The organism is Pseudomonas sp. MDT1-16 (assembly GCF_054898115.1).
In genome coordinates, this window is record NZ_CM142717.1 from 4,087,563 (window position 1) to 4,143,258 (window position 55,696).

General features: G+C 60.4%; 54 protein-coding genes and 1 pseudogene (2 of these 55 only partly in view). 34 read left to right on the plus strand and 21 right to left on the minus strand.

Features of this window, described 5'->3' with window-relative positions; all coding sequences use genetic code 11:
- Both ACYZT3_RS18710 and ACYZT3_RS18715 read right to left on the minus strand, forming a co-directional pair.
- Positions 1-496, minus strand: partial view of a putative 2-dehydropantoate 2-reductase gene (locus tag ACYZT3_RS18710; RefSeq protein ID WP_282376529.1) — the 5' portion only. 461 nt of this gene lie to the left of the window's left edge; the window shows 496 of its 957 coding nt (coding positions 1-496); it begins with the start codon at positions 494-496; its stop codon lies off the left edge, out of view.
- The gene (locus ACYZT3_RS18715) at positions 493-879 is read right to left on the minus strand and encodes a YbbN family protein (protein WP_462030447.1); all 387 of its coding nucleotides are present in this window, start codon (positions 877-879) and stop codon (positions 493-495) included. Before ACYZT3_RS18715 ends, ACYZT3_RS18710 begins: the two co-directional genes overlap by 4 nt.
- Here ACYZT3_RS18715 and ACYZT3_RS18720 point away from each other — a divergent pair.
- Positions 878-1,321 carry a PilZ domain-containing protein gene (locus tag ACYZT3_RS18720; RefSeq protein ID WP_282376527.1) on the plus strand — a complete coding sequence of 148 codons (444 nt, stop codon included), beginning with the start codon at positions 878-880 and terminating at the stop codon, positions 1,319-1,321. The two genes, ACYZT3_RS18715 and ACYZT3_RS18720, sit on opposite strands and share 2 nt — an antisense overlap.
- A 128-nt stretch (positions 1,322-1,449) precedes the next feature.
- Positions 1,450-2,526: a 3-deoxy-7-phosphoheptulonate synthase gene (locus tag ACYZT3_RS18725; RefSeq protein ID WP_462030448.1), complete on the plus strand. Its 1,077-nt coding sequence runs from the start codon at positions 1,450-1,452 to the stop codon at positions 2,524-2,526.
- A 63-nt stretch (positions 2,527-2,589) separates the two neighbouring features.
- Here the strand turns inward: ACYZT3_RS18725 and ACYZT3_RS18730 are convergent, their stop codons facing one another.
- Positions 2,590-2,877 (minus strand): GNAT family N-acetyltransferase, encoded by a 288-nt coding sequence (locus ACYZT3_RS18730; protein ID WP_008057026.1) that lies wholly within the window; start codon positions 2,875-2,877, stop codon positions 2,590-2,592.
- 637 nt (positions 2,878-3,514) lie between these two features.
- Between ACYZT3_RS18730 and oprI the strand changes: the two genes are divergently transcribed.
- The gene (gene oprI, locus ACYZT3_RS18735) at positions 3,515-3,766 is read left to right on the plus strand and encodes an outer membrane lipoprotei OprI (RefSeq protein WP_002553018.1); all 252 of its coding nucleotides are present in this window, start codon (positions 3,515-3,517) and stop codon (positions 3,764-3,766) included.
- A gap of 124 nt (positions 3,767-3,890) precedes the next feature.
- Here the strand turns inward: oprI and ACYZT3_RS18740 are convergent, their stop codons facing one another.
- The 3 genes from ACYZT3_RS18740 to ACYZT3_RS18750 form a co-directional block, all read right to left on the minus strand.
- The gene (locus ACYZT3_RS18740; RefSeq protein WP_282376525.1) at positions 3,891-4,862 is read right to left on the minus strand and encodes a L,D-transpeptidase family protein; all 972 of its coding nucleotides are present in this window, start codon (positions 4,860-4,862) and stop codon (positions 3,891-3,893) included.
- Positions 4,863-4,964: 102 nt separating this feature from the next.
- Positions 4,965-5,258 carry a hypothetical protein gene (locus tag ACYZT3_RS18745; RefSeq protein ID WP_123432651.1) on the minus strand — a complete coding sequence of 98 codons (294 nt, stop codon included), beginning with the start codon at positions 5,256-5,258 and terminating at the stop codon, positions 4,965-4,967.
- 55 nt (positions 5,259-5,313) lie between these two features.
- Entirely contained in the window at positions 5,314-5,919 is a 606-nt protein-coding gene (locus ACYZT3_RS18750) for an arylesterase (protein WP_282376523.1), read from the minus strand.
- A 10-nt stretch (positions 5,920-5,929) separates the two neighbouring features.
- Here ACYZT3_RS18750 and ACYZT3_RS18755 point away from each other — a divergent pair, with 10 nt between their 5' ends.
- Genes ACYZT3_RS18755 through greB form a run of 3 tightly spaced genes read left to right on the plus strand, consistent with a single transcriptional unit; the run spans position 5,930 to position 9,663 of the window.
- Complete coding sequence (locus ACYZT3_RS18755) at positions 5,930-6,613, plus strand: ABC transporter ATP-binding protein (protein ID WP_282376522.1); 684 nt, start codon at positions 5,930-5,932, stop codon at positions 6,611-6,613.
- On the plus strand, positions 6,613-9,117 hold the full coding sequence (locus ACYZT3_RS18760) for an ABC transporter permease (protein ID WP_282376520.1): 2,505 nt from the start codon (positions 6,613-6,615) through the stop codon (positions 9,115-9,117). Before ACYZT3_RS18755 ends, ACYZT3_RS18760 begins: the two co-directional genes overlap by 1 nt.
- Positions 9,118-9,165: 48 nt before the next feature.
- Positions 9,166-9,663: a transcription elongation factor GreB gene (gene greB / locus ACYZT3_RS18765; RefSeq protein WP_008148506.1), complete on the plus strand. Its 498-nt coding sequence runs from the start codon at positions 9,166-9,168 to the stop codon at positions 9,661-9,663.
- A gap of 18 nt (positions 9,664-9,681) precedes the next feature.
- Here the strand turns inward: greB and ACYZT3_RS18770 are convergent, their stop codons facing one another.
- The 3 genes from ACYZT3_RS18770 to ACYZT3_RS18780 all read right to left on the minus strand — a co-directional run bounded on the left by ACYZT3_RS18770 (position 9,682) and on the right by ACYZT3_RS18780 (position 12,199).
- Positions 9,682-9,990 (minus strand): class I SAM-dependent methyltransferase, encoded by a 309-nt coding sequence (locus ACYZT3_RS18770; protein ID WP_282376519.1) that lies wholly within the window; start codon positions 9,988-9,990, stop codon positions 9,682-9,684.
- 249 nt (positions 9,991-10,239) lie between these two features.
- Positions 10,240-10,674: a DoxX family protein gene (locus tag ACYZT3_RS18775; protein WP_282376518.1), complete on the minus strand. Its 435-nt coding sequence runs from the start codon at positions 10,672-10,674 to the stop codon at positions 10,240-10,242.
- Positions 10,675-10,777: 103 nt separating this feature from the next.
- The gene (locus tag ACYZT3_RS18780) at positions 10,778-12,199 is read right to left on the minus strand and encodes an MltF family protein (protein ID WP_462030449.1); all 1,422 of its coding nucleotides are present in this window, start codon (positions 12,197-12,199) and stop codon (positions 10,778-10,780) included.
- Positions 12,200-12,434: 235 nt separating this feature from the next.
- On the opposite strand from ACYZT3_RS18780, the gene ACYZT3_RS18785 reads away from it, so the two are divergent.
- Positions 12,435-13,241, plus strand: coding sequence for a TatD family hydrolase (locus tag ACYZT3_RS18785; RefSeq protein WP_282376516.1), 807 nt, complete (start codon positions 12,435-12,437; stop codon positions 13,239-13,241).
- A 54-nt stretch (positions 13,242-13,295) separates the two neighbouring features.
- On the opposite strand, the gene ACYZT3_RS18790 is transcribed toward ACYZT3_RS18785, so the two are convergent.
- Complete coding sequence (locus ACYZT3_RS18790; RefSeq protein ID WP_462030450.1) at positions 13,296-14,525, minus strand: acyl-CoA dehydrogenase; 1,230 nt, start codon at positions 14,523-14,525, stop codon at positions 13,296-13,298.
- 164 nt (positions 14,526-14,689) lie between these two features.
- On the opposite strand from ACYZT3_RS18790, the gene ACYZT3_RS18795 reads away from it, so the two are divergent.
- From ACYZT3_RS18795 to ACYZT3_RS18805, 3 genes are all read left to right on the plus strand, one after another.
- Entirely contained in the window at positions 14,690-15,619 is a 930-nt protein-coding gene (locus ACYZT3_RS18795; RefSeq protein WP_008148497.1) for a LysR family transcriptional regulator, read from the plus strand.
- A 94-nt stretch (positions 15,620-15,713) separates the two neighbouring features.
- Positions 15,714-16,115, plus strand: coding sequence for a MerR family transcriptional regulator (locus ACYZT3_RS18800; protein WP_282376513.1), 402 nt, complete (start codon positions 15,714-15,716; stop codon positions 16,113-16,115).
- Between the two features lie 145 nt (positions 16,116-16,260).
- A complete protein-coding gene (locus ACYZT3_RS18805) occupies positions 16,261-17,160 on the plus strand; it encodes a hydroxymethylglutaryl-CoA lyase (protein ID WP_282376512.1) in 900 nt (299 codons plus the stop codon).
- A gap of 609 nt (positions 17,161-17,769) precedes the next feature.
- On the opposite strand, the gene ACYZT3_RS18810 is transcribed toward ACYZT3_RS18805, so the two are convergent.
- A complete protein-coding gene (locus ACYZT3_RS18810; protein WP_462030451.1) occupies positions 17,770-19,467 on the minus strand; it encodes an AMP-binding protein in 1,698 nt (565 codons plus the stop codon).
- Positions 19,468-19,717: 250 nt separating this feature from the next.
- Between ACYZT3_RS18810 and ACYZT3_RS18815 the strand changes: the two genes are divergently transcribed.
- The 4 genes from ACYZT3_RS18815 to ACYZT3_RS18830 are packed head-to-tail and all read left to right on the plus strand — an operon-like array spanning position 19,718 to position 25,279.
- Positions 19,718-20,881 (plus strand): isovaleryl-CoA dehydrogenase, encoded by a 1,164-nt coding sequence (locus ACYZT3_RS18815; RefSeq protein ID WP_282376510.1) that lies wholly within the window; start codon positions 19,718-19,720, stop codon positions 20,879-20,881.
- Between the two features lie 12 nt (positions 20,882-20,893).
- Entirely contained in the window at positions 20,894-22,501 is a 1,608-nt protein-coding gene (locus tag ACYZT3_RS18820; RefSeq protein ID WP_282376509.1) for a carboxyl transferase domain-containing protein, read from the plus strand.
- A 13-nt stretch (positions 22,502-22,514) separates the two neighbouring features.
- Positions 22,515-23,330 carry a gamma-carboxygeranoyl-CoA hydratase gene (locus ACYZT3_RS18825; protein ID WP_282376507.1) on the plus strand — a complete coding sequence of 272 codons (816 nt, stop codon included), beginning with the start codon at positions 22,515-22,517 and terminating at the stop codon, positions 23,328-23,330.
- Complete coding sequence (locus tag ACYZT3_RS18830) at positions 23,330-25,279, plus strand: acetyl/propionyl/methylcrotonyl-CoA carboxylase subunit alpha (RefSeq protein WP_462030452.1); 1,950 nt, start codon at positions 23,330-23,332, stop codon at positions 25,277-25,279. The genes ACYZT3_RS18825 and ACYZT3_RS18830 overlap by 1 nt, the downstream gene beginning before the upstream one ends.
- A gap of 39 nt (positions 25,280-25,318) precedes the next feature.
- On the opposite strand, the gene ACYZT3_RS18835 is transcribed toward ACYZT3_RS18830, so the two are convergent.
- Complete coding sequence (locus tag ACYZT3_RS18835) at positions 25,319-25,969, minus strand: LexA family protein (protein ID WP_282376505.1); 651 nt, start codon at positions 25,967-25,969, stop codon at positions 25,319-25,321.
- A gap of 129 nt (positions 25,970-26,098) precedes the next feature.
- On the opposite strand from ACYZT3_RS18835, the gene ACYZT3_RS18840 reads away from it, so the two are divergent.
- The gene (locus ACYZT3_RS18840) at positions 26,099-26,440 is read left to right on the plus strand and encodes a DUF6124 family protein (RefSeq protein ID WP_282376504.1); all 342 of its coding nucleotides are present in this window, start codon (positions 26,099-26,101) and stop codon (positions 26,438-26,440) included.
- 481 nt (positions 26,441-26,921) lie between these two features.
- Entirely contained in the window at positions 26,922-28,073 is a 1,152-nt protein-coding gene (locus ACYZT3_RS18845; protein WP_462030453.1) for a M14 family metallopeptidase, read from the plus strand.
- Positions 28,074-28,116: 43 nt separating this feature from the next.
- On the opposite strand, the gene ACYZT3_RS18850 is transcribed toward ACYZT3_RS18845, so the two are convergent.
- Together ACYZT3_RS18850 and ACYZT3_RS18855 are read right to left on the minus strand one after the other, a co-directional pair.
- Positions 28,117-28,662: a cytochrome b gene (locus ACYZT3_RS18850; protein WP_282376502.1), complete on the minus strand. Its 546-nt coding sequence runs from the start codon at positions 28,660-28,662 to the stop codon at positions 28,117-28,119.
- Positions 28,659-29,747: a catalase family peroxidase gene (locus ACYZT3_RS18855; protein WP_282376501.1), complete on the minus strand. Its 1,089-nt coding sequence runs from the start codon at positions 29,745-29,747 to the stop codon at positions 28,659-28,661. The genes ACYZT3_RS18850 and ACYZT3_RS18855 overlap by 4 nt, the downstream gene beginning before the upstream one ends.
- A 158-nt stretch (positions 29,748-29,905) precedes the next feature.
- Between ACYZT3_RS18855 and ACYZT3_RS18860 the strand changes: the two genes are divergently transcribed.
- Together ACYZT3_RS18860 and ACYZT3_RS18865 are read left to right on the plus strand one after the other, a co-directional pair.
- Positions 29,906-30,412 carry an RNA polymerase sigma factor gene (locus ACYZT3_RS18860; RefSeq protein ID WP_462030454.1) on the plus strand — a complete coding sequence of 169 codons (507 nt, stop codon included), beginning with the start codon at positions 29,906-29,908 and terminating at the stop codon, positions 30,410-30,412.
- Entirely contained in the window at positions 30,409-31,161 is a 753-nt protein-coding gene (locus tag ACYZT3_RS18865; protein ID WP_282376499.1) for an anti-sigma factor family protein, read from the plus strand. The genes ACYZT3_RS18860 and ACYZT3_RS18865 overlap by 4 nt, the downstream gene beginning before the upstream one ends.
- Before the next feature lie 51 nt (positions 31,162-31,212).
- Here ACYZT3_RS18865 and ACYZT3_RS18870 read toward each other — a convergent pair whose 3' ends face one another.
- Complete coding sequence (locus ACYZT3_RS18870; RefSeq protein ID WP_462030455.1) at positions 31,213-32,049, minus strand: IclR family transcriptional regulator; 837 nt, start codon at positions 32,047-32,049, stop codon at positions 31,213-31,215.
- 243 nt (positions 32,050-32,292) lie between these two features.
- Here ACYZT3_RS18870 and ACYZT3_RS18875 point away from each other — a divergent pair, with 243 nt between their 5' ends.
- From ACYZT3_RS18875 to ACYZT3_RS18915, 9 genes and pseudogenes are all read left to right on the plus strand, one after another.
- Complete coding sequence (locus ACYZT3_RS18875) at positions 32,293-33,318, plus strand: ABC transporter ATP-binding protein (protein ID WP_462030456.1); 1,026 nt, start codon at positions 32,293-32,295, stop codon at positions 33,316-33,318.
- Entirely contained in the window at positions 33,315-34,184 is an 870-nt protein-coding gene (locus ACYZT3_RS18880) for an ABC transporter permease (RefSeq protein WP_282376495.1), read from the plus strand. The genes ACYZT3_RS18875 and ACYZT3_RS18880 overlap by 4 nt, the downstream gene beginning before the upstream one ends.
- A gap of 6 nt (positions 34,185-34,190) precedes the next feature.
- Positions 34,191-34,985 carry an ABC transporter permease gene (locus ACYZT3_RS18885; RefSeq protein WP_056740278.1) on the plus strand — a complete coding sequence of 265 codons (795 nt, stop codon included), beginning with the start codon at positions 34,191-34,193 and terminating at the stop codon, positions 34,983-34,985.
- Between the two features lie 7 nt (positions 34,986-34,992).
- The gene (locus ACYZT3_RS18890) at positions 34,993-35,283 is read left to right on the plus strand and encodes a (2Fe-2S)-binding protein (protein ID WP_282376494.1); all 291 of its coding nucleotides are present in this window, start codon (positions 34,993-34,995) and stop codon (positions 35,281-35,283) included.
- Positions 35,280-36,641, plus strand: coding sequence for an FAD/NAD(P)-dependent oxidoreductase (locus ACYZT3_RS18895; protein WP_462030457.1), 1,362 nt, complete (start codon positions 35,280-35,282; stop codon positions 36,639-36,641). The genes ACYZT3_RS18890 and ACYZT3_RS18895 overlap by 4 nt, the downstream gene beginning before the upstream one ends.
- On the plus strand, positions 36,638-37,753 hold the full coding sequence (locus tag ACYZT3_RS18900; RefSeq protein ID WP_462030458.1) for an NAD(P)/FAD-dependent oxidoreductase: 1,116 nt from the start codon (positions 36,638-36,640) through the stop codon (positions 37,751-37,753). Before ACYZT3_RS18895 ends, ACYZT3_RS18900 begins: the two co-directional genes overlap by 4 nt.
- An 18-nt stretch (positions 37,754-37,771) precedes the next feature.
- Positions 37,772-38,833, plus strand: coding sequence for an ABC transporter substrate-binding protein (locus ACYZT3_RS18905; RefSeq protein WP_462030459.1), 1,062 nt, complete (start codon positions 37,772-37,774; stop codon positions 38,831-38,833).
- Between the two features lie 213 nt (positions 38,834-39,046).
- A pseudogene (gene zapE, locus ACYZT3_RS18910) lies at positions 39,047-39,223 on the plus strand (AFG1/ZapE family ATPase); the annotation flags it as partial.
- Between the two features lie 79 nt (positions 39,224-39,302).
- Positions 39,303-40,691, plus strand: a complete 1,389-nt coding sequence (locus ACYZT3_RS18915; protein ID WP_462030460.1) for a leucine-rich repeat-containing protein kinase family protein — start codon at positions 39,303-39,305, stop codon at positions 40,689-40,691.
- On the opposite strand, the gene ACYZT3_RS18920 is transcribed toward ACYZT3_RS18915, so the two are convergent.
- The gene (locus tag ACYZT3_RS18920) at positions 40,688-41,395 is read right to left on the minus strand and encodes a YebC/PmpR family DNA-binding transcriptional regulator (protein WP_462030461.1); all 708 of its coding nucleotides are present in this window, start codon (positions 41,393-41,395) and stop codon (positions 40,688-40,690) included. The genes ACYZT3_RS18915 and ACYZT3_RS18920 overlap by 4 nt on opposite strands.
- A gap of 231 nt (positions 41,396-41,626) precedes the next feature.
- On the opposite strand from ACYZT3_RS18920, the gene ACYZT3_RS18925 reads away from it, so the two are divergent.
- Positions 41,627-43,045: a type VI secretion system Vgr family protein gene (locus ACYZT3_RS18925; protein WP_462030462.1), complete on the plus strand. Its 1,419-nt coding sequence runs from the start codon at positions 41,627-41,629 to the stop codon at positions 43,043-43,045.
- A 3-nt stretch (positions 43,046-43,048) separates the two neighbouring features.
- Here ACYZT3_RS18925 and ACYZT3_RS18930 read toward each other — a convergent pair whose 3' ends face one another.
- Positions 43,049-44,446 carry an FAD-dependent oxidoreductase gene (locus tag ACYZT3_RS18930; RefSeq protein ID WP_462032397.1) on the minus strand — a complete coding sequence of 466 codons (1,398 nt, stop codon included), beginning with the start codon at positions 44,444-44,446 and terminating at the stop codon, positions 43,049-43,051.
- A gap of 4 nt (positions 44,447-44,450) precedes the next feature.
- On the minus strand, positions 44,451-45,776 hold the full coding sequence (locus ACYZT3_RS18935) for an MFS transporter (protein ID WP_282376487.1): 1,326 nt from the start codon (positions 45,774-45,776) through the stop codon (positions 44,451-44,453).
- Between the two features lie 268 nt (positions 45,777-46,044).
- Here ACYZT3_RS18935 and ACYZT3_RS18940 point away from each other — a divergent pair, with 268 nt between their 5' ends.
- Positions 46,045-46,917, plus strand: a complete 873-nt coding sequence (locus tag ACYZT3_RS18940; protein WP_282376486.1) for a LysR family transcriptional regulator — start codon at positions 46,045-46,047, stop codon at positions 46,915-46,917.
- Between the two features lie 94 nt (positions 46,918-47,011).
- Here the strand turns inward: ACYZT3_RS18940 and ACYZT3_RS18945 are convergent, their stop codons facing one another.
- Positions 47,012-47,875 carry a LysR substrate-binding domain-containing protein gene (locus ACYZT3_RS18945; RefSeq protein WP_282376485.1) on the minus strand — a complete coding sequence of 288 codons (864 nt, stop codon included), beginning with the start codon at positions 47,873-47,875 and terminating at the stop codon, positions 47,012-47,014.
- Positions 47,876-47,984: 109 nt separating this feature from the next.
- On the opposite strand from ACYZT3_RS18945, the gene ACYZT3_RS18950 reads away from it, so the two are divergent.
- From ACYZT3_RS18950 to ACYZT3_RS18960, 3 genes are all read left to right on the plus strand, one after another.
- Complete coding sequence (locus tag ACYZT3_RS18950) at positions 47,985-49,094, plus strand: 2-aminoethylphosphonate--pyruvate transaminase (RefSeq protein ID WP_282376484.1); 1,110 nt, start codon at positions 47,985-47,987, stop codon at positions 49,092-49,094.
- 195 nt (positions 49,095-49,289) lie between these two features.
- Entirely contained in the window at positions 49,290-50,117 is an 828-nt protein-coding gene (gene phnX, locus ACYZT3_RS18955) for a phosphonoacetaldehyde hydrolase (protein WP_462030463.1), read from the plus strand.
- 186 nt (positions 50,118-50,303) lie between these two features.
- On the plus strand, positions 50,304-50,852 hold the full coding sequence (locus tag ACYZT3_RS18960) for a cytochrome b (protein ID WP_462030464.1): 549 nt from the start codon (positions 50,304-50,306) through the stop codon (positions 50,850-50,852).
- A gap of 10 nt (positions 50,853-50,862) precedes the next feature.
- Here ACYZT3_RS18960 and ACYZT3_RS18965 read toward each other — a convergent pair whose 3' ends face one another.
- Together ACYZT3_RS18965 and ACYZT3_RS18970 are read right to left on the minus strand one after the other, a co-directional pair.
- Positions 50,863-51,780 (minus strand): 1-aminocyclopropane-1-carboxylate deaminase/D-cysteine desulfhydrase, encoded by a 918-nt coding sequence (locus tag ACYZT3_RS18965; RefSeq protein ID WP_462030465.1) that lies wholly within the window; start codon positions 51,778-51,780, stop codon positions 50,863-50,865.
- Between the two features lie 196 nt (positions 51,781-51,976).
- Positions 51,977-54,016, minus strand: coding sequence for an oxidoreductase (locus tag ACYZT3_RS18970; protein ID WP_462030466.1), 2,040 nt, complete (start codon positions 54,014-54,016; stop codon positions 51,977-51,979).
- Between the two features lie 207 nt (positions 54,017-54,223).
- On the opposite strand from ACYZT3_RS18970, the gene ACYZT3_RS18975 reads away from it, so the two are divergent.
- Together ACYZT3_RS18975 and ACYZT3_RS18980 are read left to right on the plus strand one after the other, a co-directional pair.
- Positions 54,224-55,354, plus strand: a complete 1,131-nt coding sequence (locus ACYZT3_RS18975; RefSeq protein WP_462030467.1) for a nitrilase-related carbon-nitrogen hydrolase — start codon at positions 54,224-54,226, stop codon at positions 55,352-55,354.
- A 3-nt stretch (positions 55,355-55,357) separates the two neighbouring features.
- Positions 55,358-55,696, plus strand: the beginning of a protein-coding gene (locus tag ACYZT3_RS18980) for an AraC family transcriptional regulator (protein WP_282376474.1). It continues 702 nt past the right edge of the window; the window shows 339 of its 1,041 coding nt (coding positions 1-339); its start codon is at positions 55,358-55,360; its stop codon lies off the right edge, out of view.

Consider the following 55,696-nt stretch of genomic DNA (forward strand, 5'->3'; position numbering starts at 1 on the left):
GCTCATCGGCTGCTGGGCCACTGTGATAGCCAACATTCACTGCGCCGAGCGCCTGATGGGTGATGACACCTGGTCCGTCGCGATGGACGCAGATATAGCAGAGCCCACCGAGCACGTGCAGCGAATCGGGAAGCAACGCCCGCAAGCTGTCTTCGACTTCCAGACCGTTTTGCAACAGCAGCACCTTGGCATTCGGTGCCGCCGCTTGAACGATGGCCGGCGCCAGATCCGCATTGCTGGTGGTTTTTGCGCTGACCAGCAACCAGTCGCAGGGCGGCATGTCTTCGGCCGTCGAATAGGCCTGAACCGGATTCAACGTCAGCGCGCCGTGCACCGCACTGTCGAGTTGCAGTCCGTGCTCGGCAACGGCCGAAAACTCACTGCGCAATAGAAAATGCACATCGAAACCAGCACGCGCCAGCATCAACCCGTAGAACCCGCCGATCGCGCCGGTGCCGATAATACCGATTGTCGGTTTGGTCACTGCCCCCATCATGGCAACTCCTCTGCAATTCGACTCAACGCCTGACCCACGGCTTCATTGAGCTCGGTGCCGGTCAGGCGCGATTTTAGCGCCCCGAAGAATTCACCGTCGCGCACCACAAACAGCGCCGGCAAGTAAAAGACCTGATAACGCTCGACCACGCCGCCATTGTTCCCCGCGTCAATCCAGCACAGTCGATCAACGTTCAGATCGAGTCGTGGCAACTGCTCACGGGCAAAACGGCAACTGGCGCAGCCGACACTGGTGAAAATAACCAGCGACACACCGCTCATCGCCAGCAGCCGTTGGTCGGCGTCGAAATCATCCAGCTCCGATTCGACCACTATACTGGGGGAAACAATGTCAGATGGCCGACACATGGAGTCCGTGTTCATGGGACGTTTTATTCCTCACCCTGACGATGTGCCCGTCGAATTAACATTGCTCAAACCTGAGTGTATTTCGCGGCAACAGCTGCACACTATCAGCCTCGGGGGCATGGCTTGCAATTATCACCGGGCGTGGCGCCACGGTACGGCGCTGGAAGTGCGCATGCCCACCTTAAACCCCGACATACGTTTTCTGGGCTATGTGGCCTGGTGCCTGCGGCGCAAGCGCGGCTATCTGGTAGGCATCGCTTTTGTTGACGAGCAGATGATGTTCAGTGCCCGAATGGGCGAGCAAGTGTGCCAGATCGAGCGTTACTGCCGCCTGCATGACGCGCACGACGACCTGCAGGAAACTCAAGCCCTGGCCCTCGAATGGGTCCAGGAGCACGCCGATGAGTTCTCTCACGACACGGTTCGCAGGGTATTTGCACAGGCTGTGCTGGATTAAACCGGCGTCTGCCCATTGTCGAGCCACGGTGTAACGCGCTAAGGTTCTGCTCCCCGACGCGATTAATTTGCTGTGCTCCGCCGCGCGGGTTCGCTGGCGGCCGGCACCCGTGACCTGACGAGTAAACGATGGCTGATTTACCGATCAACGACCTAAACGTCGCCTCCAACGAGACCCTGATCACTCCCGATCAGCTCAAGCGTGATATCCCACTGAGCGACGCTGCCCTGCGCACCGTCACCAAGGGCCGCGAAGTCATTCGCAACATTCTTGATGGCACCGACCACCGCCTCTTTGTTGTCATCGGGCCTTGCTCGATCCACGACATCAAGGCTGCCCACGAATACGCCGAGCGCCTGAAGGCGCTTGCGGCCGAAGTGTCCGATACCCTGTATCTGGTCATGCGCGTGTATTTCGAGAAGCCACGCACCACCGTCGGCTGGAAAGGTTTGATCAACGATCCGTACCTGGACGACTCCTTCAAGATTCAGGACGGTTTGCACATCGGCCGAAAGTTGTTGCTGGACCTGGCCGAGATGGGCCTGCCGACCGCGACCGAAGCCCTCGACCCGATCTCCCCGCAGTACTTGCAGGACCTGATCAGCTGGTCGGCCATCGGTGCGCGCACCACAGAATCCCAGACTCACCGTGAAATGGCTTCCGGCCTGTCCTCGGCAGTCGGCTTCAAGAACGGCACCGACGGCGGCCTGACCGTAGCGATCAACGCACTGCAATCGGTTTCCAGCCCGCACCGTTTCCTCGGTATCAACCAGGAAGGTGGCGTGTCGATCGTCACCACCAAAGGCAACGCCTACGGTCACGTGGTATTGCGCGGTGGCAACGGCAAACCGAACTACGATTCGGTCAGCGTCGCGCTTTGCGAGCAAGCGTTGAACAAGGCGAAGATCAAGCCGAACATCATGGTCGATTGCAGTCACGCCAACTCCAACAAGGACCCGGCCCTGCAACCGCTGGTGATGGAGAATGTCGCCAACCAGATCCTCGAAGGCAACCAGTCGATCATCGGCCTGATGGTCGAAAGTCATCTGAGCTGGGGCTGCCAGGCGATTCCAAAAGACCTCGCCGACCTGCAATACGGCGTATCGATCACCGATGCCTGCATCGACTGGTCTGCTACCGAAAATACCTTGCGCAGCATGCACGCCAAGCTCAAGGATGTGCTGCCAAAACGTGATCGCACCTGATCACCGTTTTTCGCGCACAAAAAAAACGCCGGGCTTAACCCGGCGTTTTTTTATGTGTACGGTTTACTGGCTCAGTTTGGCCGCATGCCGCTGGTGACGCTCCATGTAACGCTCCACGTAGGAACACGATGGAATGACGGTGTAGCCCATTTCCTCAGCGTACTCCAGCGCCTTCTCGGTCAAGGCTGCCGCAATGCCACGACCACGCAGTGCGTTGGGCACGAAGGTGCGATAGATATCCAGGGTCTGTTTCCCCAGATCCATATAGGTCAGGTAGGCACGATGACCGTCCACATTGGTCTCGAACTGATGACCAGCCTGGTCATGGTGGATGGACAACGCCTCGCTCATCACTACTCCTCGCGGGTCTGGAATTCTGACCCCTACCTTACCGATGTTTTTCCGGCGAAGAAACATCTACGCCACCCCGTGCCTGAGTGGACACCGAGAAGAGCCGCACCCATCTCGCGCAACCGAGCACGTATCAAATAGTAGGCACCATTGGCAGAAATGCTCAAGGTACGCTCGTCATCACACGGGTTGGCGGGTGCTGCTCCGGGTTACGCAGAGACGGCTCGACCAAGATCTCTGAAGGTCGATAGCCTGAACATTGCCGGATGTTGAGACTTAAGACGAGCGCCCTTTGTTAAAGTCACCTGAACATGGAGAAAGATATGAGAGGCGCCACGCAAAATCCGAACAAAAGTGTAGACGAATCCATCTAGACAGACTTTAGCCGAGACTCGGAAAAGAGCTGTGAGCGCGCGGAACCTTTCTTCGGCGGCTCGCTCAGTTCGGGCCTCCCAGCTGGATATTTTTTAAACAATGCAGTTAAAAGTTGCTCGAAAAAGAATCAACGCCTACAATTTTTTTTGCTTCTTGCTATACGTCAGTTTACTTACGACAAGTAATGGGTAGTATGTACGCCGGCTATTTCCTCACTCTGAGGAGACAGCTACTTAATAGAAAGTCCTTGAAGGGGAACACGATGAACAACGTTCTGAAATTCTCTGCTCTGGCTCTGGCCGCAGTTCTGGCTACCGGTTGCAGCAGCGTATCGAAAGAAACAGAAGCACGTCTGACAGCTACTGAAGACGCAGCTGCTCGCTCCCAGGCTCGTGCAGACGAAGCTTACCGTAAAGCTGATGAAGCTCTGGCTGCTGCTCAAAAAGCACAACAGACTGCTGACGAAGCTAACGAGCGTGCTCTGCGCATGCTGGACAAAGCTAGCCGCAAGTAATAATCCTTAGGGATTGTTATCAAGCCGACCCATTTTTTGGGTCGGCTTTTTTATTGCCCGGGGTTTTGTCCAGGCCATAAAAAACCCGCCGGCGCAGTCAGCGTCGGCGGGTTCTGTTCAAGCATTACTGCAGCGGGTCGATCGGTGCACTCGTCACCATCGGCGCCGAGGAATTCGGCACTCCGATTTCCACCGGCAGGCCATCTTCGGCGGCAACCACGTCGCGGACCACATCCCAGTTCATACGCAGGTTGTTGGTGATGTCCTCACGCTTGAGCATCGCGTTGATCACCGCGGTGTGCTTGTCGACCACAGAGGGGTTGCCCTTGTCGTCCAGCGGCGTGTGCGCTTCCAGATACACCTTGCCGCCACTGACACCGAACTTGTACGGGTCGCTGATAATACGCACCGACGTCCCAACCGGAACCATGCCGGCCATCTCCAGCACGTTGTTGTTGAACATGCGGAAGCAACCATGACTGGTGCGCATGCCAATGCCGAACTTCTTGTTCGAACCGTGGATCAAGTAGCCCGGAGTGCCCAGCGTGAACTTGAACGGCCCCAACGGGTTGTCCGGACCGGCCGGCACCACGTTCGGCAGCGGATCGCCGTCAGCGGCGTGCTCGGCCTTGATCGACGCTGGTGGGGTCCAGGTCGGGTTCGGCGTCTTGGCGATGATGCTGGTATGGGCAATCGGCGAGCCCCAGCCTTCACGGCCGATACCCAGCGGGAAGGTGTACACCACGTTCCGGCCTTTCGGGAAGTAATAGAGGCGGTACTCGGCCAGGTTGATGACGATGCCTTCACGCGGGCCCGGTGGCAGGATGAAGCGCGTCGGCAGCACCACTTCGGTGCCAGCGCCCGGCAACCATGGATCGACGCCAGGGTTGGCCGCGACCATTTCCGAATAGCCCAGATCGTAGGTGGTGCCAAGGTCGGCGAAGGTGTCTTCGTACTTGGCCTTGATCACCTGGACCTGACCGATGATGTCTTCACCGGGCGGTGGCAGGGGCAGCTCCAATGCTGCTACGGGACCCGCCACACAGAGGGCGGCGAGAGACAGGTAGCGGGTGACGGCAGGAAAGCGCGGCAACATCCGGAAAATCCTTCGCATGATCGACAAGGGTATTAAAACGGGATTGTACACCGGCGCCTGGAAAATCGGGGAGTTGACCGATAGCAAGCAATGTATCGGGTACTAAAGCTCGAAACGCAGCTCAGGCCAGATCGGCGATGTACCGCGTTTTTGCGATTCCAGAATGGCCCGGCACAGCGAGCACAGGCGCTGGTCCTGGAACACTCGGCGTTCGACGCTCGACCAGCGCGGTTGTGCTGGCAGCAGGCTGCCGCATAAGGTCCGGTCCGCCGAGCCGCCCAGCTCCAGCTGACGGGTCACCAGATGTACCCGCACTTCCTGGCAGGCGAACAGATCCAGCTGTTCGTCAGGCTCGATCAGTTGATAAGCAAAAAGGGACCAGGCAGGACGTGGCATCGGGGGCTCCAAATCGGGGCGCCACCTTAGCCGAAACACCGCCGCTAGAAAAGCGTCAAAGCAACGGTTTCAGTGTCGGCCAGACATTTTCCAGCAACTTGTCCTGAGCCCCGGCAGCCGGGTGCAAGCCGTCGGCTTGCATCAAGTCCGGGTGACCGCCCACGCCGTCGAGAAAAAACGGCACCAACGGGATCTTTTTCTCGTTGGCCAGCGTGCTGTAGACCTTCGCGAAGGCCTCGGTATAACGAACGCCGTAGTTGGGTGGCAATTGCATGCCGAGCAGCAGCACCTTGGCGCCACTGGCGCGGGAGCTGTCGATCATCGCCGCAAGGTTTTGTTGCAATTGCGTTGGCAGCAATCCGCGCAGGCCATCGTTGCCGCCCAACTCGAGGATTACCAACTCAGGCTTATGCTCTGCAAGCAGCGCGGGCAGGCGCGCCTGGCCTCCGGCACTGGTGTCGCCGCTGATGGACGCGTTGACCACTTTATCGTCGAAACCTTCGCGCTTGAGCCGTTGCTCGAGCAGGGAGACCCATCCCAACCGGGTATCCAGCCCGAAACCCGCGCTGATACTATCGCCAACGATCAGGACTGTACCCGCCGCTGCGTTCTGGGCCATGCACATCAAGGCCAGGCCAGCACTCAAAAACCACACACGCATCGGATTCTCCATGGGCGCAAGTATTCTCACCGCGAAGAACCTCAGCAAAGTGGTTCCCAGCGCGGAAGGTGAACTGACTATCCTGCACGAACTCAGCCTGGAACTGAACAAGGGCGACAGCCTGGCCATTGTCGGCGCCTCCGGTTCCGGCAAATCCACCCTCCTCGGCCTGCTCGCCGGCCTCGACCTGCCGAGCAGCGGCGACGTCACCCTCGCAGGGCAAACCCTGAGCGATCTCGACGAAGACCAGCGCGCGCGCATCCGGGCCGAGCATGTCGGTTTTGTGTTCCAGTCCTTTCAGCTGCTCGACAGTCTCAACGCCCTGGAAAACGTCATGCTGCCGCTGGAACTCGACGGCCGCAAAGACGCCCGTGAACGCGCCACCGAGCTGCTGCAACGGGTCGGCCTGGGCCAGCGGCTGACCCATTCGCCACGCCAACTTTCGGGTGGCGAACAGCAGCGCGTGGCGATCGCCCGTGCGTTTGCCGCCGAACCCGATGTGCTGTTTGCCGACGAACCCACCGGTAACCTCGACAGCCACACCGGCGAGCGCATCAGCGATCTGCTGTTCGAACTCAACCAGGAACGCGGCACCACCCTGGTGCTGGTGACCCACGACGAACGCCTGGCACATCGCTGCCGGCGCCTGATCCGCCTTGAAGCCGGCCTGCTGGTCGCCCCTCTGGAGCCTTGATGGCACGCCTGCCACTGCTGCGCCTGTTCAGTCTTGCCATCCGCCAACTGCTGCGCGACGCCCGCGCCGGCGAGTTGCGGGTTTTATTCTTTGCCTTGCTGGTGGCTGTCGCGGCGAGCACCGCCATCGGTTACTTCGGTGCCCGCCTGAACGGCGCCATGATGCTGCGCGCCACCGAGTTTCTCGGCGCTGACCTGTTGCTGGAAGGCAGTTCGCCGGCACGGCCCGAACAGATCAAAAGCGGCACGGAGCTGGGTCTCGAACACGCTCAAGTGGTGGAGTTCTCCAGCGTCATCGCCACTGACAACGGCATTCAGCTGTCCAGTATCAAAGCCGCCGATGAGGTTTACCCACTGCGCGGTGAACTGAAAAGTGCCCCGGCGCCCTTTGCCCCGGAAGAACCCGGCGGCGGACCGAAACCCGGTGAAGCCTGGGTCGAAGCGCGACTGCTGACCGCGCTGAATTTGAAGATTGGCGACAGCATCGATGTTGGCATACGAACCCTGAAGCTGGCGCGAGTGCTGACCTACGAACCGGACCGCGCCGGCAACTTCTACAGCCTCACGCCGCGAGTGCTGATCAACCTCAGCGACCTCGCGGCGACGGGTGTGGTGCAACCCGGCAGCCGCGTCAGTTACCGCGAACTCTGGCGCGGTAAAGCCGAGGCGCTGGAAACCTATCGTCAATTGATCAAACCCGGCCTGGCCCCCAACCAGCGTTTGCAGGATGCCCGGGATGGCAACCGACAGATTGGCGGCGCATTGGGCAAGGCCGAGCGTTACTTGAACATGGCCAGTCTGGTCGCGGTTCTGCTGTCCGGTGTAGCAGTGGCGCTGTCGGCGACGCGCTTCGCCACCCGCCGATTCGATGCCAGTGCATTGCTGCGTTGTCTGGGGCTGTCCCGGCGGGAAACCATGGTGCTGTTCAGTTTGCAACTGACAGTGCTCGGACTGCTCGCCAGTATCAGCGGCGCCCTCATCGGCTGGTTCGCGCAGCTGGGTTTGTTCGCGCTGCTGCATGATTTATTGCCGACCGACGTTCCGCCGGGCGGTCTGTTTCCAGCCATCGCCGGGATCGGCACCGGGCTGGTGGCGCTGGCCGGTTTTGCCTTGCCACCACTGGCTGCACTGGGTCGCGTTCCGCCATTGCGGGTATTACGTCGGGACATGTTGCCGATTCCTTCCAGCACCTGGATGGTTTACGGCGCGGCATTGGGCGCCCTTGGGTTGATCATGTGGCGTCTGAGCCTGGACCTGGTGTTGACCTTCGCCCTGCTCGGTGGCGGTGTGATCGCGGCGTTGGTGCTTGGCGGTTTGCTGTTGCTGCTTCTGAAGAGTCTGCGCCGAATGCTGGCGCGCGCCTCTTTACCATGGCGCCTCGGACTGGGCCAATTGCTGCGTCATCCGCTGGCGGCAGCGGGACAATCCCTGGCGTTCGGTTTGATTCTGCTGTCCATGGCGCTGATCGCATTGCTGCGGGGCGAGTTGCTGGACACCTGGCAGAACCAGCTACCGAAAAACGCGCCTAACTATTTCGCGCTTAACATTCTGCCGGCGGACAAACAGGCGTTCATCGATCGCCTGATCAAACTGTCGGCGCAATCGGCGCCGCTATACCCGGTGGTACCTGGACGGCTGATCAGCGTCAACGGCGAGCCGGTACAGGAAATCGTCAGCAAGGATTCGGCCGGTGATCGAGCGATCCAGCGCGACCTGAGCCTGACCTGGGCGGCGGATTTGCCGGCGGGCAACAAACTCACGGCGGGCAACTGGTGGGCCGAACAGACGCCGGACGAGATTCCCGGCGTATCGGTGGAAGGCAAAGTCGCCGAAAGCCTGAAACTCAAGCTGGGCGATCACCTGGTGTTCACCGTCGGCGGGGCCAATCGGGAAGCGAAAGTCACCAGCCTGCGAGACATCAACTGGGACAACTTCCAGCCTAACTTCTTCATGATCTTCCAGCCCGGCACGCTGAAGGATCTGCCGGCGACCTACCTGACCAGTTTTTATCTGGCGGCGGGTCATGATCAGCAGATCGTGGATCTGTCGCGGGCCTTCCCGGCGGTGACCATTCTGCAAGTCGAAGCCTTGCTCGCACAGCTGCGCAGTATCCTCGGTCAAGTCACCCTGGCGGTGGAATACGTGCTGTTGTTCGTGTTGGCGGCGGGGATGGCGGTGTTGTTTTCAGGCTTGCAGGCGACGCTCGATGAACGTATTCGCCAAGGCGCATTGTTGCGAGCGCTGGGGGCTGAGCGCCAATTGTTGGTCAAGGCCCGGCGGATCGAGTTTGGTTTGCTTGGGGCGGTCAGTGGATTGTTGGCCGCGCTGGGCTCGGAACTGGTGAGTTTGGTGCTCTACCGCTACGCCTTCGACCTGCCCTGGCATCCGCATCCGTGGTTGTTGATACTGCCGTTGATCGGCGCCGTGCTGATCGGTGGTGCCGGTGTATTCGGCACTCGTCGGGCCTTGAACGCCAGCCCACTGACAGTCCTGCGCGAGGGTTGATAGACTCAAACACTCTCGTTCACAAGAACCCAACCACAAGAAGTTGCCATGAGCCGTTATCGCCCTCCCCGCACCGCTGGCACCGCGCTGATCACCCCCGAAGGTGAAGCGCGGATGCGGGCCGAGTTTCATGAGCTCTGGCATGTTCGGCGGCCGCAGGTCACACAGTCGGTCAGCGAGGCTGCGGCACAGGGCGATCGCTCGGAAAACGCCGAATACACCTACGGCAAAAAGATGCTGCGCGAGATCGACAGCCGCGTGCGCTTTCTCACTAAACGGCTGGAAGCGCTCAAGGTCGTCAGTGAGAAGCCCAGCGATCCGAACAAGGTCTATTTCGGCGCCTGGGTGACGATCGAAGACGAGGACGGCAAAGAGTCGCGCTATCGCATCGTCGGGCCGGACGAACTGGACCTGAAGCAGGGCCTGATCAGTATCGACTCACCGCTGGCTCGCGCCCTGATCGGCAAGGCGCTGGACGCGGAAGTTAGGGTCCAGACACCGACCGGCGAGCAATGCGTATATATCGTGGCGATCGACTATCTTTGAGCCGCAGCGTTCTAAGCTTCAGCGGCGTGTAATCAGCCCCTGCCGGGCCACGCGAGTCAGTTGTTTGATCACTTCGGGGGCATCCTCGAGACGGGGCGATTGAATCACCGCCAGATCGAAACTGTCGCTGGCAAATCGAGCCAGCGATTCACCGTCTTCGACAAATTGGATCAGGAAGGCGGCAGGCCCACCGGTGCGACGTGGCCAGCCATCGAGATAACGCAAGAGTGTCGGCTGATGTTTGCCGCCAAGCAGGATTTTGGGATTGCGCTGGGTGAGATGTGCCGTGATCGGCGCGGGGCGTACAACAGGGCTTAATGCATTCATCGTGTCGTGTCTCTGCCTCAAAAGTCTGCATGGCAGGTGAGAGGCAACACCGAACCAGCGCTTTAGCGGTATTTCGAAGCCTGAATCAAGCTTCTATCGGCAACTGAATGAGTCACCTGGCGCCCCGCAAGTAGCTGTTTAAATCGGCGCATGGGCAGCATCCTAGAGAAGCTGACCGGACAGTGTCAAGAATGACGCACAACAAAAAAGGTTCGCGCAATGCGAGCCTTTTTTGTTGAGACAGAACGGTTAGCCGGCGATGGCGCGGTCAGCCGAGAGCTTGCCGGCGCCTTCAATCAGCACCGCAATGCTGCCGCCGAGCAGGGCCAGGGCGAATTCATAACCGTTGTTGGCCATGAACAGACCGTTATGGATGTGCACCGAGAAGATTGCCACCAGCGAAAGAAAGGTCAGACCGAGCGCTGCCGGGCGAACCAACAAGCCGATGATCAAGGCCAGACCGGCGAAAAACTCGGTACCACCCGCCAGCGTCGCCATCAGGTAGCCCGGTGCCAGACCGATGCTCTCCATGTACTGCGCGGTGCCGGCCAGACCGTAACCACCAAACGCCCCGAAGAGTTTCTGCGAGCCGTGGGCAGCGAAGACGATGCCGACGAAGATCCGCAGAACGGTCAGGCCGTAGCCAGCGCGGGTAAACAGTACCTTGTTGATCAGTGAGCTCATGCTGTGTCATCCATTGTCAGTGTGTGTTGGTTGGCCGCTATATTAATCAGTAAATCATATGATAAAAGCGCAATAAATTCGCCATAAGAATCAATTTATTCGATCATTTACGTGAGACAACTTTCTGCCCCTCGGGCTCCAACGACTCCCGCTCCCGATCGAACGCCAAGTAATACTTGTTCACGCTATTAACATAGCTGACAGGCGCCATCCCCACCTGCTCCATGGCAATGCGTTCGACCTGGAAGAACCACTGATTGGGATTCAAACCGCGCCGACGAGCCTCGGCACGCATGCCCTGAACCCGCTCCGGCCCCATGTTGTAGGCCGCCAGCACGAACGCCATGCGCTCTCGCTCGTTGAGTTTGGGACTGGCAAAGAACTTGCGCCGGATCATCGCCAGGTACTTGGCCCCGGCCTGCACATTAGCGTCGAGATTCTGAATGTTGTTGACTCCCACCCGCTGAGCTGCGGACGGGGTGATCTGCATCAGGCCGGTGGGGCCGCTGCCACTGCGGGCATTGGGTTGCAGGGACGATTCCTTGAACGCCAGTGCCGCCAGGTTCAGCCAGTCCATGCCTTGGGCTTCAGCGTGCTTCTGCAGCACCGGTCGAAGTTTTTCGAGGCGCTGCCGATCAGCCTTGGCCAATGGGTAGTGCACTTGATACAGGCGTCGATAGATCCGCAGGAACGCCACGTCTTGATCCGATGGTTTTTTGTAACCGGTCAGGAAGCGATTAATGCTCGCCCGCAACATTGAGGCGTCGCGGCGCACGAACCAGAATTCTTCGCCCGGTTCACTGATGAGCACCTGCCGATCGAGACGCAATTTGGGCAGGATCTTGCCCCAGCGTTCGGCAATGGGTTGTTCGACGATCGTCAGGTGAAAGATTCCGCCCTGGACCATCTCCAGCACGTCCTCGACTGCCAGACTGGGATCGACCCACTCGATTTTCACCGGTGGCAGCTTGTGCAGCGCGAGCTTTTGATTGATCTGACTGACCGCGTCCACGGCGGCACTGCCGGTCGGCAACGCCAGGGTTTTGCCAGAGAGTTGTTCGAGACGGGTGTAACGTCGCTCGCCTTTGATCCCCACCAGGACCAACGGGATGTTGCTGGCAATCGGCTCACTGGTGCTGACCGCGTGGCCCGGTTGCAGGTCGAGCAGTTCTCCCGGTGCGACAAGATCACCCTCGCCGCGCTGCAAAGCGCCGATCAGTTGATCCTTGGCTTTAGGAATGATCTTGAGGGTAATTTCCTGACCGTCACGGGCGTGACCGTTGAGGTATTGTTCGAAGGCGCGCAAACGGTGGTATTCAACACCGATGGCCTGGCCCTGAACTTCGCCGGAGCTGTTACGACTCTGGTTGACCAACACCCGCAGCACGCGACTGCTGCGGATTTCCGCCAAGTCGCGCACTTTGCTCGAAGGCACGGCTTGCAGCGGCCCGGCCAGACGCGCGACCGCCGGCATCGGCAGCAGCAACGAACAACACAGCAGTAGCAAAATCGAGGGACGTGTCATCCACTCTCCAGAAAGAATACTGGGCCGATCTCAAGAATTTTCATGAAATCGAACGACAGAAACAGAGCGCCTTGAGCGCTGGCAACGTGCGAAAGACTGGCACAGTGATGGCACTCTGGCCATCCCGACCTGTCTCGCGGCATCAAGAGACAGCTACAACTCATTGTAGTTCTTGGCTTTTCTTATAAATCTACAGCTCTGATATGCTTTCCGGCCTTTGGTCCGAGGTAGCACCATGCAACTCATCGATATCGGCGTCAACCTGACCAACCCCAGTTTTGCCGACAAACACCAGGCTGTACTCGACCGCGCCTACGCTGCCGGGATCTGCCAATTGGTGCTCACCGGCACCAGTGTCGAGGGCAGCGAGCAGGCTCTGGAGCTGTGCCAGCAACTGGACGAAACGGCTCAACGGCTGTTCGCCACCGCCGGCATTCACCCTCACTGCGCCAGCGACTGGAACGCCGACAGCGCCCAGCGTCTGCGCAGTTTGCTCAAGGAGCCGAACGTCGTGGCGGTGGGTGAATGCGGACTGGATTTCAATCGTGATTTCTCGCCGCGCCCCCAGCAGGAAAAAGTCCTCGAAGAGCATCTGGCGATGGCGGTCGAGCTGCAATTGCCGGTGTTCCTCCACGAGCGCGACGCCAGTCAGCGCTTGCTGGAAATCCTGCGTGATTACCGTGATCAATTGCCGGCCGCCGTGGTGCATTGTTTCACCGGCGAAAAGAAGGCGCTGTTCAGCTACCTTGATCTGGATTTACACATCGGCATCACCGGCTGGATCTGCGACGAGCGCCGAGGCACGCATCTGCATCCGCTGGTGAAAGAGATCAAGCGGGGGCGGCTAATGCTGGAGAGCGATGCGCCGTATCTGTTGCCGCGCAGCTTGCGCCCCAAGCCGAAGAATGGTCGCAACGAACCGGCGTATCTGACCGAAGTGTTGCGTGAAGTGGCGTTGCATCGTGGGGAGAGCGAGGAAGATCTGGCCGCTCACAGCACGGCGTGTGCGCGAGCATTCTATGGGTTACCTTCGGTTGATTGATGCAGCCTCGACGTTATCGCGAGCCTGATCCAGGCCCGCGATACAAGCCGGGGTTTAGTGACTGCCGCGCATCATCTCTTTAGGCACGTATTTGCCGATCTCGAACTTGCCGATCGCCGCGCGGTGCACTTCGTCCGGGCCGTCGGCCAGGCGCAGGGTGCGTTGCATCGCATACATGTAGGCCAGCGGGAAATCGTTGGAAACCCCTGCCCCGCCATGGATCTGGATCGCCCGGTCGATAACCCGCAAGGCCACGTTCGGTGCGACAACCTTGATCTGAGCGATTTCGCTCTTCGCCACCTTGTTGCCCACGGTGTCCATCATGTACGCCGCTTTCAAGGTCAGGAGCCGCGCCATGTCGATCTCCATCCGCGAGTCGGCGATCTTGTCGATGTTGCCGCCCAGACGGGCCAAGGGTTTACCGAACGCGGTACGGCTCACCGAACGTTTGCACATCAGTTCCAGTGCACGCTCGGCCATGCCGATCGAACGCATGCAGTGGTGAATCCGTCCCGGGCCAAGGCGACCCTGAGCGATTTCAAAACCGCGTCCTTCGCCCAACAAGACGTTTTCGTACGGCACCCGGACGTTTTCGAACAGCACTTCAGCGTGGCCGTGAGGTGCGTCGTCATAACCGAACACCGGTAGCGGACGAACGATCTTCACGCCTGGGGCATCCACCGGTACCAGAATCATCGAGTGCTGCGCATGACGCGGCGCGTCAGGATCGCTCAGGCCCATGAAGATCAGAATCTTGCAGCGTGGATCGCAGGCGCCTGAGGTCCACCATTTTTTGCCGTTGATCACCCATTCGTCGCCATCACGCATGGCGCGGGCGGCCATGTTGGTGGCGTCGGACGAGGCCACGTCCGGTTCAGTCATGGCGAACGCCGAGCGGATCTCGCCGCGCAGCAGCGGTTCGAGCCAGCGTTGCTTCTGTTCTTCGTTGGCGTAGCGCACCAGCACTTCCATGTTGCCCGTGTCTGGCGCGGAGCAGTTGAACGGCTCGGGGCCCAGCAGCGAGCGGCCCATGATTTCCGCCAACGGCGCGTATTCGAGGTTGGTCAAACCCGCACCGAGTTCGGACTCAGGGAGAAACAAATTCCACAGGCCTTCAGCCTTGGCCTTGAGTTTGAGCTCCTCCATGATTGCGGTCGGCTGCCAGCGATCGCCCTCGGCGACCTGGCGCTCGAATACCGCTTCGGCGGGATAAACGTAGGTGTCCATGAACGCGGTCACGCGCTCACGCAGTTCTTGCACCTTGGGCGAATAAGCGAAATCCATGGGCAGCTCTACCTTTTAACTGGGGTTTTGATGAGTTGTTCAGGTCATGCAATCGATGCTAGAACAGCTACGAAAATTTACCTAGCCTATTCTCGGCGTGTATTAACATTCATCACCGATATATGATCGGCTGATCGAGAGCCCCACAATAAGAGTGCAGCGCAATGAATCTGAGCAAGGTCGACCTCAACCTTTTCATCGTCTTCGACGCGATCTACACCGAAGCCAACCTGACTCGCGCCGGGCAGATTGTCGGCATTACTCAGCCGGCGGTCTCGAACGCTCTGGCCCGTCTGCGCGAGACCTTCAATGACCCGTTGTTCGTGCGCACCGCTCAGGGCATGGTCCCGACGCCGATGGCGCAGAACATTATCGGGCCGGTGCGCAACGCCCTCTCCTTGCTGCGGGTGTCGGTGCAGGAAAGCCGCATTTTCAACCCGTTGCAGGCGGTCAAGACCTATCGCATCAGCATGACCGACCTCACCGAAGCGGTGATCCTGCCGCCACTGTTCCAGCGTCTGCGGCGCCTGGCGCCGACGGTGATCATTGAAAGCTTTCTGTCCAAGCGCCGCGAAACCACCAAGGAACTGGCGGCCGGGCGTCTCGATTTCGCGGTGGATGCGCCGCTGAACACTGACCCGCAAGTGCGCCACGTCAAATTGATGGAAGACCGTTACGTCTGCGCCATGCGCAAAGGCCATCCGCTGGCGGGCAAAGAGAAGTTCACCCTCGATGATTATCTGTCGCTGACTCACATTCACATTTCCAGCCGCCGTAGTGGTCTGGGCCATGTCGACCTGGCCTTGGGCAAAATGGGCATTCAGCGCAAAATCGCCCTGCGTTCCCAGCACTACTTGATGGCGTCCCAAGTGCTGCAGCAGACCGACATGGTCATGACCGTGCCGGAACGCTTCGCCCGTCGCCATGACCTGTACTCGGTGAACCTGCCGGTCAACGATGTGCCGCCGGTGGAAACCCACCTCTATTGGCACGAAAGCACTGATCAGGACCCGGCCAACCGCTGGATGCGCGAGCAGATGATCGAGTTGTGCCAGCAGGTGACGGCACATGAGAAGAAGCTCGACAAAGTGTAGGAATCATCTGATAGACGGAGGATCAGGGCGCGATGCTTGACGTAAACGTCAACCTGCCTTTAGCTTAGCGCCATGACCTTTTTCGAGCGCGCCCATGAGCAGCCAGACCTATAGCATTTCCGACCTCGCCCGCGAGCTCGACATCACCACCCGGGCCATCCGCTTTTATGAAGAGCAAGGCCTGCTCAGCCCCGAGCGACGCGGTCAGGAGCGCATCTACTCGCCCCGCGACAAGGTCAGCCTGAAGCTGATCCTGCGGGGCAAGCGCATTGGTTTCTCCCTGGCCGAATGCCGCGAGCTGATCGAACTCTACGACCCCACCGGTGGCAATCAGAAACAGCTGCAAACCATGCTGACCAAAATCGCCGAACGTCGTGAACAGCTGGAGCAGCAGATGCTCGACATCGAACAGATGAAGCTGGAACTGGACACCGCTCAGGAGCGTTGCACCCAGGCGCTGGAACAGACCATCAAGAGCCAGGAAGTGGTTCAGTAATCGTACGAAATGATCGTTCCCACGCTCTGCGTGGGAATGCAGCCCGTGACGCTCCGCGTCACATCCAGAAGCGGACGCAGAGCGTCCATTGAGGCATTCCCACGCAGAGCGTGGGAACGATCCCTAACTGACAGGTGAATTGCTTATGTCCCTTCCCGCCCACGTACGCCTGGTCGAAGTCGGCCCACGCGACGGTCTGCAAAACGAAGCTCAACCCATCAGTGTTGCGGACAAGGTGCAACTGGTCGACGCGCTGACCGCCGCCGGTCTCGGCTATATAGAAGTCGGAAGTTTCGTCTCGCCCAAATGGGTGCCGCAGATGGCCGGCTCTGCTGAGGTCTTCGCGCAAATCCAGCGCAAGCCTGGCGTGACCTATGGTGCACTTGCCCCCAACCTGCGCGGGTTTGAAGACGCCATTGCGGCCGGGGTCAAGGAAGTCGCGGTGTTCGCTGCGGCGTCGGAAGCGTTTTCCCAGCGCAACATCAATTGCTCGATCAGCGAAAGTCTGGAGCGCTTCGTGCCGATCATGGACGCCGCCAGGCAACAGGGTGTCAGCGTGCGCGGTTACGTGTCCTGTGTGCTGGGCTGCCCCTACGAAGGTAACGTCGCGCCTGCGCAAGTCGCGTGGGTCGCCCGCGAGCTCTACGCGATGGGCTGCTATGAAGTTTCCCTGGGCGACACCATCGGCATCGGCACCGCTGGCGCAACCCGCAAGATGTTCGAGGTGGTGTCGGCCGACGTACCCCGTGAAAAACTGGCCGGGCACTTCCACGACACTTATGGTCAGGCCATGGCCAACATCTACGCCAGTCTGCTGGACGGCATCTCGGTGTTCGACAGTTCCATCGCCGGCCTCGGCGGCTGCCCGTACGCCAAGGGCGCCAGCGGTAACGTCGCTACCGAAGACGTGGTTTACCTGCTCAATGGCCTGGGTATCGAGACCGGTATCGACCTGGACGCCTTGATTTTGGCAGGTCAGCAAATTTGCACGGTGCTGGGACGTCCGACCGGTTCGCGCGTGGCCAAGGCTCGCAGCGCACAGTGAGGCCTCGGGGTGTTACCGCTGCCTCTGGAACGTGGGCAAAAGCGAGTAACACGGAAACAAATTGTCGCGCCTTGATTGAACGTAAAATCCTACAAAATTTCAAGTCGTTGATTTTTAAGACTTTTATAAAGTTGGCACGGCTTCTGCTATCTCTATTGCATAACAAGAACAAAAAAAGCGGCAAACCTAATAAAAATAAGACGTAACGACTCTGACATAACAAAAACAACACGGCAGAGACGCAGCTAACAGATTTTTTTGGAGAGGATGTGCTTTTCAGGGTGCTTTTCGGAGTAACCCGCAACCGGGCAGAGAACAATAAAACTACCTTCAGGTAGCTCCCGAACTGGTTGGATCGCTTAGCGAAAAAGTAGATCAGCGCTCAAAAAAATACGTTTGCTCTTGATCCCGGATGGGGATCGACAAAAACAGCGGTAAAGGGTCACGGTTTCTAAAAACAAAAACAGACCGCCCCTCAATAATAAAAAAAGAGCACGCGCAACGACAAAATTAAAGGGGAGCTTCGGCTCCCCTTTGTGCTTTCTGGCGTTTGTAATTTCCAGCGCCGTCCTCTGTGGGAGCGAGCTCGCTTCTCACAGGGGATTATCGTCAGATGGTATTGGTTTGCAGCTCCTCGATACTGATCTCGCGCATTCGAAACTTCTGAACTTTCCCCGTCACCGTCATCGGAAATTCCTCGACGAACTTAAAGTAACGCGGTGTCTTGAAGTGCGCGATGCGTTCCTTGCACCAGGCTTGCAGCTCCTGCTCGGTGGCGCTGTGGCCCGGATGGAATTTGATCCAGGCGACAATCTCTTCGCCATAACGCGAACACGGAATCCCGATCACCTGCACATCGGCTACCGCCGGGTGGGTAAAGAAAAACTCTTCCAATTCCCGTGGGTAAATGTTCTCACCGCCGCGGATGATCATGTCCTTGTTACGCCCGGCAATGCACACGTAGCCTTCGTCGTTCATGCTCGCCAGATCACCGGTGTGCATCCAGCCGGCCTGGTCGATCGCTTCCGCGGTGCCTTGCGGGTTGTTCCAGTAACCGAGCATCACGCTGTAACCGCGCGTGCACAGTTCACCGACAGTGCCCCGCAACACCAGGTTGCCCGCCTCGTCGATGATCTTGCTTTCCAGTTGCGGCTGGGTGCGGCCGACGGTGGTGACGCGCAATTCCAGTTCGTCTGACGGACCGGTCTGCAACGACACCGGACTTGTTTCCGTCATGCCGTAGGCAATCTGCACTTCGCTCATGTGCATGTCACTGATGACCCGGCGCATCACCTCGATCGGACACGTCGCCCCGGCCATGATCCCGGTACGCAGGCTCGACAGATCGAAATCGGCGCGTTTGGGTTGATCGAGCATGGCGATAAACATCGTCGGCACACCGTAGAGTGCAGTGGCCTTTTCTTCGGCGACAGTGGTCAGGGTCAGCAGCGGATCGAAGGCATCGTTGGGGTAAATCATGGTGCTGCCGTGGGTCATGCAACCGAGGTTGCCCATGACCATGCCGAAGCAGTGATACAGCGGCACCGGGATGACCAGACGATCACTCGAGGTCAACCCGAGGCTTTCGCCGACCATGTAACCGTTGTTGAGAATGTTGTAGTGACTGAGGGTCGCGCCCTTCGGAAAACCGGTGGTACCGGAGGTGTACTGGATGTTTACCGCCTGGTCGAAATGCAGACTGTCCTGACGTTCGCTCAACTGCTCTGTCGACACGCTCCTCGCGAGATCAGCTAATTGCGACCATGGCAGGAAACCCGATGGCGGCTGTGCATCTAGACTGATGACACCACGCAGCTCTGGCAGTCGTTCGCTTTGCAACTTTCCGATGGATTGCTCAGCCAGCTCGGGAATGAGGCCTTGCAGCATCCCGTGATAGTTGGAGGTCTTGAAAGCGCCTGCGCAAACCAGCCATTGGCAACCGGATTGCTTCAACACGTATTCAAGTTCGGAACTGCGATAGGCCGGGTTGATGTTGACCAGAATCACGCCGATTTTCGCGCTGGCGAACTGGCTGATACACCACTGGGCGCAGTTCGGTGCCCAGATACCCAGACGATCACCGGTCTGCAAACCCAGCGCCAACAGCGCTTTGGCATGCAGGTCCACGGCTTGGGCCAGTTGCTTCCAGGTGTACCGCAACTGTTGATGGCGCACGACCAGCGCCTCCCCGGTCGGATACTGCGCGACGGTATTATCGAATGCCTGGCCGATGGTCATCGCCAGCAAGGCTTTGTCCTGGGCACCACGGGTATAGCTGCGCGGCGGGCTTGCACTGGGTTGATCCATGACGACCCCTATTGTCTTTATTGTAGGAGCGAGCGGTGCGGCGATCCGACTTGCCCGCGATGGGAGCACTGCGGTGTAACTATACGACCGCGTTATCGTTCTTCGCGAGCAAGCTTTGCTCCTACAGTCGCTCAAGTTGACGTTAACGTAAAGGGTGATTGACAGCCATCCGTCACAGGCTTACGTTAACGTAAAGGTGAGAGCCAAATCACTGCCCTCCCTACCCTACAAAAAAGCCAAAAGGTGACCCATGAGCTACCCATCCCTGAACTTTGCCCTCGGTGAAACCATCGACATGCTGCGTGATCAGGTTCAGTCCTTCGTCGCCAAAGAGATCGCACCACGCGCCGCTCAGATCGACATCGACAACCTCTTCCCCGCCGACCTGTGGCGTAAATTCGGTGACATGGGCCTGCTGGGCGTCACCGTGCCGGAAGAGTATGGCGGCGCTGGCCTGGGTTACCTGGCCCACGTGGTGATCATGGAAGAAATCAGCCGTGGTTCGGCCTCGGTCGCCCTGTCCTACGGCGCGCATTCCAACCTCTGCGTCAACCAGATCAACCGCAACGGCAATCACGAGCAGAAAACCAAATACCTGCCGAAGCTGATCAGCGGCGAGCACATTGGCGCCCTGGCCATGAGCGAACCGAATGCCGGCTCCGACGTGGTGTCGATGAAACTGCGCGCCGACAAATGCGGCGATCACTACGTCCTCAACGGCAGCAAAACCTGGATCACCAACGGCCCTGACGCCAACACCTACGTGATCTACGCCAAGACTGACCTGGAAAAAGGGCCTCACGGCATCACCGCGTTCATCGTTGAACGTGATTCCAAAGGCTTTAGCCGCAGCAACAAATTCGACAAGCTCGGCATGCGCGGTTCAAACACCTGCGAGCTGTTCTTCGATGACGTCGAAGTGCCGGAAGAAAACATCCTCGGCGTGCTCAATGGCGGCGTGAAGGTGCTGATGAGCGGCCTCGATTACGAACGCGTTGTTCTGTCCGGCGGCCCGACCGGGATTATGCAGGCCTGCATGGACCTCATCGTTCCGTACATCCACGACCGCAAGCAGTTCGGCCAAAGCATCGGTGAATTCCAGCTGATCCAGGGCAAGGTCGCCGACATGTACACCCAACTCAATGCCAGCCGTGCCTACCTTTATGCGGTAGCGCAAGCGTGCGAACGCGGCGAAACCACCCGCAAGGATGCCGCCGGTGTGATCCTTTATAGCGCCGAACGCGCCACACAAATGGCCCTCGACGCGATTCAGATTCTCGGTGGCAACGGCTACATCAACGAATTCCCGGCCGGGCGTCTGCTGCGTGACGCCAAGCTGTACGAAATCGGCGCCGGCACCAGTGAGATCCGTCGCATGCTGATCGGTCGCGAACTGTTCAACGAAACCCGCTAAACGGAGCTGTCCATGGCTATTCTGCATACCCAGCTCAACCCCCGTTCGGCGGAGTTCGCGGCCAACAGCGCGGCAATGCTCAAACAGGTCGACGCCCTGCACACCCTGCTCGCGCAAGTGCAGCAAGGTGGCGGCCCGAAAGCTCAAGAGCGCCACACCTCGCGGGGCAAACTGCTGCCCCGTGAGCGGATCAATCGCTTGCTCGATCCGGGTTCGCCGTTTCTCGAGATCAGCCAATTGGCGGCCTACAAGGTGTATGGCGAAGACGTGCCGGCCGCTGGCGTGATTGCCGGGATCGGCCGTGTGGAAGGCGTCGAATGCATGATCGTCGCCAACGATGCCACCGTGAAAGGCGGCTCGTACTACCCGCTGACCGTGAAAAAACACCTGCGCGCGCAAACCATCGCCCAGCAGAACCGCTTGCCGTGCATCTACCTGGTGGACTCCGGCGGCGCCAACCTGCCGCGTCAGGATGAAGTGTTCCCGGACCGTGAGCACTTCGGAAGAATCTTCTTCAACCAGGCCAACATGAGCGCCATGGGCATTCCGCAAATCGCGGTGGTCATGGGTTCCTGCACCGCTGGTGGCGCGTACGTGCCGGCCATGGCGGACGAAGCGATCATGGTCCGCGAACAGGCAACCATTTTCCTCGCCGGCCCACCGCTGGTGAAAGCCGCGACCGGTGAAGTGGTCAGCGCCGAAGACCTCGGCGGGGCCGATGTGCACTGCAAGATTTCCGGGGTGGCCGACCATTACGCCGAGAGTGATGAACACGCCTTGGCCATTGCGCGGCGCAGCATCGCCAACCTCAACTGGCGCAAACTCGGCGAAGTGCAACAGCGCACGCCCATCGCCCCGCTCTACAACAGCGACGAGTTGTACGGCGTGGTGTCGGCGGACGCCAAGCAGCCGTTCGACGTGCGCGAAGTGATCGCGCGGTTGGTGGACGGTTCGGTGTTCGACGAGTTCAAGGCGCTGTTCGGGACGACATTGGTTTGCGGTTTTGCCTACTTGCACGGTTACCCGATCGCGATCCTCGCCAACAACGGCATCCTCTTCGCCGAAGCCGCGCAGAAAGGCGCGCACTTCATCGAGCTGGCCTGTCAGCGCGGCATTCCGCTGCTGTTCCTGCAAAACATCACCGGTTTCATGGTCGGCCAGAAATACGAGGCCGGCGGCATCGCCAAGCACGGCGCCAAACTGGTGACCGCCGTGGCGTGCGCCAAGGTGCCGAAATTCACGGTGATCATCGGCGGTAGCTTCGGCGCCGGTAACTACGGTATGTGCGGCCGGGCTTACGATCCGCGTTTCCTGTGGATGTGGCCGAATGCGCGGATCGGTGTGATGGGCGCCGAGCAAGCCGCGGGTGTTTTGGTGCAGGTTAAACGCGAGCAGGCCGAGCGCAGTGGCCACAGTTTCAGTGCCGAGCAGGAAGCCGAGATCAAGCAACCGATCCTCGACCAGTATGAAGAACAGGGTCATCCCTACTACTCCAGCGCCCGGTTGTGGGACGACGGCGTCATCGACCCGGCGCAAACCCGCGATGTATTGGCCCTGGCCTTGTCGGCGTCGCTGAATGCGCCTGTCGAACAGAGCCGCTTCGGCGTGTTTCGGATGTGATCGGGAGAAAATCATGAGCGACTTCAACACCCTCGAACTGCTGAGCGATCCAAGGGGTTTTGCGACTCTGTGGCTCAGCCGTGAAGAAAAGAACAACGCCTTCAACGCCGAAATGATCCGCGAACTGATCCTCGCGCTGGACAAAGTGTCGAGCGATGCCAGTCTGCGGTTTCTGCTGGTGCGTGGGCGCGGCAAGCATTTCAGCGCCGGCGCAGACCTTGCCTGGATGCAGCAGTCGGCCGAACTCGATTACCACACCAATCTCGACGACGCCCGGGAACTGGCGGAGTTGATGTACAACCTCGCCAAGCTCAAAGTCCCGACGCTGGCGGTGGTGCAAGGCGCTGCATTCGGTGGCGCGTTGGGCCTGATCAGTTGCTGCGACATGGCCATCGGCGCCGACGACGCGCAGTTCTGCCTGTCGGAAGTGCGCATCGGCCTGGCGCCGGCGGTGATCAGCCCGTTCGTGGTGCAAGCCATCGGCGAACGCGCGGCACGGCGCTACGCGCTGACCGCCGAGCGTTTCGGCGGACAACGAGCACGGGAAATCGGCTTGTTGTCGGAGAGTTATCCGATCGCTGAGCTGGAACTGAACGTCGAGCAATGGATCGACAACTTGCTGCTCAACAGCCCGGCCGCCATGCGTGCCAGCAAGGACTTGCTGCGTGAAGTCGGCCACGGCGCGCTGACCCCGGCGCTGCGGCGCTACACCGAAAACGCCATCGCCCGCATCCGCGTCAGCCCTGAAGGCCAGGAAGGCCTGCGGGCCTTTCTGCAAAAACGTCCGCCGAGCTGGCAAGCCGCAACCACCACCAAGGAGTCGCGTTGATGAGCGCACCTGTTCTCACCACCCTGCTGGTGGCCAACCGCGGCGAAATCGCTTGCCGGGTGATGCGTACCGCGAAGGCCTTGGGCCTGACCACCGTGGCCGTGCACAGCGCCACTGACCGTGAAGCCCGGCACAGCCGCGAAGCGGATATCCGCGTCGACCTCGGTGGCAGCAAAGCTGCTGACAGTTACCTGCAAATCGACAAACTGATCGCCGCCGCCAAGGCCAGCGGCGCTCAGGCGATTCATCCGGGTTATGGCTTTCTGTCCGAGAACGCCGGGTTCGCCCGCGCCATCGAAGAAGCGGGCCTGATCTTCCTCGGCCCGCCCGCCTCGGCCATTGACGCGATGGGCAGCAAATCCGCCGCCAAAGCCTTGATGGAAACCGCCGGCGTGCCATTGGTGCCTGGTTACCACGGCGAGGCGCAGGACCTCGACACCTTCCGCGACGCTTGCGAACACATCGGTTATCCGGTGTTGCTCAAGGCGACTGCCGGTGGCGGCGGCAAAGGCATGAAAGTGGTCGAGGACGTCAGTCAATTGGCCGAAGCCCTGGCCTCGGCTCAGCGTGAAGCGCAATCGTCGTTCGGCGATTCGCGGATGCTGGTGGAGAAGTACCTGCTCAAACCGCGTCACGTGGAAATCCAGGTCTTCGCCGACCAGCATGGCAACTGCCTGTACCTCAACGAACGGGACTGCTCGATTCAGCGTCGGCACCAGAAAGTCGTTGAAGAAGCACCCGCTCCTGGCTTGAGCCCGGAACTGCGTCGCGCCATGGGCGAAGCGGCCGTGCGTTCGGCGCAAGCCATCGGCTATGTCGGCGCTGGCACCGTGGAGTTTTTGCTGGATGCACGGGGCGAATTCTTCTTTATGGAGATGAACACGCGCCTGCAGGTCGAACACCCGGTCACCGAAGCCATCACCGGCCTCGATCTGGTGGCCTGGCAGATTCGTGTGGCCCGCGGCGAAGCGCTGCCGATGACTCAAGCCGAGGTTCCGCTGATCGGCCATGCCATCGAAGTGCGCTTGTATGCCGAAGACCCGGGCAATGATTTCCTGCCGGCTACCGGCCGACTGGAGCTCTATCGCGAATCCGCGGAGGGTCCGGGACGGCGGGTGGACAGCGGTGTCGAAGAAGGCGACGAGATCTCGCCGTTCTACGACCCGATGCTCGGCAAACTGATTGCCTGGGGCGAGGATCGTGAACAGGCGCGACTGCGGCTGCTGAGCATGCTCGATGAGTTTGCCATTGGCGGGCTCAAGACCAACATCAACTTCCTGCGCCGGATAGTCGGCCATCCGGCGTTCGCTGCGGCCGAACTGGATACCGGGTTCATTCCGCGTTATCAGGAAGAACTGCTGCCCGCTGCCGCGGACCTCAGTGACGAGTTCTGGCAAGCCGCCGCCCAGGCGTTTGCCCAGAGCCAGCCGAACGCGACCCGTGCCGATGACCTGAGTTCGCCTTGGGGTATCAGTAACGGTTTCCGAGCCGGACTGCCGCGCGAAATCACGTTGCATTTGAGCAGCGAAGGACAAGACCGGGCGCTGACTTTTGGCGACACCTGCTTGGCACATTTCAAGGGCGAGCAACTGTTGACCGAGCACAACGGCCTGCGCCGCCAGCATCGGGCAATCCGCCGTGGCGACGTTCTGTATCTGCAGTGGGAAGGTGAATTGCGCCGCATCGAGTCCTACGACCCGATCAGTGCCGTCGAGGCCAGTCACAGCCATCAGGGCGGGCTGACCGCGCCCATGAATGGCAGCATCGTGCGGGTACTGGTGGAAGCCGGACAAACGGTCGAAGCCGGGGCGCAACTGGTGGTGCTGGAAGCGATGAAGATGGAGCACAGCATTCGTGCGCCACACGCCGGGGTGATCAAGGCGCTGTATTGCCAGGAAGGCGAGATGGTCAGTGAAGGCAGTGCGTTGATTGAGTTGGAAGAAGCGTGAAATGAAGATCGGTCCTACGTCTTGCGAGGACCGATCTGATTAGAATTTGGCGGTTGCCTGAACCACTACGCCGATAATTCGGCACTCTTCGGTGTAAAGGGCTTTCGGATAGGTCGGATTGAGCGGGACCAGGTAACGCTGCCCGCCCTCTTCGATCAGCTTGCGAAAGGTCGCCTCGGCGCTGTCCGGCCACTGGGCGATCACCAGTTTTCCGGGTTCCGGCACGATGGCCGGGTCCACCAGGATCATCATGCCCTCGGCAATGCTGATACCCGTGGGCGCGGTCATCGCATCGCCCACCACATTCAGCCAGAAGGCCGGGCCCTGGGCGTGGTAGTCGGTCAGCTCGAAGCGTTCCTCCTTGCGATACACCGTCAGCTCACCATCGCGCAGCTGCGCCGGCTCCTTCCAGTCACTGACCGGGTAGCGGAAGTACGGGTTGTACTTCAGCGCCAGAGGTATCTCCTCCTCTTCCAAGATGAGTGGTTCGCGGATCACCAGCGCCACTTCGAGAAAGTCCATGCCCAGCGCCTTCAACACACGGTTCATGTTGACGACGCCGGGATCGCGGCGTTTGTTCAGCCAGTGGCCGACGCCGCCCTGGGACATCCCGAGGCGATCTGCGAGTTCATCTTGAGTGACTTTGAGTTCACTCATCTTGGCCTTGACCAATTCAATCCATTTATCCATGTGCGGCACGATACGTGGGGGACTCCGACCATCAAAACACAAATTGTAGTATTTAAACTCTCGTCATAAATACAGTACGTACTAGGATGGGTTCACGGATCTGAATCTATCACGGAGCTCGCCATCGCCATGTCCATCCCCTGCAACGACCTGCCAGACATGCAAATCGATACCAGCCTCACCTCGCCCAAAGGCTCTGCCGCCGCGCAACGCGCGTTGGACTATTACTTGAAACCAACTGTTTCAGAGGAAGTGGTCGAAGAACGTTTCTTTGACGTGAACCGCAACATCAGCTGCGAAGAGGCGCTGGTCCATGCTTCGGATCTGTTGCGTTGTGCCGCCGCCACCGCGTACGAATCAGCCAGCAATTTGCACGGCGCAAACCGCGACCTGGCGTTTTCGACGGTACACATGATCGACATGGCCAAGGCAATGGTGGATCGATCCCTGGAGGGCGATCAGAACGAGTGAGACGAGGGTGCTTACGAGGAGGACGGGAAAGAATTTCCCAATCGTGCAGACAAAAAAATTTGACTTGCAAACGAGAATGATTATTATTGCATGCAGCTGGTCGCGAGATCAGTCGATTGTCCAAGTGACCTTAGGTCGGTCTCCTGGACTCTCTCCTCATCAGGCTAATCACGGTTTTTGACCCGGCTTTTTGCCGGGTCTTTTTTTTGCCAGTTATTCTGGCTTTGCCTTCAGGCTAATGAAGTCTTTAGGTGCTGCAAATTCGATGGCGCGGATGATATCAAAAGAATATCCGTTGGCAAGAGAAGCCCGGCATCATTGGCCCAAACCAATCAAAAGTAGCACTTGAGAATCAATCGCACAGTCTCTAAGCTGCGTCGGCGTCAAGGAGGACACCCCCGCGTCACCTCAGAATTCCCCCCGGTTTTTCCCTTCCCAGCGTGTAAAGTAGCAGCCAGAAAATCATATTCAGGAATCGACTATGGCCGTGGCTAAATCCTCTTTCGACATCAGTGCCAACTTCGACAGTGGCAACATTGAAGTGCTGGACATCAGCAATCCGTTGCAAGCTCTGCTGGCCATCCAGCCGGACACCCGCAGCCAGCACTTTCAGTGGTTCCACTTCAAGGCCAGCGGCCTGCACGTCGGTCAGGAACACTGGTTTCGTCTGAACAATGCCAGCAAGTCTTCGTACAACAAAGCCTGGGATGGTTATCAGGCGGTCGCGTCCTACGACCACGTCAACTGGTTCCGGGTGCCGACCATATTCGAAGGTGACTGCCTGCGCTTCAGCCTTGAAGCCACCGCCACCCACGCCTGGTTTGCTTACTTCGAACCCTACAGCCGCGGTCGCCATGACTGGTTGATCGAGCAGGCGCTGGCCAAGGCCGGCACCGAACTGCTGGCCACCGGCAAGAGCGTCGAAGGCCGGGACATCCAGCTGCTGCGTAAAGGCACGGGTGCCGAAGGTCAACGCAAGGTCTGGATCATCGCCCAGCAACACCCCGGCGAACACATGGCCGAGTGGTTCATGGAAGGCGTGATTGAACGTCTGGAAAAGCACGACGATCCTGTACTGAGCAAATTGCTGGCCAGCGCCGACCTGTACCTGGTGCCTAACATGAACCCGGACGGCGCTTTCCACGGTCACCTGCGCACCAACGTCATGGGCCAGGACCTGAACCGCGCCTGGCAGAGTGCCAGCCAGGAAGTCAGCCCGGAAGTGCTGTTCGTTCAGCAGCAAATGGAACAGTACGGCGTGGACCTGTTCCTCGACATCCACGGCGATGAAGAGATCCCCTATGTGTTCACCGCCGGTTGCGAAGGCAACCCAGGCTACACGCCGCGGATCGAAAAACTCGAAGAGCATTTCCGCAGCCATCTCAAGCACCTGACCAAGGACTTCCAGACCAAGCACGGCTACACCCGCGACGAGCCGGGCAAAGCCAACATGACCCTGGCGTGCAACAGCGTCGGCGAGAAATTCGACTGCCTGTCGCTGACCCTGGAAATGCCGTTCAAGGACAACAACGATGCACCTAATGTGCTGACCGGCTGGTCCGGCAAGCGCTCGAAGCAGTTGGGCAAGGATGTGCTGACCACCGTCGCGGACATGGTCAACACTCTGCGCTGATTGCCAGATCCATGTAGCAGCTGCCGAAGGCTGCTACAGAGGGTCATCCGCGATCCTTCCCCCGCAACATGCTGTCCAGCACCTCATCGCGGCGCACCCAACCGTGAAACAACGCCGCCGCCAAATGCAGCAGCACCGTCAAGAACAGCAAATACGCCAGATACCCGTGAGCCTTGCGCAGGAACGCAAACACCTGCGCATTCGCGGGCAGGATCGATGGCAACTGCAACGAGCTGCTGAGCATGACCGGATCCCCCGCCGCCGAAATCATCGCCCAGCCCAGCAGCGGCAGGACCAGCATCAAGGCGTACAACAAAACATGTGAAGCCTTGGCCGCCAGCACTTGCCAACCTGGCAGATCCTCCGGCAGCGGTGGCTGTCGAGTGGAAAAACGCACGCCCAGACGCACGATCACCAGCAGCAGAATCGCAACGCCCAAGGGTTTGTGCAGATGGATCAGCCACTCACGGCGCTCGGATACCGAGGCGACCATGCCCGCGCCGATAAACAGCATCGCAATGATCATCAGCGCCATCAGCCAATGCAGGAGTCGCGCTAAAGGCGCGAAGTGGTTCGGTTGAGCGCTCATTGACGAGTCTCCTGTTTATTAGCAGAGGGCAACTGGCTGACTTCGCTGGTGCGGCGCAAGTAGGAAGTGGCGTAACCCGCTGAACGAGCGGCGAGCAACGGGTCGTCGGAACCTTCTATGCCGGCAGGCAGTACCAGCGGGTCGTAGTTGATGTCACGGCATTCGCCATTGAGTTGCGGCTGAGTGCTTTCGAGGACCAGGGTGCCGGCGTTCAACACTTTGCGACCGTCGGGCCAGGCTTTACTGGCGTCGTTGACCGGATCACCAGGGTTGGCCAGCGTGATGTTCAGCTGCCAACGCAGCGGCCCTGCGGAAATACGCTGAATCAAGTCTTTCTCGAGGAAATCACCCCCTTCAGGCGCCGAAGCACCCGCTGCATCCTGAGCCACTGGCACCATGCTCCAGCGCACCGCCTGTCGTTGTCCCGCAGCGTTTACCAGGTAAAACGCATTGACGCTGTTGTAGGTTTCCGTCACGTAACTGGCCGACGGCTTGGCGGTTTTGATCCAGGCCAGGAACGGTCCAGCTTCCGGATGCGAACCGAAGAACGCTGGCACGGCAGCCGGGTTCGGTTTGCCGGTGGCCGGGTCCGGCGACTGGGCTTGTTGCAATTGGTAGAACGCCTCGGGCGTGCCCACCGGGAACACCGGCATGCTGTTCATCCCGGTGCGCCACTGCTGGCCGTTGGCCTGGGTGAAACGCAGCGCCAGACTACGGATCGGCACGCTGTTGTCCGGCGCATAAGGATTGCCGGCCGGTAATGCGAAACGCCCGACCACCGGGGTCCGCGCTTCGTTGAACACCTGAGCACTGGAAAAACTGCGCGCCTCACTGCTGCTCTCGAAATGCCCGATGACGCACACGCCTTTGGAATGATTACGCCGGAAGCCGGGGTGCACCCCGTTGTTGGTCTCCAGCACATTGATCAGCTTTTTCGGCGTCAGACGCTGTGGGTCAAAGGTGCCGTTGACGTAGGCAAAAGCCCCGGCCAGGGCGGCGACGACCACGGCAATGCCAGCCAGACGGAATATCAGGCTCGCGGCACTCAAGGGTGGCCGGGTTGGCGGTGATGAGCGATCTACCATGAAAGACTCCAGGGCCATCGGCCACAAGTGAGAAGGATCAAGCAGACGAACCCCACGGCGGTTTATTCCATCGCGCGGTATTTATTTTTTCAGGCGTGGAATAACCTCGACTGCCGGGCGTCTTCCTAGTCCACAGCGTAGTGACTAGTCAGAGCTTCATGAACGATATCGACGAACAACTGAGAGAAATCATTCCCAGATTGCGCCGGTTTGCCGTGTCGTTGACGCGCAACCCCAGCAGCGCCGACGATCTGGTGCAGTCTTGCCTTGAACGCGCGCTGTCGAGTTGGGGCGACAAACGCCCCGAGGGCGACTTGCGCGCCTGGCTGTTTTCGATTCTTTATCGCCAGTTTCTCGATGCCCACCGACGCTCCCGGCGTTATGCGCGGATGCTCGAATTCATTACCGGGCGCGACGATACACAGCCATCGGTGGAGCGCACCGTAATCGCCCAATCGACGCTGCAAGCGTTCGACCAGCTCACCACCGAACAACGCGCGTTACTCCTTTGGGTGTCGGTGGAAGGCTTGAGTTATAAAGAGGTCGCCGAGATTCTCGACGTCCCCACGGGCACCGTGATGTCCCGCCTGTCCCGTGCCCGCCAGGCCTTGCGCCAACTCAGCGACGGCGAAATCACTCGCCCTTCTCTGCGGAGACTCAAATGATCAGCATGCCCCCAAGCGAGCGTGACCTGCACGCCTACGTCGACCATCAACTCAGCGATGCCGACCGACGTCTGGTGGAGACTTTCCTGGCCAGCAACGCTGAAGTGGCTGCACACGTGCGTGCCTGGCAGCAGGACGCCCAGCAATTGCGCGCGGCATTGAGCGGCGCCCTGCAGCAACCGGCCAACCTGAACCTCGACCCGGCGCTGATTCGCCAACGCCTCAAACGACAATCTCGCCGCCACCTGGCCAGCGCCGCCGTGTTGCTGATCGCGGTCAGCGTCGGCGCGCTCAGCGGTTGGCAAGCCCGGGAGATGATGCTCATCAGTGCCACGCCGCCGATGACCGATGCCCTGCAGGCCTATCGTCTGATTGCCCAGCAAGGCATCTTGCCGGCCGATTACACAATCAGCGATGACGGTGACATGCAGGGTTGGCTCGACCGCTATTTCACTCAAGCCAATCGCTTGCCTGACCTCTCGGGCGCCGGTTTCAAACCGGTCAGCGGACGCTTGCTCAGCACCGAGCAAGGGCCGGCGGCGATGGTGGTCTATGAAGATCAAAGCGGCCATAAAGTCAGCTTCTACGTCCGCCCACCGGGACCGAAAAACTACCTGTTGCCGAGGGGTAGTCGCAGCGATGGCGAGTTGCAGGCCGAGTACTGGTCGGGGGGCGGGTATAACTACGCGATGGTCAGCCCGACCGATACGCCGGCGGCGCAGTTGCTCAAACAAACCGTCCAGTTCTGACCTTGCTACCGATCGGTCCCACGCTCTGCGTGGGAACGATCGACGTAGGGGTCAGCCCTGCCCAAATACTTGGGACGGCCGGCGCAGCAACGGATCGAACGGATTGATCCGCGGCCCGATCAGCGCCGCTTCGCGCTTGAGCATTTCGACCACCGTCGGCAAGCGATCCGGCCCCAGCCGATCACTCACGGTCGCCACACTCAACGCCGCCACTGCCCGCCCTTCACGATCCAGAATCGGCACGGCCACCCCGGCCATGCCCTGCAACACGCCCGTGTTGCGCCCGGCGTAACCCAGTTTGCGCACATTCTCGACTTCCGAACGCAGGAACACCTCGTCGTACAGGTGAAAATCCTTGAGCCTCGGCAAGTTGTAGTGAATCACCGTATCCCGTTCTTCCTCCGGCAAAAACGCCAGAATCGCCAGGCTGCCCTGCCCCACACCCAGTGCTACGCGCCCGCCGATGTCTCCGGTAAACGTGCGGATCGGAAACGGCCCTTCGCTGCGGTCCAGGCAGATCGCATCAAAACCACTGCGCGCCAGCAAAAACAACGAATCCCCCAACGACGCCGACAGCCGCAGCAGCGCCGGACGCACCAGTTCGCGCAGGTTTCCGGTATTCCCGGCACGAGCCGCCAGGGCGAAAAACTCCAGACTCAAGCGATAGCGTTTGCTGCGCGCATCCTGCTCGACCATGCCTTCATCCATCAGGCTGCGCAGCAATCGGTGCGTGGTCGGTTGCGACAGGCCAATGCGCTGGGCCAGTTGCGTTACCCGCTCCCCGCCCTCGACGCTGTCACCCAGGCTGCGCAGCACGGCAAACAGTCTGGAGACCGCGCCAACACCGACATCACTTTTGCTTTCATTCCGCTCAATGGAATCTGTCATGGGTATTCTCGATTATTAATTTACTCACCGAATGAAACTGAAAATAGCCATCGCTTCAGTGAAATAGACCATTGAGCCCATCCTATTCTTCGTCCTACTCTGCGTCCATACAGGGGCGATTCGAACAACAGCGGCAGCCGACCCAAGTCGAGCGTCAACGCCCCCGCAACATCTTTTCGTATCTGCCCATACAAAAAAGCGCGACCTCAGGCCGCGCATAACAATCCCAGGTGGAGCGCAGTTATGGCTTTTGTGCAACTTGAAGGACTCGGCAAACGTTACGGCGAGATCGACGCCGTCGTTGCCACCAACCTCTCGGTCGAGAAAGGCGAGTTCGTATCCTTGCTCGGCCCCTCTGGATGCGGCAAAACCACCACTCTGCAAATGATTGCCGGCTTCGTCGAAGTCAGCAGCGGACGCATTCTGCTGGACGGTCGTGACATCACCCACGCCAAACCCGCCAGCCGCGGCTTGGGCGTGGTGTTCCAGAGTTACGCGCTGTTCCCGCACATGACCGTGAAAGACAACGTCGCCTTCGGCCTGCGCATGCGCAAAGTGCCCGGTGCCGAGTTGCAGCAGCGGGTGGACCGGGTGCTGAAACTGGTGCGTCTGAACCCGCATGCCGAGCGCTACCCGCGAGAACTCTCCGGCGGCCAGCGTCAACGTGTTGCGTTGGCTCGAGCCCTGGTGATCGAGCCCCCGGTGCTGCTGCTTGATGAGCCGCTGTCCAACCTCGACGCCAACCTGCGCGAAGAGATGCAGTTCGAAATCCGCCGCATCCAGCGCGAAGTCGGGATCACCACGCTGATGGTCACCCATGACCAGTCCGAAGCGCTGTCTATCAGCGACCGGGTGGTGGTGATGCAGGCTGGGCGTATCACCCAGATCGACGCGCCCTACACCCTCTACGAACACCCGCGCACCGAATTTATTTCCGGTTTCGTCGGCAAGGCCAATCTGCTGCCCGGCGAGCGGGACAGCGCCGGTGGCGTTCAGGTGTGCAGTCGCGGTGACGGCGAACTGACCCTGAGTCTGCGCCCGGAAAAAATCGATTTGCGCGACGCAGGCCATGGCCGGCTGCAAGGCAATATCGTCAGTCGCTTCTTTCTCGGCAGCCAATGGCTGTACGGCGTATCGACGACCCTGGGCGAACTCAGCGTGGTGCGCCGCAACGACGGTTCGGCACCGCTGACCGAAGGCACGGCGGTCGGGCTCGATTGGGACGCGACGTTGTTGCGGGTGCTGAGTGTCGACGAGGTGCCGGCATGAGTACGCTTGCCGCCATTCGCCAAGGACGCCAGGGCTATTGGCTGTCGACTCCGGCCCTGACCTTGTACCTTGGGTTGCTGGTTATCCCGCTGCTGCTGACTTTGGTGTTGTCATTCAACGTTTTCGACTACAGCTCTGGGATCAACGGCGACGCCTACACCCTCGACCACTACAGCAGCCTGCTGGGCGACCCGTACTTCTACGAAATCTTTCTGCGCACGATGTGGATCAGCGCCCTGACCACCCTGCTCTGCGTGGTGATCGGCGTGCCCGAGGCCTACATCCTCAGCCGCATGGGCGCACCGTGGCGCTCGATTTTCCTGATTCTGATCCTAACCCCGTTGCTGATTTCAGTGGTGGTGCGTGCCTTCGGCTGGAGCCTGTTGCTGGGTGCCGACGGCCTGGTCAACCAGACCCTGCAAGCCTTCGGCGGCTCGCCGATGAAATTGCTTTACACACCGTTTGCGGTGGTGATCGCGCTGGTCCACGTGATGCTGCCGTTCATGATTATTCCGGTCTGGACCTCGTTGCAAAAACTCGATCCGGCCGCCGAGCAGGCCGCGATGTCCCTCGGCGCCAGCCACTTCACCGTGATGCGCCAAGTGGTGTTGCCCCAGATCATGCCCGGCGTGCTCTCCGGCACGTTGATCGTGTTCGGTCTCGCCGCCAGTTCGTTTGCGATTCCCGGCCTGCTCGGCGGACGCCGACTGAAAATGGTCGCCACGCTGATCTACGACCAGTACCTGTCGGAGCTCAACTGGCCGATGGGCGCGGCCATCGCCGTGGCCCTGCTGTTGCTCAACCTGCTGATCATGCTGTCGTGGAACCGGATGATCGAAGGCCGCTACAAGAAGTCATTGGGATAACTCGTCATGTCCAAGAACGGTCCTTTCGCCCTGCTATTCCATACCCTGGTGGTGCTGTTTATGTTGGCGCCGCTGGTGGTGGTGTGCCTCGTGGCCTTCACCCCGGAAAACACCCTGAGCCTGCCGACCACGGAGTTTTCCCTGCGCTGGTTTCGCGCAGTGTTCGAGCGTGCAGACTTTGTCGATGCGTTCTACAACAGCCTGATCCTGGCGTTCTGCGCCGCCAGTCTGGCGACGCTGATTGCGGTGCCGGCGGCGCTGGCGATCACGCGGTTCGAGTTCCCCGGTCGGGACTTTTTCAACGGTCTGTTCCTGTCGCCGATCATCATTCCGCACCTGGTGCTCGGCGTGGCGCTGCTGCGGTTGTTTGCGCTGATGGGCGTCAACGGCAGCTTTGCCTGGCTGATCTTCGCCCACGTGCTGGTGATTACACCGTACGTGTTACGACTGGTGCTGGCGTCGGCCATCGGCCTGGATCGCAGCGCCGAACACGCCGCGCAATCGCTCGGTGCCGGGCGCTTCACGCTGTTCCGGGAAATCACCTTGCCGATGATTCTGCCGGGGGTCGCCGGTGGCTGGCTGCTGGCGTTCATCAACAGTTTCGATGAGGTCACGCTGTCGATCTTCGTCACCTCGCCGGCCACGCAAACCCTGCCGGTGCGCATGTACGTGTACGCCACCGAATCCATCGATCCGATGATGGCAGCGGTGTCGGCACTGGTGATTGCGCTGACCGCGCTGACGATGATTCTGCTTGATCGGGTCTACGGTCTCGATCGGGTTCTGGTGGGCAAACAATGAGGGCGCCATGGCTCTGCTGAAACGACTGGCCGAAGGCGACCGCCCGGCCCTGGACTTTACCCTCGACGGCCAACCGGCCACCGGCCTGCTCGGCGACACCTTGCTGACGGCGGTGCTGACCTGCAGCGACCACTTGCGCGGCAGCGACTTCAGCGCCGAACCCCGCGCCGGGTTTTGCATGATGGGTGCCTGTCAGGACTGCTGGGTTCGACTGGGCGATGGCCGACGGGTGCGCGCCTGCTCAACGTTGCTCGAAGCCGGCCAGCAGATCAGCCGCGAACCGGGGCGACATTTATGAGCGAACCTTCGGTGGTCATCATCGGTGCCGGTCCGGCCGGTATTCGTGCAGCGCAGACACTGGTTGCCCATGGCATTCGACCTGTCCTTCTGGACGAAGCAGCGCGTGGTGGCGGACAGATTTATCGGCGGCAACCGGCAAACTTCAAGCGTTCACCGGACAAGTTGTATGGCTTCGAAGCCGGCAAGGCCAGTGTGTTGCACCAGACGATCGACGCGCTGCGCGAGCAACTCGATTACCGTCCCGAGACCTTGGTATGGAACGCCGAGGACGGCGCGCTCGACACTTTGCATGAGGGTCGCGCCGCACGGCTGGCGTTCTCCCGAGTGATCGTCGCCACGGGCGCAACCGACCGGATTTTGCCGGTACCGGGCTGGACCCTTCCGGGGGTTTACAGCCTCGGCGCGGCGCAGATCGCCCTCAAGTTTCAAGGCTGCGCCATCGGTGAACGCGTGGTGTTAGCCGGCAGTGGTCCGTTGCTGTACCTGGTGGCTTATCAATACGCCAAGGCCGGCGCCAAGGTGGTCGCGGTGCTCGACAGTTCGCCGTTCAGCGCCCAGGCCCGCGCCCTGCCCGGCCTGCTCTCGCAACCGTCCACGCTGGCAAAAGGCATTTATTACCGCAGCTGGCTGACCGCCCACGGCATCCCGGTATATCAGGGCGCAATCCTGAAACGCATCAATGGCGAACAACGTGTGCAGTCGTTGAACTGGTCCAACTCAAAAGCTGAACAGCAACTCGATTGCGACGCCGTCGCCTTCGCCCACGGCCTGCGCAGTGAAACCCAACTCGCCGATTTGCTCGGCTGTGAGTTCACTTGGAACCCGATCAACCGCGCCTGGCTGCCGCAACGTGACAGCGCCGGTCGCAGCAGTGTCACCGAGGTTTACCTGGCCGGTGACGGCGCCGGCATCATGGGCGCCGATGCTGCGGAAATGGCCGGCGAACGCGCCGCCCTGGCATTGCTGGAGGACATCGGTTACCTGATCCCGGCGCAACGTCGTGCGCAATTGGAACGGGCGCTGGGACGGATCGATACCTTCCGCCAAGGCCTGGAACGGGCCTTCGTCTTTCCCGAGAACTGGGCCGCCGATGCACCGAATGACTTGATGATCTGCCGCTGCGAAGAAGTGCAGGCCGGTGACATCCGCCAAGTCGTGCGCGAGGGCCATTGGGAAATCAACCGGGTCAAGGCCCATTGCCGGGTCGGCATGGGCCGTTGCCAAGGCCGGATGTGTGGCGCCGCCGCCGCGGAAATCATTGCCTGCGAAAGCCAGCGATCCGTGTCCGACATCGGTCGACTGCGGGCTCAGGCCCCGATCAAACCGCTACCGTTTGGCCTGGAGGTCGAATCATGATCGAGGTCGATGCCGTCATCATTGGCGGCGGCATTGTCGGTGCCTCGGCCGCTCTCTTTTTGAGCAAGGCCGGGCGTCGCGTCGCACTGCTGGAGCGGGATTTTTGCGGTTCGCATTCCAGCGGCGTGAACTACGGCGGCGTGCGGCGTCAGGGGCGACCACTGTCGCAACTGCCGCTGTCGCAACGGGCGCACGACATCTGGGGGCAGCTACCGCAGCTGATTGGCATCGACGGCGAGTATCAACGCAGTGGCCACCTGAAACTGGCCCGCAGCCTCAGCGATCTGCATGCGTTGCAAGACTATGCCGCCGGCAGTCAGGGCTTTGGCCTCGATTTGCAGGTGCTCGAGCGCAGTGAATTGCGTGCACGTTTTCCGTGGGTCGGCGAGGTGGCGGTCGGTGCCTCGTTTTGCCCCGATGACGGTCACGCCAATCCGCGACTGGTCTCCCCGGCGTTTGCCCGGGCGGCGCGTCGGCATGGCGCGCAGGTCCATGAACAATGCCCGGTGGCGGCGGTAGAACACGACGATCAGCGCTTTCGCGTCAGCACGCAAACCGGTCTCGAACTGCACGCTCCCTGGCTGCTGAACTGCGCCGGCGCGTGGGCCGGCAGCCTGGCAGCACAATTCGGCGAACCGGTGCCGATGCACGCCGGACACCCGGCGATGCTGGTCACCGAGCCGTTACCGTTGGTAATGAATGCCAGCACCGGGGTCGAGGGCGGCGGTATCTATGCCCGTCAGGTCGCGCGCGGCAATTGCGTGTTGGGCGGTGGCCAGGGTTTTGCCCTCGACGACGCCCGCGCCCGGCCCGGTCAGCACGCGGTGATCGAAATCCTGCGTCAGGCCGTCGAGCTCTACCCGTTTCTCGAAGGCGCCCAGGCGATTCGCACCTGGAGCGGCACCGAAGGTTATCTGCCCGATCGCCAACCGGTGATCGGCCACAGTGGCACTCGACCCGGTCTATTGCACGCGTTCGGCTTTGCCGGTGCGGGCTTTCAGATCGGGCCTGCGGTGGGCCAGGCGCTCACCGACATCATCTGCAGCGGCGCCGCAAAAACGTCGCTGGATGCGTTTTCCATCACCCGGTTTCACTCCATCTCCGTAGCTTGATAGAGGAAGGTCGCGCCAATGAATAACGTCAAACGCAGTGCACTGCTCGGTTTGTCATGGCTTAGTTTTTCTAGCTTGGGCGCCCTGCTCCCGGTCACCCAGGCCCAGGCCGAACCGACGCTTTATCTGGGCATGAACGGCGGGACCATGGAGCGGCTCTACGCCGACAAGGTGCTGCCGGTTTTCGAGAAGGCCAACAACGTCAACGTGGTGATTGTGCCCGGCACCTCCGCCGATATTCTGGCCAAGGTCCAGGCCAGCAAAGGCAACCCGCAGATGCACGTGATGTTCCTCGACGACGGCATCATGTACCGCGCCATCGCCATGGGGCTGTGCGACAAACTCGAAGACAGCGCACCGCTGGCGCAGATTCCGGCCAAGGGCCGCATCAAGGATCAAGCGGTGGCGGTCAGCCTCGGCGTGACCGGGCTGGCGTACAACACGCGGTTGTTCAAGGAGAAAGGCTGGACCGCGCCGACCTCGTGGATGGACATGGCCGACCCGCGCTTCAAGGACAAACTGGTGTTCCAGTCGATGGCCTCCTCGACCTTCGGCCTGCACGGTTTCCTCATGTTCAACCGGATTCAGGGCGGCAGCGAAACCGACGTCGAGCCGGGGTTCAAAGCCTGGCCGAATACTGTCGGGCGCAACGTGCTGGAGTACATCCCGAGCTCGGCGAAGATCTCCGAAATGCTCCAGACCGACGAAGCGGCGCTGTTCCCGCTCACGCCGACCCAGGTCACCGCTCTGAAACTCAAGGGCATGCCGGTGGAGTATGCGCAGCCGAAGGAAGGTGCCGTGGTGCTCAACGTTGCCGAATGCACCATCGCTAACAACACCCAACCGGAACTGGCGCAGAAACTCGCCGCCTTCTTGCTGACGCCTGACGCCCAGGCCGCCGCGCTTGAAGACGGCGACCAGATCCCGTCCAACCCCACTACCCCGACCACCGACAAGACGCGCGGTCAGGTCGAGGCGATGAAACAGTACCTGACCACGGCCATTGCAATCGATTGGGATCAGGTCAACGAACAGCGCCCGGCGTGGAATGCACGGTGGAATCGCAGTATCGAGCGGTAACTGACAAACACCCCATAACTTTCAGCAGGAACGCAATCGATGTAGCAGCTGCCGAGCCTGCGAGGTTGCGTTCGGCTGCACAGCAGTCGCCCATCCATTCCCTGTGGTTTACCTGAATGACCGCGGTGTTTGGTTTTACGACTGCTTCGTCCGAACGCGGCCCGAACCGAACGCAGCCTCGCTGGCTCGGCAGCTGCTACAGGTTGGGGGGCTGGCGAGTTTGTGCATGGCGCCGTGGGTCGCGGCAAGAGCTGGCTGCTCGACGGGTTTTTCAAGGCCATTCCCGTCGCGGAAAAACAGCGCCTGCATTTTCATGAGTTGTTTGCGCAACTGCACCAAGGGATGTTCAGTCATCGCGATCAGCCCGATGCGCTGAAAACCCTGCCTGACAGACACCACACTTTTCCGGCTATCATGTCGCCCTTTCTATGGCCCCCGCGCCTCCTCTCGATCAATAGTGGATCTGTTCATGGATACTCTTGCCCAACTGCGCGCCGGCCAACTGTCGGGCATCACCCGCCTGGACCTCACCGGCGGCCTGACGGAGTTTCCGCGAGAAATCTTCGACCTGGCGGACTCGCTGGAAGTCCTCAACCTCAGTGGCAATGCCTTGAGCAGCCTGCCGGACGATTTGCACCGCCTGACCCGTTTGCGCGTGCTGTTTTGTTCGGACAATCTGTTCACCGAGCTGCCCGACTGCCTGGGCCAATGCGCCGCACTGACGATGGTCGGCTTCAAGGCCAACCGCATCGAGCGCGTGCCAGGCGCCGCCCTGCCACCGTTGTTGCGCTGGCTGATCCTGACCGATAACGGCATCACTGAGCTGCCCACCGAGCTGGGTGAACGCCCGCACCTGCAAAAACTCATGCTTGCTGGCAACCGCTTGCAACGTTTGCCGGAGAGCTTGCGTCATTGCCATCGACTCGAACTGATCCGCATCGCCGCCAATCGGTTGACCGAGTTGCCCGAGTGGCTGCTGTCCCTGCCGAGCCTGACCTGGCTGGCGTACGCCGGTAACCCGCTGGAGACCGAAGCCGATGCGGCAGCTCTCGAAGCCACGCCCCACATTCCCTGGTCCGAACTGCGCCTGGAGCAGCAACTGGGCGAAGGCGCGTCGGGGGTGATTCATCGGGCAATGTGGGATCGACCGGGCCAACTGGCCACACAGGTCGCGGTCAAACTCTACAAAGGCGAAATGACCAGCGATGGCTCGCCGTTGCACGAAATGAACGCCTGCATCACCGCAGGTTGCCACCCCAACCTGATCCGGATTGAAGGGCGAGTCGTTGGGCATCCAGAAGCCCAGGCCGGGCTGGTGATGCATCTGATCGATCCGAGCTATCGCAATCTGTCCGGGCTGCCGAGCCTGGCGTCATGTACCCGCGACGTTTACGCCAACGACACCCGGTTCAGCGTCGGCGTGGCCTTGCGCATCGCCTCTGGCATCGCCTCGGCGGCCGAACATTTGCACCAACAGGGCATCACCCACGGCGACCTCTACGGCCATAACATTTTGTGGAACGAGCACGGTGATTGCCTGCTGGGGGATTTTGGCGCGGCGTCTTTCCATGCCACCTCGGACAGCCTTGAAAGCCGTGCGCTGCAACGGATCGAGGTGCGGGCGTTTGGTGTTTTGCTGGGGGAATTGTTGGAGCGGATCGACTCGGGGCTGAGCGATGAAGGTCGTGCGCAGCTGGAGCAGTTGCAGCAGCGCTGCTGTCAGCCGCAGGTGCTGACGCGACCGGGGTTCAGCGAGCTTGTTCAGGCACTGACGGTATTGGCTTCAACCACTGGAAGCCAACACAAACCTGTGGCGAGGGGCCTCGCCACACGTCATCACACGCTCGAAGCGGTTTAACCCGCCAACCCGACAAACATGTCCTGCACGTCATCGTGGTTATCGAGGCCTTCGAGGAAGGCTTCGACTTCAGCCATCTGCTCATCGCTCAGACCGCTGACCGGGTTTTTCGGCTGATAACCCAACTTGGCCGACAGCACGGTGAAACCTTGCTCGGGCAGGGCTTTCTGTACCGAATCCAGGTCCGCAGGCTCGGTCAGGAACAGGGTCGTGCCCTCTTCTTCGCCCGGCTCGAAATCCTGGGCGCCGGCTTCGATGGCGGCCATTTCCGGATCGGCATCCGGGCTGTCCGGCGAGGCCTCGATCATGCCCACATGGTTGAAGTCCCAGGTCACCGAGCCGGAAGCGCCCAATTGGCCTTTGCGGAACGCGACGCGGATTTCAGCGACGGTACGGTTGATGTTGTCGGTCACGCATTCGACGATCAGCGGCACCTGATGCGGTGCGAAGCCTTCATAGGTCACGCGATGGTATTGCACGGTTTCGCCTAACAGGCCCGCGCCTTTCTTGATCGCGCGATCCAGGGTTTCCTTGGGCATCGAGGCTTTCTTGGCCTGCTCGACCACCAGACGCAGGTGTGCGTTGGTGGCAGTATCGGCACCGTTACGGGCAGCAATGGTGATTTCCTTCACCAGTTTGCCGAAGATCTTGCCCTTGGCGTTAGACGCCGCTTCTTTGTGTTTAACCTTCCACTGTGCGCCCATCACTCACTCTCTTATCTGTGGCGCCGAGACATCTATTGGCCGACGCTTTGCGCAAGTTTATACGGCCTAAAGTTGGCAATCGACCAAAAAATCCACCCTGTTCACCCGCATGACGAATCGACATCTTCACCGGCAGTTGTAGGGCGATTCTGAAACTTCGATTTGCGGTGACCATAAAGGGCTGTGGTTTCGTACCCTCTGCGCCCTTATCCCATGGCAGAAGCGCGTTCGATGCACAACGACAAGGAAAGTCCCTTCACCCTGACACTCCTCGACGGCGATTTGAGTTTGCAGGTGTTGCAATTCAGTGGCCGAGAAGCCCTCAACCAGCCCTATCGATTCGACATCGAAGTGATCAGCCTGGCACCGGCCATGAACCTCGACCGATTACTGCAACAACCGGTTTTCCTCAGCCTGAAGGATGGCCAGGGTATTCATGGCGTCCTTCACAGTGCCAGTCGCGAGCATCGCGGCCCCCACCGGATCGGCTACAAACTGGTGCTGGTGCCCTACCTTCAATGGCTCGACCGGCAGCGTTTACGCCGCGTCTTTCATCACCTCAGCGTACCGATGATCCTGCGCCAACTGCTGGAAGAACATGATGTGCCCGAGGGGAGCTATCGCTTCGAGTTATCCAACGGGCACTATCCGCTCCGGCCTTTTTGCATTCAGTACGAGGAGAGCGATCTGGCATTGCTGCAACGGCTGTGCGAAGAAGAAGGCATTCACTATCACTTCGAACATCAGCGCGACAGGCATGTACTGGTCCTCGCCGATGACTGCCTGAGTTTCCCCCAGGAACCGATCCTTACGCCTTTCCAGGGCAACGCGCCCGACGAAAGTGACTTACCGGTGATCAGTGAGTTGTTCCAGCGCCATGACTCGCCGCACTCGCCCTCACGACTGCCAACCAGAAACCGTGGCTCGCAAAACCCCGACGAGGGCGCGGCCAACCACGCTTTCACCCGACCCTTGCCGGTGATGGCCCGTCCCGCTCCCGAGCACCTCCATCGCGATCATCTGAGCCGACGACAACTGGAGCGTCTGCGTTGCCAGCACGTGCAAATCCACGGCCAAAGCAACCACAGCGCGTTGCGCAGCGCACGGATTGTGCAAGTGTCAGCGCATCCCCTATCGAGCTTCAACGATCAATGGCTGCTCACCGAAACCCGTCATCAGGGGCAACAGCCTTCGATTCTCGCCGCCGACAAACCCGTGACTGTCCGCCATTACCGCAATCAGTTCATCGCCATTCCCTGGTCAACGGTATTCAGGCCGGCGCTCACACAGACCCGGCCGAGCATCCCGGGCTATCAGCCGGCGCGGGTGCTTGGCCCTGCCGGACAGCCCGCTGTGATGGATGAGCGAGGGCAAGTGCAGGTCAGGCTGTGGCCAACAACGGAACCGGATGAATCTGCGGGTATCTGGCTACCCGTGGCCCTCGCAGCGCCGGACGGTCGGATTGACCCGTCCAGACTGCCAAGGGCCGGCAGCGATGTACTCATCAGTTTTCTCGACAGCGACCCGGACCGGCCGGTGCTGTGCGTCGGTATGGGCCATCACCCGCGCACCAGGCCTGCTCCCGAGCTACGCGGCGATAGCCACTTGCTGCTCGATTGGCTGGTCAATCGCTCGGACCTCGCCCCCTGACACTCATCCCTTGTCGGCCTTGCCTGCCGCCGCCGCGAACTTTGCCAGACGCACATCCAGATGCCGCGGTGGGCGCCCGTGATCCTCGGCGCGCTCCTTGCGGCGGATGGCGTTGCGCACCATCAGGGAGCCAAGGTAACGAATCGGTTCCGGCGGAAAGAAGCCCAAGGGGCCGTTGATCAGCGGCGAACGGGTCCAGGCGTTGTCCAGTCCCTGGACCATCGAGGCAAGAATCTGCCCGCCCATATGACACGGGCCGACCCCGCTGCCGGAGTATCCGAAACCGTAAAACACATTGCCGCTGGCACTCATCTGGCCGAAGAACGGCAAACCGGTGACGGAGCGGTCAGACGGACCGTTCCAGGTCGCCTCGACCTTGACCTCGGCAAACGCCGGAAAGAACTCGCTCAGGCTGTGCCGCAACAAATCGGCATACGGCGACGGCTGATCGAACACCGGCAACATTCGCCCGCCGTAAGCAAAGGTATTGCCGCCCTTGCCGAGCATGATTCGGCCGTCCGGGGTGTTGTGGTAGTAGTGCACGAAAATCCGCGAATCGAGCACGGTGACGCCGCTGGTCAAACCGATCTCGTTGAGCAGATCGGGGCGCGGTTCGGTGATCAGCATGTCGCTGGAAACGATCGCCACACTGCGCTCGAACTGTGGAAACGCCCGGGCCATCCAGGCGTTCATCGCCAGCACCACGCGATCCGCGCGAAGGGTGCCGTTCGGGGTTTGAATCCCTGCCGGTTTGCCCTCCTCCAACCCGGTCATCGCGGTGTGCTCATGAATCCTCACACCGAGTTGCAAGGCGACCCGGCGCAAGCCGCGCACCAGTTTGCCCGGCTGCACGCTCGCCGCCGCCGGAGAAAACCAGCCTTCCAGGTGTTTGCTGGAACCGGCCATGCGTTGTACATCCGCAACCGGTCGTTGCGAGAAGGAGTTGATGCCATTGCGCTCCAGCGCCGCGATCACCGCATCGGTCGAACCGCATTGGGCACGGTTGGTGGCGGTGTAGAGCGTCCCGTCGAGGCGGTAATCGGCGTCCACCGCGTACCGCTCGCAGAAGGCGCCGATGGCATGAATGCTGCGCTCCGACTCCTTGACCAAACGCACCGCTTCTTCGACGCCGAACAACCTTTCCAGCGTGAAGTACTTGGCCGACCACGACAGTGCACAACCACCGTTGCGGCCACTGGCGCCGGCGCCGCAGATATCGGCCTCGATCAGCAGCACATCCAGTTCGGGGTTCTGTTCCTTGAGCATGATCGCGGTCCACAGCCCGGTGTAACCACCACCGACAATGCAGACGTCGGCGCGGGTGTCGCCCGCCAAGGGTTCGCACGGCGCGCAGGACTCGGCCGCCAGCGCCTGTTCCAGCCAGAAAGGTCTCATCGGTATTTCCTCAGGTACGCAGGGGTTTGACGCTCATCGGCCGGTTAGGCACGAATGCACTTTCTGCACGCAGGCCCGCCGGGCGACTGTTCCAATAGGGGATCAGCACCAGCGCTGAAAACAACGCGCAACCGGCGAAGACGATGAACACGGTGACCGAGTCGAAGTAGCCCGGCAGCAACCCGCCGAGAATCGCCCCGACCGAGCCGCAGCCGTTGACGAAGCCGGCCGAGGTTGCGCCGGCCTTGGCGGTACCGAAATCGATGGCTGCCGCGCCGCTGATCATCGAGTCCGGTCCGTACAGGGTCAGGCCCATGACGAACAGCAGCGCCACCACCAGCATCACGCTGCCGGTATGCAGGGCGCCCATGAACAATGCCAGGGTCACGGTCAGCGCCAACAGGCTGAGCACACACCCCGGCATGCGTCGGGCGCCGAACAGTTTGTCCGAGGCCAGACCGAGCAGAATCGGCCCAAGCAAACCGGCCAGTTCAAACGCGGTGGGGATAATCGCCGCGCCGACCTTGCCCACCGAGGGCATCTGCTCGAAGACGATCACTGGCCCCCAGAGCAGAATCGCGTAGCGCGCCGGTTTCAGCAGAAAGTACGCGAGGCCCAGAACCAGCACGGTCCGGTTGCGCAGGATTTCTTTTAAGGGTTCCAGCACGCTGATCTTGCTTTGCGCGTCGGCCTCTTCCGCCGTCAGTTGCGGCGCTGGTTCCACCGCCGGCAAGCCAACGTCTTCGGGTTTGTTGCGCTGAAAAATGAAAAACAGCACGGCGACCAGCCCAACCACCGCCGCACTGGAAAAGAACGCCGCGTGCCAGGTGCCGATCAGCGTATACGCCCACCAGCCAGCAAACGGCGATGCCACCAGACCACCAAAGGCGTAGCAGGAACTCCACAACCCCAACACCCGCCCGCGCTGCTCGGCCGGAAAGAAATTGCCGAGGTTCTTGCACAGCCCGGACCAGCCGGTGGACTGCGCCAACCCTTGAATCAGCATGCAGGTGGCAAAGATTGGCAACGTCGCGAAACTGCCCATCACCAGCGCTGCCGCTGCGGAGATCAGTAACCCGCCAAACACCACGACCCTCGCGCCAAAGCGGTCGGCCAGGATGCCCCAAGTGAATTGCCCGATGGCGTAAGCCGTTAGGTAGATGGCGTCGAGGTTGGCCATGGCCATTTTGTCGAGCATGAAGGTGGGGTCTTCGGCGATCCCCAGTTTTGCCACGGAAAAGGCTTTGCGGGTGAAATAGAACGCGGCGTAAGCGAGCCAGGTGATCGCGAAGATCTGCACGCGCCAACGCTTGATGGTGCCGATGTGCTTGTTCATGGTGGTTCTGACCTCAGGGTGTGAGTGTGCCGGCAGAAATTGAGAAATAACGCCTGTTTTTTTATTGTTGAGCACTTCGATATCGCTGCATCCCTGAGGCGATCTCGGTCAGATGAGTCCTGCTGTTGCACGCACAGGCTCATGGCCGCCGACGCTGTTTGACTGACCAGTCACCGGGGCTGAGGTCGATAAAAACAATTACTGATTAATAAGTGAAATCGATTTATCGTATTTCCAATATAAGCTCAGCTTGTTACTGGAGGTTTCGATGTCGGTTTCCCACGCCCAGCTCAAAGCCTTCCACGCCGTTGCCGTCCACGGAAGCTTTACCAAAGCCGCCGCGCGGCTATTTCTCACCCAACCGGCGATTTCCGACCAAGTGCGCAAACTCGAAGAGCGTTTCGGGGTGCTGTTGTTCCACCGCAACAAACGCTCGGTACGCCTGACCGATCTGGGCGAGCGCTTGTTGAGCATTACTCAGCGGCTGTTCGTCATCGAGGCCGAGGCTCAAGAGTTGCTTCAGGAGTCTCAGGCACTGCAGACCGGCAGCCTGATTCTCGCCGTCGATGCGCCGGTGCATGTGCTGCCGCAGATCGCGCGGTTCTGCGAACGCTATCCCGGCATCAGCGTGAAAATCGAAACCGGTAACACCGATGAATCGCTGTTTCGGTTGTTCAACTACCAGGCCGATCTGGCGTTGTTGGGGCGTGAGGTCAGTGACGAACGATTGATCTCGCTGCCGCTGCGCAATGACCCGATGGTGGCGTTCGTTTCCCGCCATCATCCGTGGGCCGACCGAGAGTCGATTTGCCTCGCGGACCTGGATGACACGCCTTTGGTGCTGCGGGAAATCGGCTCGGTGACGCGCCAGACGCTGGAAGAAGAAATGGCTCGGGCCGGGTTTCGCATTCGTCCGGCGATTCAGGTTGAAGGTCGGGAAGCGGCGCGTGAAGCGGTGGTCGTGGGGATTGGTGTCGGTGTGGTATCGGCTGCCGAGTTCGGTGCGGATTCGAGGGTTTGCGCGCTGCCGATTACCGATTGCAAACGACGGCTGACCGAGACACTGGTGTGCTTGCGCGAGCAGAGTTCGCGGCGGGTGGTGGCGACGTTTCTGGAGATGGTTCGCGAGAGTCTGGCATAAGCAGGCCCGGCCTCTTCGCGGGCAAGCCTCGCTCCCACAGGTTCAACGTTATCCTTGTAGGAGCGTGGCTTGCCCGCGATAGCCGCGCCGCGGTTCAACTGGATGGCGCCAAATCAAAAAACGCCTGGATCAAGCGTAAATCCCGGCGCCGTTCCATGCAGCCAATCATGTGCCGATTGACCAACCCTTCGCCAATAATAGGCACCGCCACCACCCTCGGGTCGTGGCTGACTTCCACCGACGACACCACGCCAACCCCCAATTCTGCGGCGACGGCTTCGGTCACCGCCTCGCGACTGTCCAGTTCCAGCAACACCCGTGGATTGACCAACGCCGTCGCACAGGCCTTGTCGAAGGTGCGCCGGGTTATCGAACTTGGCTCGCGCAACACCATGATCACCTGATCCAGCGCCTTAAGCGGCACGCCCTTCGACATCTGCGCCCACGGATGCCCCTCAGGCACCAACGCACACATTCGTGACTCGCTTAAGCCTTGCAGATGCAAGCCCTTGCGCGGTTCGACTTCGGTCAGCACCGCCACGTCGGCATGCTCCGACAGCAACGCCGCCAGGGTTTCCTGAGCATTGCCCAGCCGCAGGTTCACGGTAATTCCGGGATAGCGAGCGCGCAGGCTGGCGAGCATCGGCATGACCATGTGCGGCCCGTCCGCCGCCACTTCCAAACGCCCGGTCAGCAACTGCCGGTTCGCCTCCAACATCACCTGCGCTTCTTCGGCCAGACCGAACATCGCCCGGGTGATCGCGGCCAGTTGGGTGCCCTCCTCCGTCAATTCCACTCGTCGTGCCGTGCGCCGCAACAAGGTGATCTGGTAGTGCTCCTCCAGCGCCTTGATGTGGCCGGTGACCGCCGGTTGGCTGATGAACAATCGCGCAGCGGCCCGGGTGAAGCTGCCCTCACGGGCCACGGCGTCGAAGGCGCGGAGCTGGAACAGGTTCATGAATAACCCTCACTGATGGTTGGCATAACAACAAACAATTTGATTGATAGCACGGCAAATTGCAATTTAAGCCCCGTAGCTTCATCTCATCGATTGCGAGGACACGAGAATGAGTACTGCCGAGCCCATCCTGCTCACCCCCGGCCCATTGACCACATCGGCCCGCACCCGTCAGGCGATGATGGTCGACTGGGGCTCATGGGATGATCGCTTCAATCAACTGACCGCCAACCTCTGCGAGCAACTGCTGGCGATCATCAACGGCGGCGACAGCCACCACTGCGTGCCCCTGCAAGGCAGCGGCACGTTCGCCGTCGAAGCAGCGATCGGCACGCTGGTGCCACGCGACGGCAACGTCCTGGTGCTGATCAACGGCGCCTATGGCAAACGCCTGGCGAAAATCTGCGAAGTGCTCGGCCGCTCCTTCAGCACCTTTGAAACTGCCGAAGACGAACCGACCACCGCCGCCGACGTCGACCGCCTGCTGCGCGCCGACGCCAGCATTACCCACGTCGCGCTGATTCACTGCGAAACCAGCACCGGTATCCTCAACCCGCTGCCGGAAATCGCCCACGTCATCGCGCAACACGGCAAACGCCTGATCATCGACGCCATGAGCTCCTTTGGTGCCCTGCCGATCGACGCGCAACAGGTGCCGTTCGACGCGTTGATCGCCGCTTCGGGCAAATGCCTGGAAGGCGTGCCGGGAATGGGTTTCGTCTTCGCTCGCAAAGAGGCGCTGGCGAATGCCGCCGGCAACTCGCACTCGCTGGCGATGGACCTTTTTGACCAGCACACCTACATGGCCAAGACCGGTCAATGGCGCTTCACCCCGCCGACCCATGTGGTCGCCGCGCTGCACGAAGCCCTGCTGCAATACAACGAAGAAGGGGGTTTGCCTGCCCGGCATCAGCGCTACGCCAACAACTGCCAGGTGCTGCTCGATGACATGGCCAAGCTCGGACTGCGCAGCTTTCTGCCCGCCGCCATTCAGGCGCCGATCATCGTCACCTTCCACGCGCCGAAAGATCCGCGCTACCAGTTCAAGGAGTTCTACGAACGCGTCAAAGCCAAGGGCTTTATCCTCTACCCGGGCAAATTGACCCAGGTCGAAACCTTCCGCGTCGGCTGCATCGGCCACGTCAACCAGGCCGAGATGCACGCGGCGGTGGCGGCGGTCGCCGAAGTACTGCGCGAGATGGAAGTTTTAGAAATTTGATTCACGACGACCTGTAGCAGCTGGCGAGCTGCGCGAGCCTGCGTTCGGCTGCGCAGCAGTCGTAAAACATCCACCTCGGTGTTTCAGGTGGACCGCGTCGTCAGGGTTTACGACTGCTCCGCAGCCGAACGCCGCCTCGCAAGCTCGACAGCTGCTACAGGGATCACTATTCCCCAATTACAGGATTTGATCACCATGAACTACAGCAACCCAACCAAACTGCAAGCTGCCATTCTCGACTGGGCCGGCACCGTGGTTGACTTCGGCTCCTTCGCGCCGACGCAGATTTTTGTCGAAGCCTTCGCCGAGTTCGACGTCCAGGTTTCCATCGAAGAAGCCCGCGGGCCGATGGGCATGGGCAAGTGGGACCACATCCGCACCCTGTGCGATCAGCCGCAAGTCGCCGAGCGTTATCGCGCGGTGTTCGGCCGGACGCCGACCGATGACGACGTCACCGCCATCTACAAACGCTTCATGCCACTGCAAATCGAGAAAATCGCCGAGCACTCGGCGCTGATTCCGGGCGCACTGGACACCATCGCCAACCTGCGCCAGCAGGGGATCAAGATCGGTTCCTGCTCCGGTTACCCGAAACAGGTCATGGACAAGGTTGTCGAACTGGCCGCCACCAACGGCTACATCGCCGATCATGTGGTCGCCACTGATGAAGTGCCTAACGGCCGTCCATGGCCGGCCCAAGCGCTCGCCAACGTGATCGCCCTCGGCATCGATGATGTCGCGGCCTGCGTGAAGATCGACGACACCGTGCCGGGCATTCTCGAAGGTCGCCGTGCCGGCATGTGGACCGTGGCGCTGATCTGCTCGGGCAACGCGCTGGGCCTGGACTACGAAGGATATCGCGCCCTGGGCAGCGACAAGCTGGCCCGCGAACGTAAACGCATCCATGCAATGTTCGAAGGCTCGCGGCCGCACTACATGATCGACACCATTACCGATTTGCCGGAAGTGATCGCTGATATCAATAAGCGCCTGGCCAATGGCCAGATGCCGCAAACCCGCTGATTGAGCCTATCGCCTCATAAAAAAGCGCCAGTTCCTTAACGCAACTGGCGCTTTTTTGTGGCCGATCACCTGATCCAGAGCAATGAACGTCCAAATAGCCAAAGGCAAATCCACCAATGCGGATTACAGTTAACGCACACCGTCGAACACGAACGGTGGTTCGACCTGAACTGTGAGGAACACCGTATGCCCTGGAAGAATTCCGACTCACGCTACAGCACCGTATCGATCTCGCTGCATTGGTTGATGCTGGTCCTGCTGGCGCTGGTTTACGCCTGTATCGAATTTCGCGGGATCTTTCCAAAAGGCAGTGGCGGCCGGACGCTGATCACCGAATCGCACTTTTTGCTGGGCTTGACGGTGTTTGTGCTGGTCTGGCTGCGGCTGTTTGCTCGCAGCCTAAGCCCGGCACCGCAAATTTTCCCGGCCTCGCCTCACTGGCAGACCGTGCTGGCCAAATTGATGCACTGGGCGCTGTACATTTTCATAATCGCCATGCCGATTCTGGGCTGGCTGGTCACCAGCGCCAAAGGCCATCAAGTGATGTTCTACGGTTTTGACCTGCCGTTGCTGATCGCAGAAGACAAGGCGTTGGCCAAGCAGATTGAGGGTTGGCATGAACTCGGCGGCACTATCGGCTATTGGCTGATCGGCCTGCATGCCTTGGCGGGGATTTATCACCACTATGTGGTGCGCGATAACACCTTGCTGCGGATGATGCCCAAGCGCGGCTAAATTCGGCCGCTCACCGGAAACCCCGGCGGCCCTGCAAACCGCCGGTGTGGATGAAGATCAGGCGTGTCCCGCGAGCAAACTTTCCCGCTTCGATTTGCTGCTTGAGCGCCAACAGTGCTTTGCCGGTGTACAGCGGTTCGAGGGAAATGCCGCTGGCCTGTTCGGTCTGATCGATGAATTCGAGTAACAGCGGATCGACTTTGGCAAAGCCACCACGGCTGGTGTCGAACCATTCATAAGCGCGATCCTGTAAACCCGCCTCTCGCACAATCGACTCGACCTGCTGCGCAACCCCATGATCGTCGGGCACGGCCAGCGCACCATACACCGGGTGTTCGCCCGCCTCGGCCAGCACCAGACCGGCCAGGGTCGTGCCCGTTCCGCAGGCCAGCCACCAGCCGTCGTAGTCGTTCCAGCCCAGACCGTTCAGTTGCTCGCTGACCATTGTCCTCAGTTGCATGCAGCCCTTTGCTCCCTGCAAACCGCCGCCACCTTCCGGCACCGGATGCAGATCGGGATACTGCGCCTGCCAGGGTTGCCAGAAACCCGGCGCGTGCCGCGCTCGATAACCGCCATAACCCAGCCAATGCAGCTGCATACCGAACGCCTGCAAGTCCTTCACCGTCGGCGTTTCTTGTGGATGTCCACGCAGCAGGCCAACGGTGGTGAAACCGAAACGTTTGCCCGCGGCGGCCAGTGCATGCAGATGATTGGAATGGGCACCGCCGAGGCTGATGATGCCTTTGGCACCGAACCGGTCAGCGGATTTCAGGTGCTCGATGAGTTTGAACCACTTGTTGCCGCTGATCAGTGGATCGATCTGGTCCAGACGCAGGATCGCGGCTTCGATGCCGGCATTGGTCAGCCAGCCGAGATGAAGGGGTTCGAGCAGGGGCTTGGGTAGCCAGTTGGCTGGAGGAGAAAGCATCGGCTCTGCGCAGACGGAAAAGACGCCAGTCTATCAGCCAACGCAAACCTTGTAGCCGCTGGCGCAGGCTGCGTCCGGCTGCGCAGCAGTCGTCAATCCTGCCATCCCCGTTTACCTGAATCACCGCGGTGGCCGACTTTACGACTGCTGCGCAGCCGGACGCAGGCTGCGCCAGCTGCTACAGAATGTGTGAGTTTTAGAGTTCAGCAGCCAGACGCGACCCTTGGTTGATCGCGCGCTTGGCATCCAGCTCCGCCGCCACATCCGCGCCGCCAATCAAATGCACGTTCTGCCCGGCCGCTACCAGACCCTCCTGCAGTTCGCGCAGCGGATCCTGCCCGGCGCAGATCACGATGTTGTCCACCGGCAGCACTTGCGGCTCGCCGGTTTCGCCGATGCGGATGTGCAACCCCTCGTCGTCAATCTTCAGGTACTCGACGCTGTTGAGCATCTGCACCTGCTTGTTCTTAAGCCCCGTGCGGTGAATCCAGCCGGTGGTCTTGCCCAGGCCGTCGCCGACCTTGGATTTCTTGCGCTGCAGCAGGAAGACTTCACGAGCCGGGGCATGGGGTTCAGCCTTGATACCGGCGACACCGCCGCGCGCTTCCAGATGCGTATCGATGCCCCACTCCTTCCAGAACGCCTCGCGATTCTGGCTGGTGGCCACGCCCTGGTGAACCAGAAACTCTGACACATCAAATCCGATACCACCGGCGCCAATCACTGCGACGCGCTTGCCCACCGGTTTGCGCTCAAGGATCACGTCCAGATAGCTCAGCACCTTGGCGTTCTCGACGCCCGGAATCGCCGGGGTTCTTGGGGCGATGCCGGTGGCGAGAATGATCTCGTCGTAACCGCCGTCTACCAGTTGTGCGACATCGACGCGGGTGTTCAGGCACACCTCGACGTGGGTGGTCTGTAGCTTGCGATTGAAGTAGCGCAGGGTTTCAAAGAACTCTTCCTTGCCTGGCACGCGCTTGGCGATGTTGAACTGGCCACCAATTTCGCTGGCCGAATCAAACAGCGTCACCTGATGCCCGCGCTCGGCGGCCACGGTAGCCGCGGACAAACCCGCAGGACCGGCACCGACCACAGCGATTTTCTTGATCTGTTGCACCGGCAGGTAATTGAGTTCGGTTTCATGGCAGGCGCGCGGGTTCACCAGGCAACTGGTCAACTTGCCGCCGAAGGTGTGATCCAGGCACGCCTGATTGCAACCGATGCACGTGTTGATTTCATCGCCACGGCCGGCGGCTGCCTTGTTGACGAAGTCCGGGTCGGCGAGGAACGGCCGCGCCATGGAGACCATGTCGGCATCGCCTTCGGCCAGAATCTGCTCGGCGACTTCCGGGGTGTTGATGCGGTTGGTGGTAATCAGCGGAATGCTCACCGAGCCGCGCAGCTTGGCCGTGACTTTGCTGAACGCGCCGCGCGGCACTTTGGTGGCGATGGTCGGGATCCGTGCTTCGTGCCAGCCAATGCCGGTGTTGATGATCGTTGCACCGGCCTGTTCGACGGCCTTGGCCAACTGGACGATTTCTTCCCAGCTGCTGCCGCCTTCCACCAAATCGAGCATCGACAGGCGGAAGATAATAATGAAGTTCGGGCCTACCGCTTCACGCACCCGACGGACGATGTCCACCGGCAGGCGCATACGGTTTTCATAGCTGCCGCCCCAGCGGTCAGTACGGTGGTTGGTGTGGGCGGCGAGGAACTGGTTAATGAAATAACCTTCGGAGCCCATGATCTCGACGCCGTCGTATTCGGCCTGTTGCGCCAGGGTCGAACAGGTGACGAAGTCGCTGATCTGTTTCTCGATGCCTTCCTCGTCCAGCTCTTTTGGCTTGAACGGATTGATCGGCGCCTGAATGGCGCTCGGCGCGACTTGTTTCGGGCTATAGGCATAACGGCCGGCGTGAAGAATCTGCATGCAGATCTTGCCGCCCGCCTCGTGCACCGCGCGGGTGACGATCCGGTGCTTGAGCGCTTCGTCCTCGGTGGTCAGTTTGGCCGCGCCGGAGTACACCCCGCCCTCATCGTTCGGGCCAATACCACCGGTGACCATCAGGCCAACGCCACCACGGGCACGTTCGGCGAAGTACGCCGCCATGCGCTCGAAACCGCCGGGCTTTTCCTCAAGACCGGTGTGCATCGACCCCATCAGGGTACGGTTGCGCAACGTGGTAAAACCCAGGTCCAGCGGGGCCAACAGGTGCGGGTAATGAGCGGCGGCCATCGGTAACTCCACATCGAGCGATCACGGAAAAAGTGCAGGAGCTCTACGGCCCCCGTCAGTCATGTTGGACAGACTAAGAGTCGCGCCGCCGTCACTCAATGACCGTAACTGACAACTTATTGATTCAAATGTGCAGTGCCCCTTGGCAAGTGCCGGCATGCGCCCTACCCTAGTCGCGAACCCTGCACACGGCCGTTCTGTTTCCCCATGCGCAAACTTCTGTACCTGACCTTTTCCATGGCGTTGATCGCCGCCCTCACGACCTACGCCATGTGGGCCGCGGACCGTCCTGTGGGTCATTACCTGTCGGACCTGCGGATCAATCTAGCGGTCGACCAAGGCACACCTGCTGATCGCGGCAACTTGCTGGGCATCCAGCCCGAGCTGTTTCCCACCGACTACCAAAGCCCCGAGCGCTTGCACCGCAAACTGGCGGCCTATTTGCAGAAGGCCCAGGACCAGGGCCTGCTGAATGAAAAAACCATCGTTGTACTGCCCGAACATGTCGGCACCTGGTTGATGGTCAGCGGTGAGAAAGATGAGCTGTACCAAGCCACCACGCTCAAGGAAGCCATGAACTGGCTGGCGGTGAGCAATCCCTTGAAGTTCCTCCGCGCGCTAATCAGCGCCAAGGGCGACAGCCGTCTGGACGACGCGCACCTGCGCATGAAGGCCAAAGGCATGGCCAAAGACTACCAGGCGCTGTTTGGTGGTCTGGCGAAAGAATTTCACGTGACCCTGGTGGCGGGCTCCATTGTGCTCCCGGAGCCTAACGTCATCGACGGCACCCTGAAAATCGGCCGCGGCGCGTTGTACAACAGCACCGTGGTGTTCGGCACCGATGGCCTGCCGATCGGCCAGCCCCAGCGTCAGATGCATCCGATCTTCGATGAGCATGACGTCATCGCGGCCAATGGCGAGCATACGCTCAACGTCGTCGACACCCCGGCCGGACGCTTGGGTGTTCTGATCGGCAGCGACAGCTGGTACCCGGACAATTACCGCAAGCTCGACAGCCAGGGTGCGAAGTTCGTCGCGGTCCCGGCGTTTGTGATCGGGCGCGGCACCTGGGACAAACCGTGGCGTGGCTACAAGGGGCTGTTGACGCCTGGCTCCGTCAGTCTCAAGGCCGGGGAGCTCAGCGAAGGCCAGGCCTGGCATCGTCTGACACTCACCACTCAACCACCCAGCAGCCAGGCAATCGCCGGCATGAGCGTGTTCCTGCGCGGTCAATTCTGGGATCAGGGCAGCGCCGGTCAAAGTTTTCTCAGCAGCAACGGGCAGCAGTTCGCCGACGGCAATGCCCGTGGCGCGCGTTTGCTGAACCTCTGGTTGTAACCAATGAAACCGTTGCCGATGCGGCTCGGCGATCTGTCGGTGGGCTTTGTTCATAGCCTGGCCGACGCCGTGCGCAGTCACGGTGTAGACCCTCAGACGCTGCTCGAACAATACGGCCTCGACTCGGCGCGCCTGAGCGAAGCAGGCGCCCGGCTCTCGATCCCGCGCTACATGCGCCTGGGCCACAGCGCCATTCAACTGACCGACAACCCGGCACTGGGTTTACGCATGGGCCAGCTCAGTCGCCTGAGCCAAGCCGGCCTGGCCGGGGTCACCGCCGCCCAGGCGCCAACGGTGCGAGAAGCCGCGCGCTGCCTGATTCGCTTCGAAGCCTTATATGGC

Coding starts and splice junctions, on each gene's coding strand:
- ACYZT3_RS18720 (WP_282376527.1), top strand. CDS start 878: ATGGGACGTTTTATTCCTCACCCTGACGATGTGCCCGTCGAATTAACA.
- ACYZT3_RS18715 (WP_462030447.1), bottom strand. CDS start 879: ATGAACACGGACTCCATGTGTCGGCCATCTGACATTGTTTCCCCCAGT.
- ACYZT3_RS18725 (WP_462030448.1), top strand. CDS start 1,450: ATGGCTGATTTACCGATCAACGACCTAAACGTCGCCTCCAACGAGACC.
- ACYZT3_RS18730 (WP_008057026.1), bottom strand. CDS start 2,877: ATGAGCGAGGCGTTGTCCATCCACCATGACCAGGCTGGTCATCAGTTC.
- oprI (WP_002553018.1), top strand. CDS start 3,515: ATGAACAACGTTCTGAAATTCTCTGCTCTGGCTCTGGCCGCAGTTCTG.
- ACYZT3_RS18740 (WP_282376525.1), bottom strand. CDS start 4,862: ATGTTGCCGCGCTTTCCTGCCGTCACCCGCTACCTGTCTCTCGCCGCC.
- ACYZT3_RS18745 (WP_123432651.1), bottom strand. CDS start 5,258: ATGCCACGTCCTGCCTGGTCCCTTTTTGCTTATCAACTGATCGAGCCT.
- ACYZT3_RS18750 (WP_282376523.1), bottom strand. CDS start 5,919: ATGCGTGTGTGGTTTTTGAGTGCTGGCCTGGCCTTGATGTGCATGGCC.
- ACYZT3_RS18755 (WP_282376522.1), top strand. CDS start 5,930: ATGGGCGCAAGTATTCTCACCGCGAAGAACCTCAGCAAAGTGGTTCCC.
- ACYZT3_RS18760 (WP_282376520.1), top strand. CDS start 6,613: ATGGCACGCCTGCCACTGCTGCGCCTGTTCAGTCTTGCCATCCGCCAA.
- greB (WP_008148506.1), top strand. CDS start 9,166: ATGAGCCGTTATCGCCCTCCCCGCACCGCTGGCACCGCGCTGATCACC.
- ACYZT3_RS18770 (WP_282376519.1), bottom strand. CDS start 9,990: ATGAATGCATTAAGCCCTGTTGTACGCCCCGCGCCGATCACGGCACAT.
- ACYZT3_RS18775 (WP_282376518.1), bottom strand. CDS start 10,674: ATGAGCTCACTGATCAACAAGGTACTGTTTACCCGCGCTGGCTACGGC.
- ACYZT3_RS18780 (WP_462030449.1), bottom strand. CDS start 12,199: ATGACACGTCCCTCGATTTTGCTACTGCTGTGTTGTTCGTTGCTGCTG.
- ACYZT3_RS18785 (WP_282376516.1), top strand. CDS start 12,435: ATGCAACTCATCGATATCGGCGTCAACCTGACCAACCCCAGTTTTGCC.
- ACYZT3_RS18790 (WP_462030450.1), bottom strand. CDS start 14,525: ATGGATTTCGCTTATTCGCCCAAGGTGCAAGAACTGCGTGAGCGCGTG.
- ACYZT3_RS18795 (WP_008148497.1), top strand. CDS start 14,690: ATGAATCTGAGCAAGGTCGACCTCAACCTTTTCATCGTCTTCGACGCG.
- ACYZT3_RS18800 (WP_282376513.1), top strand. CDS start 15,714: ATGAGCAGCCAGACCTATAGCATTTCCGACCTCGCCCGCGAGCTCGAC.
- ACYZT3_RS18805 (WP_282376512.1), top strand. CDS start 16,261: ATGTCCCTTCCCGCCCACGTACGCCTGGTCGAAGTCGGCCCACGCGAC.
- ACYZT3_RS18810 (WP_462030451.1), bottom strand. CDS start 19,467: ATGGATCAACCCAGTGCAAGCCCGCCGCGCAGCTATACCCGTGGTGCC.
- ACYZT3_RS18815 (WP_282376510.1), top strand. CDS start 19,718: ATGAGCTACCCATCCCTGAACTTTGCCCTCGGTGAAACCATCGACATG.
- ACYZT3_RS18820 (WP_282376509.1), top strand. CDS start 20,894: ATGGCTATTCTGCATACCCAGCTCAACCCCCGTTCGGCGGAGTTCGCG.
- ACYZT3_RS18825 (WP_282376507.1), top strand. CDS start 22,515: ATGAGCGACTTCAACACCCTCGAACTGCTGAGCGATCCAAGGGGTTTT.
- ACYZT3_RS18830 (WP_462030452.1), top strand. CDS start 23,330: ATGAGCGCACCTGTTCTCACCACCCTGCTGGTGGCCAACCGCGGCGAA.
- ACYZT3_RS18835 (WP_282376505.1), bottom strand. CDS start 25,969: ATGGATAAATGGATTGAATTGGTCAAGGCCAAGATGAGTGAACTCAAA.
- ACYZT3_RS18840 (WP_282376504.1), top strand. CDS start 26,099: ATGTCCATCCCCTGCAACGACCTGCCAGACATGCAAATCGATACCAGC.
- ACYZT3_RS18845 (WP_462030453.1), top strand. CDS start 26,922: ATGGCCGTGGCTAAATCCTCTTTCGACATCAGTGCCAACTTCGACAGT.
- ACYZT3_RS18850 (WP_282376502.1), bottom strand. CDS start 28,662: ATGAGCGCTCAACCGAACCACTTCGCGCCTTTAGCGCGACTCCTGCAT.
- ACYZT3_RS18855 (WP_282376501.1), bottom strand. CDS start 29,747: ATGGTAGATCGCTCATCACCGCCAACCCGGCCACCCTTGAGTGCCGCG.
- ACYZT3_RS18860 (WP_462030454.1), top strand. CDS start 29,906: ATGAACGATATCGACGAACAACTGAGAGAAATCATTCCCAGATTGCGC.
- ACYZT3_RS18865 (WP_282376499.1), top strand. CDS start 30,409: ATGATCAGCATGCCCCCAAGCGAGCGTGACCTGCACGCCTACGTCGAC.
- ACYZT3_RS18870 (WP_462030455.1), bottom strand. CDS start 32,049: ATGACAGATTCCATTGAGCGGAATGAAAGCAAAAGTGATGTCGGTGTT.
- ACYZT3_RS18875 (WP_462030456.1), top strand. CDS start 32,293: ATGGCTTTTGTGCAACTTGAAGGACTCGGCAAACGTTACGGCGAGATC.
- ACYZT3_RS18880 (WP_282376495.1), top strand. CDS start 33,315: ATGAGTACGCTTGCCGCCATTCGCCAAGGACGCCAGGGCTATTGGCTG.
- ACYZT3_RS18885 (WP_056740278.1), top strand. CDS start 34,191: ATGTCCAAGAACGGTCCTTTCGCCCTGCTATTCCATACCCTGGTGGTG.
- ACYZT3_RS18890 (WP_282376494.1), top strand. CDS start 34,993: ATGGCTCTGCTGAAACGACTGGCCGAAGGCGACCGCCCGGCCCTGGAC.
- ACYZT3_RS18895 (WP_462030457.1), top strand. CDS start 35,280: ATGAGCGAACCTTCGGTGGTCATCATCGGTGCCGGTCCGGCCGGTATT.
- ACYZT3_RS18900 (WP_462030458.1), top strand. CDS start 36,638: ATGATCGAGGTCGATGCCGTCATCATTGGCGGCGGCATTGTCGGTGCC.
- ACYZT3_RS18905 (WP_462030459.1), top strand. CDS start 37,772: ATGAATAACGTCAAACGCAGTGCACTGCTCGGTTTGTCATGGCTTAGT.
- ACYZT3_RS18915 (WP_462030460.1), top strand. CDS start 39,303: ATGGATACTCTTGCCCAACTGCGCGCCGGCCAACTGTCGGGCATCACC.
- ACYZT3_RS18920 (WP_462030461.1), bottom strand. CDS start 41,395: ATGGGCGCACAGTGGAAGGTTAAACACAAAGAAGCGGCGTCTAACGCC.
- ACYZT3_RS18925 (WP_462030462.1), top strand. CDS start 41,627: ATGCACAACGACAAGGAAAGTCCCTTCACCCTGACACTCCTCGACGGC.
- ACYZT3_RS18935 (WP_282376487.1), bottom strand. CDS start 45,776: ATGAACAAGCACATCGGCACCATCAAGCGTTGGCGCGTGCAGATCTTC.
- ACYZT3_RS18940 (WP_282376486.1), top strand. CDS start 46,045: ATGTCGGTTTCCCACGCCCAGCTCAAAGCCTTCCACGCCGTTGCCGTC.
- ACYZT3_RS18945 (WP_282376485.1), bottom strand. CDS start 47,875: ATGAACCTGTTCCAGCTCCGCGCCTTCGACGCCGTGGCCCGTGAGGGC.
- ACYZT3_RS18950 (WP_282376484.1), top strand. CDS start 47,985: ATGAGTACTGCCGAGCCCATCCTGCTCACCCCCGGCCCATTGACCACA.
- phnX (WP_462030463.1), top strand. CDS start 49,290: ATGAACTACAGCAACCCAACCAAACTGCAAGCTGCCATTCTCGACTGG.
- ACYZT3_RS18960 (WP_462030464.1), top strand. CDS start 50,304: ATGCCCTGGAAGAATTCCGACTCACGCTACAGCACCGTATCGATCTCG.
- ACYZT3_RS18965 (WP_462030465.1), bottom strand. CDS start 51,780: ATGCTTTCTCCTCCAGCCAACTGGCTACCCAAGCCCCTGCTCGAACCC.
- ACYZT3_RS18970 (WP_462030466.1), bottom strand. CDS start 54,016: ATGGCCGCCGCTCATTACCCGCACCTGTTGGCCCCGCTGGACCTGGGT.
- ACYZT3_RS18975 (WP_462030467.1), top strand. CDS start 54,224: ATGCGCAAACTTCTGTACCTGACCTTTTCCATGGCGTTGATCGCCGCC.